The following is a 57,671-nucleotide window of genomic DNA, read 5'->3' as shown; positions in this document are numbered from 1 at the left end:
AATAGGCATAATCATTCCATATGGAAACTGATGGGAAGGTGTAACAAATACAACATTCGCATTGCTATTTTCTAAATCTGCAATACAAATTCCATCTCTATCTAAAGATAACATTTGGACTCTTGCTTCTCCCTGTTCAAAAACAACCATCTTTCTATGATATCCTGGGTTTTCAACTGCATAATTGCTTCCCTTTAACAATTGAAACAATAGTTTCACTAATATTTGTGTTCCCGCTCCTAATACAATTTGACTAGCTGAACAACGTACACCTCTAGATTCATACAAATAATTCGTAATCTCTTCTCTTAAGCTCGCTTCTCCTTGAGGGTGTCCTAGAAAGAGAAGTTCGTTATTATGCGGCTGCCATATTTCATTTACAATTTTCCGATACATATTGAATGGAAAAGCATTTGTATCAATTCCTGTTTGTGTAAAATCAAATTTATAACTCTTCTCCTGAAACGGTACTTCTTCTATTCTCTCTCCGCTATCCTCTACATGAGCCATTTGCTCAATCTTGCATACAAAATAACCTTTTCTCGATATCGACTCAATATAACCTTCTGCAAGTAATTGTTCGTACGCTGCCTCTACTGTATTTTTACTTACTTGTAAATGTATCGCTAACTTTCGCTTAGCCGGTAATTTCGTAAAAGGGACAATTGATCCATCTTTAATCTCTTTTTTTATATACTCATACAATTGCACATATAATGCCTTTTTACTATTCATATTTAAATTAGGCGTTAATTCTAACATAGTATCTGACCCCTTAATAAAACTAAAATCTGATACTTTTTACAGTACCAGAAGTTATATATAATTCCTATTATCATGTCACACATAAAAAATCAAATACCGGAGAGGAGAAACATGATAATGAACAATGGTAGACGTATCGGACTTATTATGATTATTACAGGGGCTACATTATGGGGATTATCTGGTCCAATGATTCAGTGGCTATTTCAGCATACTAATGTATCCTCAATTGATTTTTTAACAATTCGATTGTTGCTTGCAGGAATATTTATTTTGTCTTTCTTACTTATAAAGAAACAAAATATATTTCAAATTTGGAAACACCCTAGATATTCTATACAACTTATTATTTTTTCTATTCTCGGCATGCTCGGTGCGCAATACGCCTTTATCGAAACGGTTCATATTAGTAATGCAGTCACAGCAACGCTATTTCAATTTCTAGGTCCTGTTCTTATTACCATGTATGTTGCATTTGAACAAAGAAAATTCCCTGCTTCCATGCAACTATTCGCAATTATAGCCGCGCTAATAGGAACATACTTTATTATTACAAATGGCTCAATTGAAAATATTGTTTTATCCAAAGAAGCTATTATTTTTGGACTATTAACAGCAATCGGATTTGCATTTTATACCCTTCATCCGGCTTCTCTCATTAAAGAATGCGGGACAACTGTAGTAATTGGTTGGGGGATGTTAATCGGAGGAATTGCACTACTTATTTATAATCGTTCATTCGGGTGGAATCAATTTTCACAAACCCTTACACTAAAAACTTTTTCTATGCTTATTCTTATCATTATTAGTGGTACCATTTCTTTCCTTCTATATATCGGTAGTCTTAAATATTTAGCAGCAACAGAAACAAGCATTTTATCTAGCATTGAACCCCTTGTAGCTGCCATCGTTTCAATCACTTGGCTAAATGAATCTTTTGGAACATATCAATTATTAGGCGGCGTATGTATCGTTCTGTCCGTTATTTTTTTGACGATGCCTCAAAAAGAAACCGAACCAACCTATACAACGGAACAAATATAAAATGAAACTTTAATTAGTGGGGACTATCTCCCACTAATTATTAACCTACACCAATCGGGCTTTTACGGGATAAAAATGTCAAAAGAGGTCGTACAAAACTTACGACCTCTTTTTATACTTTAAAGGAATTGTCCCGCCTTCTAGCAAATACAATTACACTAACAATAAAAACTAGGAGTGTGGCACCATGAAAAAAATCGGAACTATGCTACTTCTCTCCTTCCTCATCACTGGATGCACACAAACGCAACCGGATTCAAAAGAACAAAAAAAAGACGTAATAGCAACGTCATCCACTCAAGTGAACGCACCTTCCTTCTTTCACCTTAGTATTTTAAAAGATGTAAATTGGGAAGAAACACCTTCTTTCGTAGAAGGAAAAATGCCTTTAAAAGGCATCGAAGGTAAAGTCGCAATGGCTGATAGTCCTATTATCGCAAATGAACAAAATGAAATAATGTGGCACTTTCTAGATTCTGAAATACCAACTGGAAAATTGTCTATTATTGCGCTAAAACAAGGATCTGTAACTCCGACACAAGTACTCTTTCAAAAAGAAACTTCCAAACAAACTTGGACTACTTCAAATACAATCGATTCTACTACAAACGAACTCCCTCTCACTATGTCACTACCTTCATCTGGATTATGGTTATTAAATATATATGTGAATGAAAAATATTATGATCAGTTTGTAATCACTGCTGAGTAAAGTGACAAAAATAAACCACTTTCTTACAACAATGTAATTTCTACGTCATGTACTTCGATAGTTGAATTATCTCTCTTCTCTTATACTTAAAGTAAGAAATGAAACGAGGAGAGATGAGAGATGAAAAAAATGATAGAAGTGATCGTAGCAGTAACTGAGGTTTTAGTGAATGGTAAACAAGTTGCAATGGAATTAAATAAATAATGAAGAAACATAAATAATTCTACACTTCTTCATTATTTTGATTTCTTATCTCAAAAAAGCAGTGCCTTTTAGGCACTGCTTTTCGCTATTAATAACGTGGTATTTTCGTAATTTGTGCCACGCCTGAATCAATAGCTGCTTTCGCTACTGCTTCTGCAACACTTGGAACAACTCTTTTATCTAATGGATTCGGGATTACATAATTCGCATTACGTTCTTCATCAGTAATGATGTTAGCGATCCCATATGCTGCCGCTAATTTCATCTCTTCTGTAATATCAGTTGCGCGCACATCTAACGCACCGCGGAATATTCCGGGAAACGCCAATACATTATTTACTTGATTCGCATAATCCGAGCGTCCAGTTCCTACTACAGCTGCCCCAGCCTCTAATGCATCCTCAGGGAAGATTTCTGGAATTGGATTCGCCATTGCAAACACAATTGCTTTCTCATTCATCGTCTGTACAAGTTCTTTCGTTAATACGTTAGGAGCAGATACGCCAATAAAAATATCAGCTTGGTGAATTGCTTCTTTTAACGTTCCACGCACATGTTCACGATTTGTCTTTTTTGAAACTTCAATTTGTGCTTCGTTCATCCATGTTTCACCTTCACAAACAATACCTTCTAGGCTAACTAACGTAATGTGCTTTGCACCAGCCTTTAATAATAATTTTCCAATTGCAATTCCTGCCGAACCCGCACCGTTAATAACGATTTTCACATTATCCATTTGTTTGCTAACAACTTTTAATGCATTAATAACAGCTGCTAAAACGACAATAGCTGTTCCATGTTGATCATCATGGAATACAGGAATATTCGTTTCTTCTTTTAATCGTTTTTCAATTTCAAAACAACGCGGTGCTGCAATATCTTCTAAATTAATCCCTGCAAATGTAGGCTCTAAATTTTTTACAAGGGTAACGATTTCATCTACATCCGTTGTGCCTAAACATAATGGGAAAGCATCTACATTCGCAAACTTCTTAAACAAAATACTTTTTCCTTCCATAACAGGCATAGCCGCTTTCGGTCCAATGTTTCCTAAACCGAGTACCGCTGTTCCATCTGAAACAACTGCCACCATATTGCCACGTGCTGTATAGTCATACACTGTTTCTTCATCTGCCGCAATTGCTTTACACGACTCCGCTACACCTGGTGTATACGTCAGGCTTAAATCATCCGCTGAATTTACCTCCACTTTACTTGTAATTTCAATTTTCCCTACTAATTCTTTATGCAATAACAATGATCTTTCATTAATTTGATTTGCTAACATACTTATAATCTCCCCTTAATTTGACAAGCTAGCTATATGAATATAGCTAGCTTGTTTGATCATGAAAACATTTTTAATAATATTGTCGCCGTTACAACCATTGCCGCCCCGCCTAAACGAGTTGAAATTTGCGCGAACGGCATTAATTCCATACGATTTGAAGCCGATAAAATAGCAACATCTCCAGTTCCGCCTAAACCGCTATGACATCCAGTTACAATCGCCGATTCAACTGGATACATCTTCATCACTTTCCCTACAAGAAAACCTGATGCTACCATTGTAAGAACAACCGATGCGCACACAACAACATATCCTACTGAAAGAACTGCTGCTACGTCTTTTAACGGAATATATAGCAATCCTAATCCAACCATTAAAGGCCAAGTTAAATTCTTCGAAATAAATTTATATAAATGGAATGCTCCTTGCTCCATTTTTGCTGGCATTAATTTAAAGTATTTCACAAGTGCTGCTGAAAAAATCATAATGATTGCCCCAGGAATACCGATGAACTTAGAAGCAAATCCTCCAAAGATGAAGAACGTACACGCAATTAATAAACCTGCTCCCATTAATGAGAAGTCAATTGGCTTCTCTGTATTTTGTTCTTTTAATAATTCTGCTTGATTGTCTGTTTTCACTAATACACCGTTACCACTAAGCTCCGGTTTCTTCTCACCTAAACGCTTCATATACCCTGCACTTACAATTGCGAACATATTTCCAATAATAGCTGCTGGAATAAGCTGTGATACAAACGTCGCTGATGATTCATTTAAAATATCACTATAAGCTAGCGACAATGGTAAAATCCCTTCCCCGATACCACCACTCACAATTGGTACGATGATAAAGAAGAATGTGTGCTTCATTTCAAATCCAAATAATGAACCGACCAATAACCCTACTGCTACAGAAGCTAACGTCCCTACTACTAAAGGAATAAACATACGAACGAAACCTTGTACTAACACTTTACGGTTCATTCCTAAAATACTTCCGACTACTAAACAAGAAATATATAAATATAAAAAGTTCGATTTTTTCATTAACATAGTCGCAGCTTCCATTGAAGCTGGATTCATCCAGTTAAAAAATACAAGTAATGATGGAATAAATAACGAAAGTATTGCTGGACCGCCGATATTTTTTAAAATTGGAATTCTCATCCCAATATCGCCTAAGAAAATCCCCATGATCATAATAACTGCAAATCCACCAATCATATCTGCTGGCAATTTATTATATACAGATGCCCCATAAATAATAGCAGCCAATACTACATATAACGGTAAAGGTATAACACCGATTTTTACATTCATAATTTTAGAAGCGAAAGATTCTCTTTGTACTTCATTTCCTTCAGAAAATGATACCGCTTCCACATTCTTTTGAATTCCCATATGGCACCCCCTCGTTTTCTTAATAACAATATTAAAACGCTTTCAATAGTAAAAATAGTTTTTGTAAGTTTTGTAATTGATTTTGTAATTAAAAAAAGTATAAGCGACTTATATTAAGTCGCTTATACGTAAAACTCTATTTTCTTTTGATCAACACATCTTAATTTACTTACAGGTCTGCCCACATGTTGGTACATCATTTCGTTTTCTAACACTCCAATGTCAGTCAAAAACATTACATATTTTCGAATAGAAACTCTTGAAATTCCAACTAATTGTGCCATTTCATCTGTTGTAAACACTCTTCCATTCAACGACTCGATCTTCTGCCAAATTAATTGCAACGTTTGCTTCGTTAACCCTTTCGGAAGCTCTTTCGTGACAGTAGGCTCCCTTTTTTCTTTTTGTAAAATTAACGAATCTAATTCCGATTGACTAATTTTTTGTTGTTCTTTCATGAAAGTAAGTTTTTCTCGATATATAGTTAATGCCTCTTTAAATCGTTCAAATGTAAATGGTTTAATTAAATAATCTACTACACCATATTGTAATGCTTTTTTAATACTTCCCATATCATGTACAGCTGAAATCATTATAATATCAATTTCTTTTTCTTGGTTCCGGATATACATTAAAAGCTCAAAACCAGTCTCTTCAGGCATAAAAATATCAAGTAATACTAAATCTACTCGTGATTTCTCTAATATTTCGATCGCCGACTTTACTGAGTTAACTGCTTGAACAAGTTCAAATCCTCCTACTTGCTCTAAATAATGCGTATTTAGCATTGCTACCATCGGGTCATCTTCTACAATTAAAACTTTAATCATATTTGCCTCTCATCCCTACCTTTAGGTATTTCAATTGTTATCGTTGTTCCCTTACCTACTAATGAATGCATATGAATTTCCCCATTTATTCGCTGTATACTTTCTTTTACAAGATACAAACCATAACCGCGGTTATCTCCCTTTGTGGAATAACCTTTCGTAAATAATTGCTCTATTTCTTTTTCTTGTATACCTTTTCCCGTATCTTGTACTGTAATAGTTAGTATATCCCCATGTTGTATCTTAACTTCAACTCGCTTCTTTTCACAATTCGTAACTGCCTCTAATGCATTATCAATTAAATTTCCGACAATCGTAATAAGTTCATGAGTAATACTTTCATCATCTATTTCCGGCATATAAGAATCTTCACTTATAATTAATTTTATATTTTTCTCTCTAGCATAGCTGAGCTTACCTAGTAAAAAACCAGCAAATACTGGACTTTTTATTCTTTTCATAACTCCACCAATTTCATATTGATGCTCTGATACCATGCCGCTTATATACTTCTGTAATTCTTCATACTGCTTCATATGTGTAAGCCCTAATACGACATGCATCTTATTCATAAACTCATGAGATTGTGCCCGTAATGCTTCTGCATATAGTCTAATACCAGTTAGTTCCTCTGCTAGTTTTCTAATCTCTGTTTTATCACGAAATGTTGCAATTGCACCAACTATTTCTCCTTTTACATATAAAGGAACTCGATTCGTCACAATCGTAATTCCATAAATATTTTGTTCTTCGTTTAATTGTACTTCTCCCGTTTGCAATACTTCTTTTATACGTGAATTTGGCATATACAACTCAACATCTTTACCGATAAAATCTTCTTCAAGTCCGCTTTTTTTAAATAGACGTTTCGCTTCATTATTAATTAATGTTACTCTAGCCTCTTTATCTACAGCAATAATACCTTCCTTTACAGATTGTAGCATCGTATTTCTTTCTTCAAGAATTTTTGCTATCCTGTGCGGCTCAAGACCGAATAAACTTTTCTTTATATGTCTAGCTAGCAATATTGCTCCTATAATTCCGACTAATACACCAACTCCGACACCAATATAAATGATATGTCTACTTTCCTTAACTCTCTCTTTTACATTATCTGCTGAAATACCAACAGCCACAGCTCCAAGTTGTTCACCTGTTTCAGAAAATATTGGTACAAACACTCGCATGGAAATACCTAAAGTTCCTTCTGCTAACGATACATGTTCTTTTCCTTTCAATGCAGGCCCTTCATCTCCCCCAATAAAATGATGCCCTATTTTTTGAGGATTTGGATGTGACTTTCTTATTCCATTCATGTCCATAACTACAATAAACTGAACACCTGTGTTTTGTAATATTCTATTTGTATACGTTTGGATTGCAGAGGTATCTGCTTTCCCAACCAAACCATCGATTACAATCGAATCATTCGCCACAATGTGTGCAATTGTTTTTGCCTTCTCTGCTTGGCTATCCTCCGTCGTCCGTTCTACATTATGACTAATTAATATATCTGTCACAAGTAAAGAAAAAATTACAACTGTACAAACTAACAATGTAATCGTTTTCCATAAATTCCATAGTCTTTTTCTTTTTTTCATCCCGTTAATGACTCCCCTAATTGCTGAATAGAAAAATAAGTAAGGTGATATTATTTTCACCTTACTTATCTGCTGTTATTATACTTTAAATTTACTAGTCATCGCTTGTAGTTCTTCTGCCATCTCAGCTAAGTTTTGCGAAGCTGAACTAATTTCCTCCATGGAATTAACCTGTTCTTCTGTTGAAGCTGCAACACTTTGCATACTAGCTGTATTTTCTTCTGCAGCAGCTGCAATTTCATCAATAGCATTTGTCACTTCATTTGCATCTCCAGCAATTCTCTTCGTTGTTTCTACCATTTGATTAACTTGAGAAACAATATGTGTAGTAGAACTTAAAATTTCCGTAAAACTTACTTTCGTTTTTGTTACAACATCAAGGCCTTGTTGAACTTCTCCATTCACATTATCCATTGCCTTAACAGTATGTTCAATATCCGCCTTAATTTCTGCAATTAAATTTGCAATCTCTCCAGATGACTCTCCTGATTGCTCTGCTAATTTTCTAACCTCATCTGCTACAATAGCAAATCCTCGTCCCTGTTCACCTGCTCTTGCTGCTTCAATAGCCGCATTTAAAGCTAATAAGTTTGTTTGAGTTGCGATGTTTTGAATTGCTTCAGAAATAGCTCCTACTTGCTTTGATTTCTCATCAAGAAGTTTAATAATAGCATCTGACTCGGATACCGACCTAGAAATAGACTGCATTTGTTTTGCAGTTTGTTCAACTAAATCTTCTCCCTCTTCAGCTCTTTCTCGCGCATGTAATGAAGAAATAGAAATTGACTCTGCGCTTCCAGTTACATCTTGAATTGCTGTATTTACTTGTTGCAATGTAGCCGCACCTTCTTCAACACCTTGACTTTGTGATTCAGCCCCACCTGATACTTGTTCCATTGCAATTGTAATTTGATCTGTCGCATCATTTGCTTGCTGTACGCTCGCTGTTAACTCTTCTGCCGATGCTGCAACATGTTCTGCTGAAAAGCTAATTTGGGTAATAACATCTTGTAAAGACGTAGACATTTCATTAAATGAATTCCCTAATTTCCCTATGTCATCCTTGGAATGGATTGTAATTTTCTCTGTTAAATCTCCCTTACTAATTTTATATGCCGATTCAGCTATTTTTCGTAATGGCCTTGTAATAGACTTTGTAATGAAATAAATTAATATACTACCAAATGCAATAGCGATAGCAATGACAATCAAAGTCTTATAAAACACTGGACTGGCAGCTTGGGTAATTTCTTCATCGAACATAACACCAACTACTTTCCAGCCCGTTTTCTCATTTGTTGCAAAGATTAAATTCTTTTTATCATCTTGTTCTGTATAAGACACATTTCCTTGTTTATCTTCATAAATTGGTTTAATCCAAGGATCAGTAACTTTTGCACCTGGTTTTCTAGATGGATGACTAACAATTTGCTTATTTTGATCTAAAATAACTGCATAACCTTTTTCACCAATGTTAATCATTTTGGAAATTTTTAAGATGTTATCTAAATTTAAATTAATTCCTATAACACCTTTACCATCTTTTACTTCTTTCGCAATCGTCACTACCATATTTTTTGTAGATGCTGACTGATATGGCGCAGTAACAATTACTTTCCCTTTATTTTCATGTGCTTCTTTATACCAAGATCTATCTGTTGGATTATACCCATCAGCCATTTGAATAAATGGTTCTCTTATAAACTTTCCCGTCTCTGTTCCAATATAAATACCTTCTACTTCTGGATGAAGCTTTATATATTGTGCTAACTTCGTTCTTACTATTTCTTCTTGTCCATTTAGATATGTATCCTCTGTTAAGATGTCTGCAAAGTACGTCGCATCAACAAATTTCTCTTCTATATTTTGAGAAATAACAGTATTTAAAATCGAAATATTCTCCTTTGCCTTATCTGTCATTTGATGCTCAAAATTTGTTTTGGCAGTTTGATATGAAACACCACCGATAATAATTCCTGGTATAGTTAAAATAATAAAAAATGAAATGATTAATTTTTTATTGATACTCATACATTTAACCCAGTTAAATATTTTTTGCATAATAAGCCTCCTTTATGTAATGTGGATACTTGTGTCATTTTATACAATTAATATATATAAAACAATATATAATGATAACATGTAATTTTTTCGTCAATTATGCATTTTTGCATATTCACTCCTTATACGTATTTTAATCATAAAAATAAGAGAACTTTAGCATTATATATGCTAAAGTTCTCTTATTTCTTAACAGCTTCTACTCTATAAAACTTCTCTTATAATCCTCAAATGTTTTATCCTTCACCTTATAGTCATATTACTAAAAATCTTCGTCCTAATTTATTTAGCGCTCTTTACATAACTAATTGCCTGACTTCCCATTTGTACCCATGCCTGTTCAAAGGTTTCTCTCGGTACTTTTACATCTAAGCTATCCTCAAGTGGATCTCGAATATATACAGATTCCTGATCATACCCAATAAGTACAACACAATGTTCATTATACGTAATAGAAACATCTCCACTATTTGTTTCCCATGTAGTAAATTCAGCTTCATCTAATGGTGCAAATGTTGCATTTGTGATCATGACTACAGGTTGCCCTGCTTTTATACTCTTATAAATTTCTTCTATATTCTTCCCTGTTAAGTCTACAGCTTTATTAGGTAAATATTTTTCCGCTAACTGAAAAAGTGGCCCATGATATACACCATATCCCGATTCAGAAAATGTGTAAATATTACCTACAAATCCTTCATTCGGATTCCCGCGCACACCATCGTCTATAAAATCAACTTTTTTTATTTCATTTGCTAATGTCATCTTATCCACTGAAACACCAGCGTATTGTAACATCATCGCTAAGCTCGTCACTTCACAGCCTCTATCCAATTCTGGTAACTGCTGAATTAAGGGAACATTTGCTAAGATGACTTTTTCATCGTTATTACTAAACTCCGTTTCTTTTCCTCTTTGTATATTTGAGAATGTTAACTTCTCTACATACTTTGGAATTCCATTTGTATATACACTCCATATTGCTGCACCTAGTAAAGCTGTACATATATACCACTTCAATTTTCTTATCGCTTTCACACCCTTATTAATTCGTTAAATAAGAATAAAATGCGTCAGCATCCGTTCGTACCATCGGTACAAAATTTAGTTCTTTTCCTTTTTCAGGCTGATCTTTTTTTATCTTTTCCGCTAACTCTTGAATATTCATATTCATTTTATCCATATTAAGCTCATCTGCCATTTGTAGCACCTTTTGTTCATTAATTTCTCTTAATATTTGATATATATCTTTACCATACAAATCAATATGATGTTTTTTTGCTTCTTCTTGTACTTTTTGTTCGTACACTTCTTGTGCTAACTCTTCAATTTCTTTTCCTTTTTGAGAAATATCTAACTTTCCTGCTTCTTCTCTTACTTTCTTTCCGTAGATTTCTTCCGCGATGTCTTCGATTTCTTTTCCATCTGTCGAAATACCTAATTTATCTGCTTCATCTTTAATTTTAATCGCATTAATTTGAGTAATTAAATCTACAATTGATGTATTCTCTATAGATATACCTAGCTTTAACGCTTCTTGCTTTACTTTTGTTTCATAGATTTCTTCTGACAGCATCCCAACATCTTTTCCTTCAATCGATATGCCTAACTGCTCTGCTTCCCTTCCTACTTCTGTTTCATGAATTTCTTTTTCTAGTGTAATTTGTTCTTTTCCTTCCGTTTCAATACCTAGTTTCTCTGCTTTTTCTTCTGTATGCACTGCATGTATCTTACCATTGTTCAATTGTTCTTTACTGCGCTGCGTGTAATCTGTCTTTCCTTTTTGTGTTTCAGAAGGAGAGGCCCCCCCTAATATACTTAAACTCATTACTCCAATAGTGAATACCGTCATCATTTTCTTTTTCAAAATTAATTCCTCCCTCTTATACTTTCTTTCCCATCATTCCCCTAGTTTTTTTAATACTATACATACATCTCATCGCTGCTTGAGATAACATTATGATTGATAAACCCCACTCACATACACCTAATCTCTTCTTCATGTAACGAACTTTCTTTATGCCATACATAATATAAATAGTTTCTTAACTTTCCCTTAAAAAAAGACGACCTTGTAAAAACAAGGTCGTCTTCTTACTTATATTTTTTGATTTTTAGGGAAAATCACTTCAAAACAAGTGCCATCTCCCCATTTGCTCTCTACTGATATTTTTCCGTAATGCTTTTCTACAATCCAATTTGCGATTGAAAGACCTAATCCAGCTCCTTCTGACGTACTTCTTGCTTTATCCCCTTGATAAAAACGATCAAATAATTTCGGAATATCTTCTTCTTTCACTCCTATCCCGTCATCTTTCACCTGTATGCGAATTGAACTACTCGTTTGCGTGCAATCAATTTGAATATGCCCACCTTCGTTTGTATACTTCATCGCATTATCTAACAGTATGACCATCATTTGATGAATCCGCTCTCTATCCCCCATAAAAGATACACCACGTTCTACTTTTAGCATCATTTCTTTTTCTTGATAAGAAGCAATCTCTTTATATGGAGCTACTATTTCTTCTAACAATTTATCAAGTTCAAATATTTTCTTATCCATCTCAATTTGATTAGAATCAGAACGTGCTAGCAATAATAAATTACTAACGAGTTTCGATAACCGCCTACATTCTTTTGAAATTGTAGAAATATCCATCGCTTTTTCTTCTATCGTAGCGGATGGTGACTGGAATAAAACATCCGTTTTTGATTGAATAACTGCAAGTGGTGTCCTGAGTTCATGTGATGCATCAGAAACGAATTGTTGCTGTTTCTCCCATGAACTTTGAATAGGTACAAGTGCTCTACCAGCTAGGAAAAAGCCAATACCTATCGCACAGAGGCTTCCTATGCTACAACCTATAACGAGAATTAAAAATAAAGTATTTAACATTCCTTCTTCCGCTGTTATATCTCGCACGATTTGAACTATTTCTCCATCTTTTTGAAGCGAAAATGCTCTAAAATATCGTCCTTGTACTTCAATATCTTGTAACTCCTCTAATTTTTCGGGAGAAAAACTTTCCAAATTCTCTTCAAAAATAGAACGGAATTTACGGTTATCGCCCTCTATTTTCACTATTTTCCCATTCCAAGTTATTCTAGTTACTCGCGGATCTCCAATTTGGATATTCTCCATGCGTTTTCTTGGTGGTACTTTAACATCTAATTTTTCTCTATACTGAGCTATCATTTTTATAGATTGATCTACTTCACTATAAATACGCTTGTATGTGTACGAATAAATAATACTGCCTAATATACCTATTAATAGAATAAATACTAATGAGTTCACTATAGTCAAACGAATGCGTGTTTTTTGAAACATACTTCCTTTTTTCATTGTTCTTTTAATATATATCCAATACCTCGAACGGTTTGAATATCTTTCTGATAACCGAATGGCTCTAATTTTTTACGTAAATGATGCACATACACTTCTACAATCGCTACTGTCGTATCTGAATCAAATCCCCAAACACGATCAAAAATTTGTTCACGCATTAAAATCTTTCCGCTATTTTGAACAAGGTACTCTAGAAGCTCATATTGTTTTAATGATAACTTCATACCTTTTCCATCTACTTGAACATCTTTATCTTTTCCGAACAATTCAATGCCTTTATAGCGAATTGTTTGCTGCGTTGTTAAACTACCACTTCTGCGTAGTAAAGCACGAATTCTCGCTTTTAATTCAGGGGCCTGAAATGGCTTAACAATATAGTCATCTCCACCAAAGTCCAATCCCTTCACCCGATCTTCTAAAGAATCTCTCGCTGTCAAAAACAGGACTGGTGTTTCAATCTTTTCATCTCGTATTTTTTGAATCACTTCAAATCCGTCCATCCCTGGCATCATCACATCCAGCAAAATTGCATCATATATATTTTGAAGAGCTAAAAACAATCCATCTTCTCCATTTATTGCCGTATCTACTTCAAATTCATCACGTAAAATTTGTACGATAGACTCTAATAACGAAGCATTATCTTCTACTACAAGTAAACGCATGCTCTCACCTTCCATCAAATAGTTCAATTCTATTTATTATTACATTTCTTCTCTTCATAACAAAAGAATGTAGTTACATTACGTAATTTCATTTTTAACTATTTCCTTCTAAAATTTTGAAGTTTTATTATAAAAACTTTGTCTTAAATTTAGCTTAATAAAAAATTGAAAGAAATAAGATTCCTCTTATCTCTTTCAATTTTTTATTACATATACCTTTTTACTCGGCAACTCTAAACAATTTAGCTGACCGCCATACACAGCCCCGCCATCAATCCCAATAATACGATTACTACCAAAATACACTCCGCAATCCTCACTACCATGAAGCGTTTTTGTTTCCGTATGCCCAAATACAATAACCTTTTCACCGCTATATCCATTATGAAATTCATTACGGATCCACATTAATGTATATGGTTCAGATTCAGAAACTCGTTTCATCGGTTCAACCCCAGCATGTACAAATATATACTCTTCTGTTTCAATGTAATGATCTAATTCTTGAATAAACTTTATATGTTCCTCTAATACACGAGAGTGTAAAATCGGTTTTTGGAAGTCTTTCTCATTAACCGCAATATCTTCTTCTACAAATCCATAGCTATATAATGTCTTATCTCCACCATTTCTTTTTACCCAATGGTTCCATGAACGTTCCTCATTTGTCGTTAACGCCTTAATCATCATATCTTCATGATTTCCTTTTAAAATGAGTGCTCCATCTTTTTTCAATTCTCTTACCTTTTCAATTACAGCACGCGCATTTGGACCACGATCTACATAATCTCCCAGTAAGATTAATTGATCCTGTTTCGCATCATATTGAGCTTCTTCCAATAAATGTTCGAACTTTTCTATCTCTCCATGAATATCACTAATAACAAGAATTCTTTTCATATTATCCCCCCTCTTTCTAATTATAGTTCAAAACGACAGAAAGTTCAGAATTGAAATCCCGCATTAACGGGCAGTAAGCCCCCCACTGATTACAGTTTCACTTTATTACAAACTAAACTATTATCCTTACAACAATGTAAGTCTCTTGTCATCCAATTCGATAGTTGTAATTACTGTATTTCCTTATACTGAGAGTAAGAAATGAAACAAAAAATAAGGAGAGATGAGAGATGAAAAAAGTAATGGAAGTTGTAGTAGCGGTAGTAGAGGTTTTCGTAAATGGTAAACAAGTCGCAATGGAGTTAAATAAATAATGAAAAGGACAACATTCACTCTAGACCCTTTACTCATATAAAAGAGATAAGACTTCATCATTTCTTTGATCCCTTATCTCCCTATAAAGAAAGCCGTATCCCTTTTAAGGATACGGCTTTCTCTTATTTTTGACTCGTACGAGCTGAAATGCTAATTGCTCTATCTGTTGCTTTGGCAGCTTCATCTAACGCTTCTTTACTATTCTTCCCGTCATACATCGCTTCTAATGCATTTACAACTGCATCTCGTGATTCTGGGAATACACTAATTAAAGCCCCTTGTGTTGCTGGAGATTGCTTCGTCGCTTGCAATTGATCTACTGTTACTTTCAACTGTGGATATTTTTCATATTGCTCTTTTACTAATGGCTCATTATATGCATCTGGATTAATTGAGAAATAACCTGTTGCAGTATGCCATTTTGCTTGTACGTCTGGCTTCGTTAAATATTTCATAAAGTCCCAAGCACCTTGTTGCGTTTCTTCTGAAACCATATTCGTCATCCATAATGATGCTCCACCAATAACAACACCATTTTGTTTCGAATCCTCAGGATACGGAATATATGAAACACCTACATTAAACTTAGATGCATCGATTAAATCACGAACACCTGCTGAAGAATCTAAATACATAGCAACTTGTCCAGATTGGAACGCGGCACGAATATCATCCCAACTTGCTCCATACTTTCCAAGTGCGCCAGCTTTATTTAAATCATCTAACATTCCAAATACTTTCTGTCCTTCTTTACCGTTAAATACCGCCTTCTTTGCAGCATCTTTACGGCCGTTTTCGTTATCTACATATAAAGCACCTTGTGTCGCTAACAATTCTTCAAAGAACCAACCGTAGTTAAGCATGGAGAATCCATATTGTTTTACATTTCCGCCTTCTTTAATCGTTAACTTTTTCGCTGCTTCTTGTAATTCCGCATATGTTTTTGGAGCTTTCTCTGGATCTAAGCCCGCCTTTGCAAAAGCATCTTTATTATAAATTAATACTGGTGTAGATGAATTAAATGGCATAGAATACATTTTTCCATCAACTGAATAATAATTTGTAATTGCTTTTTCTAATTTTGACGTATCGTACTTATCTTTTTTTATCCAGCTATCAATTGGTGTGATTTTTTTGCTATCAATCATATATTTCGTTGTAATTTCACTCGATTGAACAAGAGCTGGCGCTTCTTTCGTTGCAGACATCGTTCTAAATTTCGTTAAAGACTCTTCATATGTCCCTTGGAACTCTGCCTTTATCTCATATTTATTTTGCGACTTATTATAGTCTGCAACAAGACCATCTAATACTCCTTGTGTTTTTCCACCCATCGCATGCCAGAAGCGAATTACAGTTTTATCACCATTTTTTTCAACTGGTGCTACTTTTGCCTGTACTTCAGGTTTTCCCTCTGTTTTACTATTTGAACAAGCTGCACTAGATAATGCCATTGTTGCTACCATTAATAGAGCAGCACCTTTTTTAACTAGACTCATTTAAATCTCACCTTCTCTTAGTTATTTAATTGCACCTTTTGTTAATCCTTGTTGTAATTGCTTTTGCCCTAAAAATAGTAAAATCAATGTTGGAATAACGATAACCGTAACACCGGCCATTACGCTTCCCCAATCAGTTGCAACTTCTTGAGACTGAAGCTGCTTTACACCGATTTGCACTGTTCTTACTTTTTCATCAGTGGTCACTAAAAGTGGCCATAAATACATATTCCATGTTGTTAAAAAGCTATATACTCCAAGCGTAATAAAACTCGTTTTACAATACGGTATTACAACGCTGAATAAAAATCTTATATTTCCAATCCCTTCAATAAAAGCAGCTTCTTTCAGTTCATTCGGGAGTGTCATAAAATGTTGACGTAACAAGAAAATACCGAAAGCTGTTGCAAAAAACGGCACTGTCATCCCGGCGAAACTATTGATCCAGCCAAAGTTTTGAATCGTTAAAAAGTTAGGCACCATCGTTGCTTCCCACGGAATAAGCATCGTTGAAATAAACAGGAAGAAAATTAAGTTTCTCCCTTTAAACTGAAGAAAAACAAAAGCATAAGCTGCTAAACTTGATACGATAAGTTGTCCAATCATAACGACTGTCGATACAATTAAACTGTTATATAAGTATGTAAAAAGCGGTACTTTTTGAAAAATATTAATGAAATTATCAAAAGTAAACTGGGTCGGAAATAACCTTCTCATTTGAATATCGTCTGGTGTCATAAAGCTTATTAAAAATGCATACAGTACAGGAAAAAATACCATCACTGCACTAATAATGAGTAGCATGTATAATAGGAAATTTTGTTTCCACTGTTTAACAATCATTTATAATGCACCTTTCTCTCAGCAAACTTAAATTGAAGTAATGTAGCAACGAAAATGAAAACAAATAATACCATCGCTTGTGCACTTGCTGTTCCAAATTGATGATTCACAAACGCCTCTTTGTAAATCGAGTACACAATTAAATTCGTTGCATCATTTGGTCCACCGTGCGTTAAAATATCAATTTGTCCAAAGCTTTGGAACGCACTAATTAATGTTACTGTTACAATAAAGAATAAAGTTGGTGATAGCATCGGTAATGTAACACGGCGAAGCTTATATAAATAACTAGCACCATCTATAGATGCACTCTCATATAAAGACGTATCAATATTTTGTAAACCACCTAATATAACTAAAAATGCAAAACCTGTATTCACCCAAACTGTTGTAACTGATACAGAGAATAGTGCCCAGTCCGGACTCGTTAACCATGCGATTGCAGGAAGGTTCATAGAGGCTAATATATTATTAAATAATCCTACACTTGGATGAAATAAAAATAGCCAAATCACTGCACTAGCAGCTACTGATATTCCCATCGTCGAAGAAAACAGAACTCGGAATAACCCAATACCTCTTACCTTTCCATTTGCAATCAATGCAAGAAACAAAGCAAATATAATACTCGTAGGAACTGTATATAAAACAAATAATAAAGTTGATTTTATACTTTTGTAGAAGGCTGGATCAGAGAATAAATATTGATAATTTTCTAAGCCAACGAAAAGATTAGCTTCTCCATGTATATCGGTTAAATAAAAACTATAATAAATCGTCCTAAACAATGGATAGAACAGAAAAATCGAAAATAGCAAAATAGATGGCGCCAAAAACAATAATCCTATTCTTAAATCTTTCGTTCTCTCCCATAATTTTTTCTTTTTTGACACCTTTGTTTGAACTGGTAACTTACTTACTTCGATCATTATTTCGCCACCACTTTCAACTCTTCTTCACCTACCACTTTTAAGCGTTCATTCGTGTTTTCGTTAAAGAAGCATAACTTTTCTTGCGAGAATAATAATTTTACTTTGTCACCTTTGTTCAGGAGTAACTGTCCGATAACTTTCGCACTCCAAGTTGTTCCATTTACCGCAAAGTTCAATATAGATTCATTCCCTAATACTTCTACAGATTGCAACGTCACTTCTTGTCCCTCCTCAGACAGTGCAATATGCTCAGGGCGCATGCCTATGCGAATTGTTCCTTCTGGTAATTGCTTTAACTGTCTAATAGATAATGGAATTTGCAATTGTCCTATATGTAATACACCTTTTTCTTTATTTACTTCCCCATCATTTATATTCATAGAAGGAGAACCTATAAAGCTTGCAACAAATTCGTTTGCTGGTTCGTTATATATGTTAAGTGGTGTTCCAACTTGCTGTATACTTCCTTTATTTAAAACCATGATACGATCACCCATAGTCATCGCTTCTATTTGATCGTGGGTAACGTAAATCATCGTAATTCCTAATCGCTGCTGAATTTCTCTAATTTCAATTCTCATTTGCGCACGTAATTTCGCATCCAAATTCGAAAGTGGTTCATCCATTAAACAGATTGGCGCTTGACTCACAATTGCCCTGGCAAGTGCAACACGCTGTCTTTGTCCGCCTGATAATTGGCCTGGTTTCATTTTCACATACTCTTTCAGTCCTACCATTTCAATAGCTTCCATTAATCGCTTTTGTCGCTCTTCTTTTTGTACTTTTCTTACCTTAAGTCCAAATAAAATATTTTCTTCTACAGATAAGTGTGGATATAATGCATAATTTTGAAATACCATTGATAGATTACGGTCTTTCGGCTCTAGATCATTTGCAACACGTTCATTAATAATTAAATCTCCTGAAGAAATCTCTTCTAAGCCAGCGATCATTCGTAATAATGTGCTTTTCCCGCATCCCGAAGGTCCAACTAAAACAAAAAATTCACCCTTCTTAATATGAACCGATACGCCTTTAACCGCTGTCTCTTCTGCATTTTTATATACCTTTGAAACATTTTTCAATTCAATCACAAGGTTGCACTCCTTTTTTCTTCTTGTATCCATACTTCATAATGACTTGTTGAAATCGCACTTGCTCCTGCACGAATTGCAATTTCCGCATCTTCTCGCGTTTGAATCAGCCCTCCTGCAATAATAGGAAACTCTATTTCCTCTACTAGCTGCTTAATAATAGAAGGCATAATCCCCGGCATAATCTCTACTGCATTTGGTTTAGTCGTTTTACAATTTTCAATTGATTTAGTAAGAGATAAAGTATCTACAATAAAAATACGTTGAATTGTTTTCAATCCAATTTTATTAGCATTTCGAATTGTTGAACCCTTTGTTGAAATAATACCTTGTGCCCCGATAACATCTTGAATATACAAAAGCGCTTCCTCTGTATTCGTATTTAAGCCTTGTATAAAATCACAATGAAGAAATACATCATGTCCATGTTTCTGCAATTCATATACACGCTCTGGTAATTCCAGCATTGAACCAGTCATAAGAAAAACTGTTTTCGGCAATTTTTTGTATGCTTTGTATCCTTTCCAATCCTTTATCATCGCAATATAAGGTTCTTTAAACATTTATTCCACCTAACTGTTCTATTTTTCTCCAAACTAAAAACACCTACTTACATAGAACGCCTTTCTCCTTATTTGAACTCTAGGGAATAGAGCACACCTAAGAAAGTGGCACATTATATGTAAGTGGGTGTTCTCAAATGTTCTCTACCCTAGTTATTTTGTTACCTTTACTATATTACGCATTTATTAAGTCAGTTTTGATAGATTGTTAATTAGGTGTTAATCGAATGTTAATATTCACCATATCATTATTTACATTAATCTAGATATTAAAATATAAATAAATAGAACGAAACAATACTTAAAATTCAATCAATATGTAAATTCATTCCATAGTTAATGATTTTTAGTTTGCTTGCCACTGCTTGCAAACTAAAGTTATCCCAAGCAGTACTATAAAGTGGAATGCGCCTTTTCTCTTGTATTGATATGGCCCAGGCTGTAACAACATCAGTACCATATCCGTTCCCTTGAAACTCCGCTAAAGTTTCCACACTTGCCTCAGCAGCTACGGGCGTACTTCTGGCACTGCAACAAACAGAAACTACTTTTTCATTTTTTACAATTGCCAAATAAGGTTGCCTCCTTATTTACTCCATTTACCATCCATTCATAATCTATTTTTCATGTTCAAAATAAAAATCCCATTCAAATACACATTACTGAATCCATCATACTAACTGATTTCTTCATTCTGTCTATCTAAATGGGATTATTTTTCGTTTTTTACTCTACTGGTTGTTGTGGCTGTACTACTTCATTCGCTCCAGCTACCCTCAACATATTTACAATATCTTTAAAACCTCTTTTTTCAGCGTATTGCAGTGGCGTCAGATGTTCCTTGTTAGCCATGTTTACATCTGCACCGTGATCAATAAGTAATTGAATTACTTTCTTATGGTTTTCACTACCATTTCCTAATACAATTGCTTCTAATAACGCTGTTCCACCACGTTCATTTTTATAATTCACATCAATATCTGTATGCCCTAATAATTCTTTAACAACCTCTACATGGCCACGCTCAGATGCAGAAATAAGTGCTGTCCCACCTGACCTAGTCGTTTCTTTCGTATTAACTCCTGCATTAATTAATACTTTTACAATATCCGTATATCCTTCTCTACTTGCATAAAGAAGTGGATTACTTTTTTTCTCATCTTTAATTTCAATATTAGCACCTGCACCAATTAATGCTTTAACTGTCTCTACATGATTTTGGTACGTCGCTGCAAGGACAGGCGTTTCTCCGTTGTCACCTTCTACGTTTATATTCGCTCCATCCTGAATCAACTTCATAGCTGTCTCTGTGTCTCCAAGAGTAGCTGAAAGTAACAACTGTTTGTCCATTAAATTTATACTTTTCTCTTCTTTAGATTCTTCCTGTTCTTTATGCTTCTCTTTTTTCTTCTCATTTTTCACATGAACCGGTTTCGATTCTGGTTCTTCTTGCTTATCGCAAGCCACTACCGTCATTAAAAGTCCTAATAAAATACATAATAAAATTTTTTGTTTTCTCACAACTACAGCTCCTATGAAAGATAATGTTTTCTTAACCATTCCTCCATCACATACAATAACTCTTCTTGAGTACATTTATCCATAAGCCCTTTAGATTCCTTCTTTAATCGGATTATCTTAAGCTTATACTATGTTTCTCAACCTATTGAAATGATACGCCTGATGGCCCCATCATTAACATTATGAAGCAATTAGTTTAGCACGTTTTTACCGCATTTGTATACATTTCTAAAAAGTACATAAATGATTGCTTTAGGTTACTATATTCCATTGTAACCGTTCTGCTAAAAATTTTACACCTTTTCTATATTTGCACCTGAGTAATAATAGAAAAAGACAACTACATAGTTGTCTTTTTCTATTAATGATGTCCACCATGATTTCCTGCTTTCGGTTTCCCCATCATCTCTTTATTCATTTCCCATTTATGCTCTGCTAGCTCTTTATACGAAAGAACTTTCCCCTTATAGTTAGATACAAAGCTCTCTGCATCTTTTTTATTTTTAAATGAAATGACATTATAAGCCATCGGTGTCGTTATTGTTTTATCATATACGTAAGTAGCGTCTTCTAACGAAATCCAATCTTTCGAATCATAATCTCGGACAAATTTCTCTTTCGTCTTTTCATCTGAGTTGATCTCCATCCATTTATACATACAACCGATATCATCAAACTTTAACGCTTTTCCATTTTCTAAAATAATTTCTGTTGCAAATTGATTATCTGTTACCCCAATTTGGCAAATATCACATTTATCATGTTTCTCATCAATGGCAACAGCTGCTGTTTCCTTTTTCCCACACCCGACTACCGTAAATACGAAACATAAACATATAGCAAGTACGACATATTTTACTTTCATCAATATTCCTCCCTAGAAACCGTATACTCCACGAAAAGAATACCAAAAGGTTGTGTGAGATTTGTGAAAAAACAATGTGCTTTTTGTAATATAGGAAACAAAAAAAGATGTGTAGTTATTTCTACACATCTCTCATCACTCACAACCTGTAATTAACAAATCATCTTCTAATTTAACTAATAATGTATCCGCACTAATTTCCTGTCCAACTTCTACATTTACCAATCTTATATTTCCACTAATCCCGACTGCAATTTTTTTAAGCTCACCGTCATTTTTTCGGATCATCAGTAATTTTTCCCATTCATATACGTAAGAAGATTCATTAATAAAAATCTCCTCTACTTTTCCTTCATAAGAGCTATAAATCTCTTCAATTCTCGTTTTCATATAACATCTACTCCCTATTTCACACTTCACTATTTTCATCTTATTCTACCATTCTTACGAGAAGCAGCTTACTTTTTAAAAATTCAAATTAACTACCGTGAACAAAATGAACAAAATAAAAATTATGCTTCTAATGATGTTATTTTTCAAATTATTTACCATTTGAATAGATGCTTTTATTATAAATAAAAAACCTTTTTCTGAATTTTTATTCTATTTTGAAAGCGCAATCATTCTTTTGAGGGGGAAATTACATGTTAGCACTACTTGGATTTGCGATGGTATTTGTCTTTATGTTTTTAATTATGACGAAACGTATGTCAGCGCTAGTAGCATTAATATTAATTCCGAGTGTTTTTGCATTAATTGGCGGATTCTATGCCAATATGGGGCCTATGATGTTAGAGGGGATCCAAAAATTAGCACCTACTGGTATTATGCTTATGTTCGCTATTTTATATTTTGGGATTATGATTGATAGCGGTTTATTCGATCCTGTCATTAGTAAGATTTTAAAATTTGTAAAAGGAGATCCTTTAAAAATCGTTGTCGGAACGGCTATATTAACTATTATCGTTTCTCTAGATGGTGATGGTACAACAACATACATGATTACAGTTTCCGCAATGTATCCACTATATAAGCGCCTTGGAATGAACCCCCTCATATTAGCTGGAGTTGTTATGTTAGGGGCAGGGGTAACAAATCTTACACCTTGGGGTGGACCCACAGCTCGTGTTATGAGCGCACTTGGACTTGAGGCTTCCGAATTATTTACACCTCTTATTCCAGGAATGATTGCTGGTGCAATTTGGGTTGTTTTCGTTGCCTACTATCTTGGAAAAAAAGAAAGAAAACGTTTAGGAATTATGGATGTACAGTATTTAAAACAAATGCAAACAATGGATGAGCAAGCTGCAACTGTCGAAGCAGCAGTGCATAAACGCCCTAAACTTCTATGGATTAACTTTTTATTAACCGCCACATTACTTGTCTGTCTCATACTAGAAGTTATGCCATTACCTGTTTTATTTACAGTCGCTTTTGCTATCGCTGTTATGATTAACTATCCAAACTTAGAGCAACAGAAAGAACGTATTGCTTCTCATGCTGGGAATGTATTAGCAGTTGTTTCTCTCGTATTTGCTGCCGGTATTTTCACTGGTATTTTATCTGGAACAAAAATGGTAGATGCAATGGCTAACAGTGTAGTAACTCTTATACCAGATGCACTTGGACCACAATTGCCAATTATTACAGCACTTCTCAGTATGCCATTCACATTTTTCATGTCTAATGATGCATTTTACTTCGGGGTATTACCTATTTTGACGAAAGCTGCTGCTACTTACGGAATTAGTGCAGCTGAAATGGGACGTGCTTCCTTACTTGGGCAACCCGTTCACTTATTAAGTCCTCTTGTCGCTTCCACTTATTTATTGGTCGGAATGGCAAAAGTTGATTTCGGTGAACATCAACGTTTCACTTTATTGTGGGCCGTTGGAACGACAATGGTTATGTTAATTACCGGAATTGTAATTGGGATTATTCCAATATAAGATGCAAAAAAAACAGTAGAAGGAATAAAAATCCTCTACTGTTTTTTATTATGAAGAAACAAGAAAATAACGTCTCTCGGGTCTCCCAACACTTCCATATATTAGCTCTGCGTGGACTTTCTTCCCAGATATCAAATACTCTAAATAACGCCTTGCCGTTGATCGGCTTACGCCTACCATTGAACTTAGCACCTCTGCTGTAATCCCTTCTTCATTAACTGTTAACATATGCTTTTTTATTTTCGCTAAAGTTAAAGGATCTATCCCTTTCGGGGCATATTCTATTTGATCTCCCTTCACCCCTCTTTGAGACCATAAATATTCAATTTGCTCCGTAGATAATTGATTATTTTTCTTTAACTGTATAATCTTTTTTTGATAGCCTTCCAGACTTGCTTTAAATCGGTCAAACATTAGTGGCTTTACGATATAATCTGTTACTCCGCCCCGCAGGGCGTGCCTCACTACATCTGTTTCCGATGCCGCTGTAATCATAATAATATCTGTATCGTGCAAATGATGCCTAATATATGTGACAAGTTCCGTTCCTTGCATATCAGGTAAGTACACATCTAATAAAACAAGCTGTGGCTTCACAAGCTCTAGCCATTCTTTCGCTTGTTCTCCAGTCGTTGCCGTTCCAATTACTTTAAATCCCTCAATTTTCTCAGTAAAACGACGATGAATGTCAGCAATCCGAATATCATCTTCTACAATTAATACTTCAATCTCCTCACCCATTACTATTCGCCTCTCTCTTTCGGTAGTGCAATAATAAATAACGCACCACCTAAATCCCCTTTTTCAATTGCAATACTTCCATTTAAATCTTCTACTAACTCTTTCACTTTTGCTAATCCATATCCTCGCTCTCCTCCTTCTTTCGTCGAAAAGCCTTTATAGAATATGCTAGTAATTATTTCATCATGAATCCCTTGCCCTGAATCTTCCACTTCAATTAATATTTCTTCTCCAATATCAGTTACAAACATCCTTACTTTCTTATCATTCTCTTCATTTTTTTCAATTGCTTCAAATGCATTCGTAATTAAATTTCCTAAAATAGAAACGACATAATTACTCTCAATATGTGGACTTAATTTTTCTAAACCACTTTCTCTATCTAGCATAAAATCAATCTTCAACTCTCGTGCTCTATTATAAAATCCAATTAAAATTCCACCTAGCCATGGATTTTGAATCCGCTTCATAATAAATTGAACAAAATCTTGATATACCGCTGTTTCCTTATGAATAAGCTCTAAAGCATCTTCGTATGATTCTAATTGAATAAGACCTGAAAGCGTATACAATAAATTATTATATTCGTGCGCTTGCGCTCGTAATGCCTCTGTATATTGCTTCGTCTGAGATAATTCTGCTGTTAACTGATCCATTTCAGATTTCAAACGTAAGCTCGATACAACACCAGTTACTTTATTCTTTACTTTAATAGGTAGACGGTTCGCAATAACAGCCTGTCCTTTTATATTTAATTGGCGATCAAACTGTTCTTCACCAGTTTGAAGTACATCTAGTATCGTTGAATTAGGAATTACATTTAAAATAAATTCCCCAATAATATTTTGTTGTTTATCTAGCGAAAGAATATCATAAGCTGCTTGATTGACTAAACTAATCATGCCATTTTTATCGATTACAATAATCCCTTCACGTACAGATTGAATCACTGTACTATGCTCTTCATATAAAGATGAAATTTCTTCTGGTTCCATCCCGAACATCATTCTTTTTATACTTGCCGCTAAATATATAGAGCCGATTACTCCAATTAATAGCCCTATTATTGTAATCCAAAATACACGCTTTCCATACACTTCTACCGCTCCATGAATATCAGCCATTGAAAATCCAACAGACACCACACCAATGATTTCATTTTCCTGATTACGGATTGGAACTTTTCCGCGTAATGAAGGGCCTAATGATCCAGTTGCTTTCGAAACATATGATTTTCCTTCTAATAAAACGCCTTTATTATCTCCGCCAACCATTTTTTCTCCTATTTTATCTCGCTCAGGATGCGCATAACGAATCCCCTCTTTGTTTCCAACTACAATGAAGTCAGCCTCTGTATCCATTCGAATTTTTTCTGCGATTGGCTGAATAATAGAAGCTGGATTTTCTTTTTGAAAAGCTTCCTGAATTTCTGGTATCGCGGCAACTGTTTTCGCAACATGCAAAGCCCGTTTCCCAATTTGCTCTTCTACCGTTTCAGATAATATGTAATAAAATAAATAACTCGTTAGCAGAAGTACCACTAAAATAAGTGTACTAATAGTTAATGTAATTCTCGGTTGGAGTTTTAATTTTTTTAATTTCAAAACCATTCCCCTAACATGATTAAAGATAGAATTTAAAGAATATACAGTCTCTTTAATTATACTTAATCATAACACGGTTACTCTATATTTCTTTCTTTTTCTCTTCATAAAAAAAGAAACGAAGTAAAATTATTACCTCGTTTCTTAATATTTGTTATTACACTTTAAACTTACTAATCATCTCTTGTAATTCTTCTGCCATTTGTGATAAATGGACTGCTGCTGCATTTATTTCATCTACTGAAGCTAATTGTTCTTCTGAAGAACCAGCAATATTTTGAACGCTTGCTGCATTTTCTTCAATTGTAGCTGCAATTTCATTAATAGATGCACTTACTTGTTTTGCATCTACCGTCATTTGTTTTGCTACATCTACCATGCTATCAATTTGTACAACTGTATCATTTGTAGACTTCAATATTTCGGCAAAGCTTTGCTTCGTTTCATTTGCAACTACAAGTCCTGATTGTACTTCTGCTCCAACTTGATTCATAGAGCTTACTGTTTCTTTTATATCAAATTGAATCTCTTTCACTAGTTTCCCAATTTCCGTAGAAGACTGTCCTGATTGTTCTGCTAGCTTTCGCACTTCATCTGCTACAATTGCAAATCCTCTTCCTTGCTCTCCAGCTCTCGCAGCCTCAATTGCCGCATTTAACGCTAATAAATTTGTCTGTTCTGCAATATGTTGAATCACTTCAAGGATTGCTCCAATTTGTTTCGACTTATCGTCTAACAAACCAATGATTTTGTCTGACTGTGAAACAGACTCATGAATTAATTGCATTTGATTCACAGTTTGTTCAACTAACTTCCCACCATTTTCAGCTTTTTTCTTCGTATACATAGAGGCTGTAGATACTAATGAAGAACTATCTGCAACACGCTGAATTCCTTCTGTAACTTCTTCTAACAATGTTGCTCCTTCTTCAACTTCTTTCGTTTGTATTTCTGCACCACTTGATACTTGCTCTATCGCCTGTGTAATTTGTTCCGTTGCTTCGCTTGTCTGCTTCATACTAGCTGTTAATTCTTCTGAAGATGCCGCTACATGACTTGCTGAAGTGTTTATATTGGAAATGACACTTTGTAACGATGCAGCCATCTCGTTAAAACTTTCTCCTAGCTGTCCAATTTCATCTTTAGAATGAACTGTAATTGATTCTGTTAAATCACCTTCACTAATCTTCTTCGATGATATGACAAGTTGTTTTAACGGTTTAATAATAGACGCAATTATGAAGTAAATTACAATCCCACCGATTATTAGTGAAATTCCAAGAACAGTTACTGTTTTATAGAAAATAGGTTCAGCCGCTTCGATAATTTCTTTGGAAGGCATAATTCCTGCTATTTTCCACCCAGTTTTCTTATTCGTTTTAAAAGTGATATTGCGATCTTCACCATCTAATGAATAATGAAAATCCCCAGCTTCCTGTTTATACAATTCTTTACTAAGTTTCTCTTCTAATTTCTCTCCTGGCTTCATTTTCGGGTGCGCTACTACATTTTTATCTTGATCAAATATCGCTACATACCCTTCCTTACCAATATTAACCATCTTAGAAGTAGTAACAATATTATTAATGATTAAGTCAATCCCAAGAACTCCACTTTTATCCTCGTTTTGCTTTGCTAGTGTAATAACAATATTTCCTGTCGTTTTTGACTTATATGGAGCAGTTACAATTACTTCTCCGCTTTTCTTCACTGCCTCTTTATACCAATCTCTTTCTGTAGGATTATATCCATCTGGCATCTGAATAGCTGGTGATTGAATGAACTGTCCATTACTAGATCCTGTATAGATTGCTTCCATTTCTGGATGCAGTTTATTGTATTCTTCTAGTTTATTTTGTATGTTTTGAATTTGATCTGCTTGGTAACTTGATTGTGTAAATAATTTCGTAAAATAAGTTGCATCTATTTTTTTACTATCCAATTCCTTATTAATTACATTATCCAAAATTTTTATATTATCTTTCGCCGAGTTTAAAATTGTTTCATTAAAATTCGTCTTCGCCTGTTGATAAGACGTCCAACCAATTACAATACTTGGAAGAATTAAAATAATAATAAATGATACAAGTAACTTTGTTTTTAAACTACTACTCCTTAATTTCCCTTGAAACATACTTCTACCCCTCCATACCGTTTTAAATGTAATTAATTAACATTTAATCTTTCTATAAAAATAATACGATTTAAATGTATCAATGAGACTCTCTATCTTTTTATACATCTAAAGAATTGATACATATCTTTTTCATTCTATATAAATTAAATAATTAAAACAATGTATAAAAATGTATATTATTCGAAATATTATAATTCATAGGAGAACCTCTAGTATTTCACTTACTAGAGGTTCTTTCCACCTTACTATTCTTTATCTACTTCTTTTTTCTCATCTTCTACTACAGATACAACAGGTTTATCGCTTGATAATTGTTGTACCGCTCCTTTTCCTGCAAATCCTTCTAATAGCTCTTTTAAGTCAATGCCAGAAGAAGCTTTTAACGTTTCTTGCATCGTTGCCATTAAATCAGTCGCATAACCCGCAACTTTTCCGGCCCCGCTATTTTTACCACCGCCGCCTGTATCGACAACTGTGATTTTATCAATATTACTAAGCGGACTTGCAACTTCCTTCGCATAACTTGGAAGCATTTTAAGAACCATATCCATAATTGCCGCTTGACCATATAATTCAAATGCTTCAGCAATTTTTTGTTTCGCTTCTGCTTCTGCTAAACCTTTTAATCTAATAACATCTGCTTCTGCTGTACCTTGCGCTTTTTGTACTTCCGCTTTCGCTTGACCTTGCGCTTTTTCGATTTCCGCCTTCGCTAAACCTTCCACACGTACTTCTTCCGCACGAGCTCTCGCTTCAGCTTCAATCTTATATTGATCCGCATCTGCCTTTTTAATTTGTTTTACTTTTTCTGCTTCTGCTGATTGCTCAACAGCATAACGATCTGCATCTGCTTTTTTCTTAACTTCTGCATCGTATTGCTTTTCACGACGCGCAATCTCTTTTTCTTCTAACTCGATTTGCTTTTCACGCTCAATGATTTTAACGCGCATTTGCTCTTCTGTAACACCTTGTTGTGCTTTCGCTTGTTGTAATTCGTAAGAAAGATCCGCATCTGCACGTGCTTGCTCTTGTTCTCTCTTATAGGACTGTACTTTTAATTCTTTATGTTTTTCAGCTTCAGCGATTTGTGCATCACGTTGATATTCTGCTTCTTTTGCCTCTTTTTCAGCACGTGCTTTTTCAATACGTGCTTCTTTTTCACGCTCTGCATTTGCAATTGTTGCATCACGCTTAACTGTCGCAATTTGCGGCTGACCAAGCGCATCTAAGTATCCGTTTTTATCCATTATTTCTTTAATTGTGAAAGAAACAATGCGAAGTCCCATCTTCTTTAAATCTGTAGAAGCTACTTCATGTACCTTTTGAGCAAATTGCTCTCTATTACTATATGCATCCTCTACTGTCATAGAAGATAAGATTGCACGTAAGTGACCTTCTAAAACCTCTTTTGCTTCTACTTTTAACTCTTCTGTTTCTTTTCCTAAATATTGCTCAGCTGCAGTAGATACTTCTTCAATTGTAGAACCTACTTTAATAATAGAAACACCATTTACTGTAACTGGAACACCTTGCTTCGTATACGTATCACGTGTACCAACTTCTAATTTGTAGTTTAATAGGCTTAAAGGCTCTGCTCTTTGCATAATTGGAACTACGAAAGTACCGCCCCCGCGGATAATCTTAATCTTCTTTCCATCATCAGTGGTAACAACATTCTTTCCTCCACCAAGCCAGTTCCCTGTAACAATTAACGCTTCATCTGGACCAACCGTACGATACTTCGTAATGAATACTAAAATGAGTAGAATTAAAATTGCCAGTAAAACTCCACCGATAATTAATGGAATCGTCATGTAAATTCCCCCTTATAATTTTGGTTTTTTTAAAGAATAAGCGATGTTTTGTACAAGTAAAACACCATCTTGGACTCCCTCGATAATAACCTCTGTTCCTTGCGAAATATCTTTTTTTCCAACAGTTTTAGCTGGGATTGCATTACTTCCAAATTGGGATAAAATTAATACTTCACCAAATCCTTCTGTAGGAATTGTCGTAATGACTTCTCCTTTGCAACCGATAAATTCATCCATACGTTGTACGGTATTTTGTTCTGCTTCTGCAATCGGTTTTAAAATTAGTATTTTCATGATGAAAACACCGATAAAAGATATAGCAAATGCAGCCCCGAAAATAGTAATACTATTAAAGGAAAATAAGTACTCTCCTATATAACTAAGCCCACATAACATGGCGAAGAAACTAAGTAATAAAGTAACAACGGATACAGATCCGCCCCCAAAACTAAATATCGATTCAAATATATCTCCAAAGAAGATATAAATAACAGTGAGTATAGTAGCAATAATAAATCCATATAAATAAATTGTTTCAAGTGGATAACCAAACAAGACCATTTCTTATCCCCCTTTCTTAAACAATCCCTTTTTTGTTATGTGTATGCCCCACCTCTTTCAAAGATTATAGTTCTTAATTTTCAGTTATTTACTCTTTAAAGAAAAGCCTGTAAAACAGGCCCCTAAAAAAGAACAGGAGAAACCTATTGTGACAGGCTCCTCCTAGAAAATAACCGATATATTATATATCTATATAATATACTATTTTCCACAAAAAGTAAAGTTAAACATACATTGGAAAAGCGCTTATTTTCCCCCGATTGGTGTGGGCTAATAATCATTGGGGGATGAATGATTAAAGTTTCACTTTACTGATAATGAGTACGTTCCATCGCCATTATCATATTTATATACATACAAGTAATACTTGCCTGGTTTTGCATTAAATTTCGCTTCTATATGATTCCCATTGGCTTGACCGTAAGCTGCATAATTTTGCATATCTGATTCATGGTGAAGTACCCATGTCATCCCAATTCCATACTCATTTAAAACAGAAATGTCGATATCTTTCGCTGACGCTACATTAAATGTATAAACATCAGTGTGGTCCTCGCCAATAAGATGACCTTTTATCGTACTATTTAGCCCGATACGATTTGCTTCCTCTGGACGATTATTTGGTTCTGATTCTGTTAAACTTCCATCTTTAATCGTAACAGTTGTTTCGCTTCTGCTCTCTTTGCCTTTATCATCTTTTACTCTTAACGATACTTTATAAGAACCTTCTCTTTCATATACATGTACTGGATTCACTTCTACACTTGTGCTTCCATCTCCAAATTCCCATAAATAAGAAACAATTTTTCCATCTTCATCGTTTGAGCCATCACTTTTAAATTGAATTCCCTCTTTTACAAGACCGCTATAAGGGCCATTTATATTAACCGTTGGAGCTTTATTTTCTCCATCATCTTTTGCGATTCCATGGAAGACTACATCATATTCAAATTCATTTGAGCTATTCACACGATAATTGACGAAGTATGCTGTAACAGTTTTGTAGCCACTCCATTCTTTTTGCGCCAATTGTTCTAAAGATTCATTTACTCTTTTACTCATTGCTTTCCAATCTTCTGATTCACCTTTTGTGACACTACCTGTATACGTACCTTCTAATGTAAATGTATTAAAGAATTGAGAATTATGTTTTGTCATTTTTGTATCATTCATAGGCAACGTATCACTAATTTCTTTTTTCACTTCAGTTAACGATTTCGGTGCATGTTCAGCTAAATAATCATCTGCTACTTCCGGTACATTATATTTATCTTGATTATCAATTAACTGCTGCATATACTCTTGATACTCTTTATTTAACTTAGGATCTTTACTTAGATTTTCACGATATGCATCATAATTTTTCACGTCATTCGCACGAATCAAATCTTGAATTTTATCAAATGTTTCAAACTGATGCGTATATAAGTAAGACTGCAATGCGAACGAGTAATTATAGAAATCCCAAGAACCGTATTTAGCAAATAGTGTACGCTCTGCTGTATAACGGCTTGCAGGATCAGATGATAATCCGCTAATTATACTCTTTCTTGGTACAACGTTATTCGTACGAGTAGATCCTGCGAAAAACTCTGCATTTCCTTCTTGGAACCAAGTTAGCCTTTCATTTTGATACATATCTCCTCTTCCAAATAAACCAGGAACTTCATATCTCCCTTGCAGATAATGAGTAAATTCATGACGGAATAACTCTTCTAAACTATAAATACTTTGCTCTGGTGTACGCTCATATGTAAAGAATGTACCTGTCTCTTCAATATAAATTCCACCATTGTTTGTTTCATATCCATACAATTGTCTATTTAACTGATATTCATCTGGACTATTATAAATTACAATCGTTAATACATCATCCGCATTTCCTGGCTCTAACGCTTTGTCATTTCCAATTACACGGTGATACTGTGCCTTTACTTCCTTCGCAGCCCAATATAGTCTCTTAATTTTTTCTTCTGATACTTTATCTCCTGTTTTGAACACAATTGATCCATCGTCGAATGTATATGTTTTTGGTAAGTATTGCTCTTTTCCTTCTTTACGTATTTTCTCTAAATCTACTGTATTCCCGCTATAATCTTTACCATTATAATTTGTTGTAATTTGTTCTACCGCAACAAAATACGGTTCACTTAAGCGCGGGTACATATGCATTGCTTGTGTAACAACCTCTAATCCTTTATTTGGATTGCTATGAAACTTCCCTAAACGGCTAGCAAAATAAATTCCATTATTAACGAGCCATTTATTTTCTGACGTTACTTCATTTAGAAGAGCAATACGATTTATTTCATTAATAAACCCATCTACTTTTCCATACCACATCGTTTCATTCGCTTCTTTACGAGCCTCAGTTAAGTACGACTGTATATCATAGTCAATACCTTGCATAATATCGTATATTGCTTGTCCCTTCATTCGATCATTTACATAAGTAGTATAATTATCATTGTATTGCTTTAAAATATTCGATGCGTATTGAACCGTTTCAACATCGCTTGAAGCATTACTAATTAATTTACCGTATGCAGATACGACTGTATCTTGTTCAACTGTACCAAGCTTAAAGTTTGGATTTTTTGCGATTGCTTTTAAAGCAGGTAAACATTTATCCTGGAAGCTTCTTTCATTTAAGTCGCTTAATTCACTATTATAAAATGCAAGATAAAAAGCTGAACGCAGCACTTCAGTAAACGTTTGAATTCCTTTTGAATCATCTTTCGTAAATGTACTACCTCTATGAGCTAATTCATCTATAATGACTTGCATTTTTCCTTTATCTTTATAAAAAGCCTTTGCATCTTCATTAAACTGGAATAAGTCTGTAATTTGGTGCCATTTAATACTGCCTAACGTTTCAACTAATTCTTGGTCATTCATTTTGTTTAAATCAGCCATTGAATAGCTTTCTTTAACCTGCTTTACTGCAGTTTTCTTCGTAATAGATGCTGGTCGCTGTGAAAAATCTCCTACTTTTAAACGTTCTTGAAATGATAAAGTTTCATCAACTTTTGAAATATGTCCAACTTCATCTACCGACTTTTCAATTCCAACCGGTTTCGTTTTTAACACGTTATACGGTACTTTTTCTTCCGCTGCTGCATGAGTTTGAAGTGCGCCTAACGATAAAGCCATTGTACTAATGCTAAGCATCACTTTATTGATCTTTGATTTCTTGTTCATATCCTGACCCCCTATTTTAATATTCCATTCAAGAATTTAACATAAAATCTGGATGTAACAATATAAAATGCAATATTTCATATTATTTCTTCCTATAATTTGTACATATCGTGAACGCATTGCTCTTTACCTCCCTAAAACAAATTGCATCCTTTCACATTATAAAAAGGGAATTTTTTGACAATTAAAAACTTAATTGTTATGATTATTATAATTGTTAACTTTATTAAATAAGGGTGGGATTCTATGATAAAAAAAGAAAACAGTGTATTTTATATCTCCTTCTTGCTAACAACATTATTCATTATATGGGGAATTACCCCAGCAAGTTGGATACAAGGCTACGATTTACAAAGTGTTACATCTTCTTTAAACTCATTTATCCTCAATAAATTTGGATGGTTTTACTCTCTACTTATGACTACAATGATTATTTTGGCTGCTTATTTAGCATTTTCCAAGTACGGTTCTATTCGTCTCGGTAAAGATGGAGAAAAGCCAAAATATAATTATCCATCTTGGCTATCCATGTTGTTTGGGGCAGGAATGGGAATTGGACTCCTCTTTTATGGAATCGCTGAACCGATTTCACATTTTACAGATCCGTTAACAGGAAAAGCAGGTACAGAAGAAAGCGCCAAACTCGCTATGCAATATTCATTTTTCCACTGGGGACTCTTTCCGTGGTCACTATACGCAATGGTCGCTTTAACAATTGCATATTTCACATTCCGCAAACAAAAAGGTAGCACTATCGGGGCTACAGTTACTCCATTATTTAATCGATCGAAAAATTCTCGTATCGGAAAAACAGTTGATATTTTAGCTGTTTTAGCCACAGTGTTTGGCATTGTACCATCTGTTGGGATTGGTGCTCAACAAATTGCTGGAGGATTAAGCTATTTATTCCCTTCCATTCATAACACTTTACTTACCCAGCTCGTACTTATAGCTACCTTCGCTGTTTTATATTTAACAAGTGCACAAACTGGCTTAGATCGTGGGATTAAATATTTGAGTAACTTGAATTTCTCTCTTGCAGGTATTTTACTCATCTCTTTCTTATTTTTAGGACCAACTGTATTTATTATGAAATATTTCACATCTACACTCGGTTCTTATATTGGAGCTTTACCTAGTATGGGATTAAATTTAGGAGCATTTAATGAAAAATCTTCTGCTTGGATTGAAAACTGGACTATTTTCTATTGGGGATGGTGGATCTCTTGGTCTCCATTCGTCGGTACATTCATCGCTCGTATTTCTAAAGGACGCACAATAAAAGAATTTATTTTTGGAGTTGTATTAGTCCCAACCCTTATCTGTACATTTTGGTTTGCAGTATTTGGTGGTACCGCAATTCATATGGAAATGTTCCAATCGCTTGGAATAGCTGATGAAATTGCAAAAAATGGTACAGAGATTGGATTATTTGCTGTTATTTCACATCTACCATTCTCTACATTTTTAACGATTATCGGGTTAATTTTAGTAGCCACATTTTTCGTTACTTCTGCCGATTCAGCAACATTTGTTGTTTCAATGCAAACGAGTAACGGAAGCTTATCACCGAAAAATAGTTTAAAACTTATATGGGGATTAACAATCGCGATAATTGCCGCTATTTTATTACAAGCTGGAGGATTAAATGCACTACAAATCGCAGCTATCATCGCAGCACTACCATTTTCTATCGTAGTCGTTCTTATGGTCATTTCGCTCTTTAAGGAGCTGCGAAAAGAAGATGTTAATTTGCAAACAAAAGAAGTATCTCAAAAAATAAAAAAGGTTATGTAACGATTAGCACCTCAAATTACTTCTGAATCCGTAACAACTGAGGGAAAAGTAGATTAATAAAACCCATTCGTATGAAATATAATTTTCATACGAATGGGTTTTCGCTCTATTATATAGTGTTGTAAACATGCCTTCTCCTCAAATCCTACTTTCTTGTACAATTTCATCGCACGATCATTATTCGTATTCAAACATAATTCTATCTCCTTCATTCCTTGGAAGGAAATAATATACTGAATTGCCTTTTGTAATAACCGCTCTCCGACACCTTTTCTTCTACTATTTTCAGCGGTTGCAATAAATTCGATATTCGCTTCTTGAAACTCTGGATTTACTTCCACATATACATAACCTTCTAACTTATCATTCTTCATACTTACAAATAATTTATTCGTATTACTTAAACGTTCAATAATTTCGTTTCCGTCATAATACGTATTAGAAAACACATGATTGTGTAAAGCGATAAACTGCTCAAACACTTGTGGTAAAGCCTCTTCTACATTACATATAATACGGTGCTCCACAATATTATTTAAAACGAGAATACTATGTCGACCTTGTTCTTTTGCATGTAAATTCCTCATTAAACGGGCACAATTATTATTTTCCACATGATAAAAACCATAAAATCTCTCAATATGAAAAGGCACCTTTTCTATAAGTTCCTTCCACATATGTAAAGCAACTTCTTCCCAATTCTCTGCGATAATAAACGGCCCCCATATCTCTGCACATTTCTTTACTTCATCCACATCAAATCCTAATAAACCTATTAAATTATTATTCTCATAAGTAGCAACAAAAGATTGTTCCCAGCCTATATCTGAAAAATCATGAATAATTGTCTGTAACAACTCCTCTTTCTCATCTCCACAATAGCCAACATGATGAGTAGCATCTTTATTCATATTCGCAATAAATGCTGCCACCTCTTCAATTTTCAAAATAGAACTGACATACATAACCTCTCCTCCTTCACTAATATATTCACACCTTTTCCATTTATATCCTTCTAAAAAAGACATCACCATAAGCATATTTCAAAATGAAATCGCCATGATAATGTCTTCTCAAAAACTCATATAATCATCTTACGTTATAATAAGATAAAACGTTTTTTATTTCTTAAATAATCTCTTTCTAAATACAAACATACTCAGTGCTGAAAGAACTAACGCTATGCCTGAAAGTAATGTTGATGTATTCTCTTGTCCACCTGTTGCTCCTAATGATTTCTTACTTTCTTCTTGCTTATTAACAGCTGGTTTATTTTCTTTCACAACTTGATTATTCACGTTTTGTTCTTGGACTACTGCTGATTGATTTACCGCGTCTTTTGAACCTTCAATTTTTTTTCCTGTTTCTTTTACCTCCGCTTTCGATCCTTCAACTCCTGTTGTTGGCTCGTCCACTTCCTCTTTCGCTTCTTCAACTTCTTTCGTTGGCTCTTTTACTTCCTCTTTTACTTCTTTTACCGGTTCTTTCACTTCTTCTTTTGTTTCTTCAACTTCTTTTACCGGTTCTTTTTCTTCTTCTTTTGTTTCTTCAACTTCTTTTACCGGTTCTTTTTCTTCTTCTTTTGTTTCTTCAACTTCTTTCGTTGGTTCTTTTACTTCTTCTTTTACCCCTTCAACTTCTTTTGTTGGCTCTTTTACTTCTTCTTTCGCTTCTTCAACTTCTTTTACCGGTTCTTTCACTTCTTCTTTTACCCCTTCAACTTCTTTTGTTGGCTCTTTTACTTCTTCTTTCGCTTCTTCAACTTCTTTTGTTGGTTCTTTCACTTCTTCTTTTGTTTCTTCAACTTCTTTTACCGGCTCTTTCACTTCTTCTTTTGTTTCTTCAATTTCTTTTACCGGCTCTTTTTCTTCTTCTTTTGTTTCTTCAATTTCTTTTACCGGCTCTTTTTCTTCTTCTTTTTCCACTATATTCTGTATAACTGTTCCGTTAAACCTTATGCTAATTTCATCAGAATCTAAATCAAATTTATACACCTTTTCACCTGGGGTACTCCATTTTATTACTCCGTTATTAAACGTCCCTCCCTCACTTACCAATTGAATATTTTCAATACTTTCTCCTTCTAAATCATATACAGGAATTTGAATTTCTTCGTTTATTTTTGCATCATTTAAAATGATATTTTGTCTTCCAACATCAATTGTAAACCACTGACCTAATTGTATTAACGGCCTTACATCACGAATCTCATTTCCAGCTAGATTTAAGCTAAATAAGTTTAGCATGGAACCAATAACCGTTACATCTTTAATATGATTGTCCGCAAGATTTAACCACTGTAAATTTTCCAATGAAGATAGTGGTGTTATATCTTCAATTTGATTATGAGATACATTCACATTATTCAATTGTTTCAAGTTTGAGATGAACTCAATATTTTTCAGGCCTACTCCTTCTAAAGTAAGTTTTTCTAAATTCGTCATGTATTCTAAACCTGTTATATCTTTTATCTCATTTCCTTTTTCTTTAAGTATCTCTAATTTTTTAATCTGTAATAAATCTTCTTTTGTGATAGGAGCGTTTACATTCTCTCTACCTAAATTCTCTTTATTAATATGTTGTTGTAAAGTTTTATCGAGAATTACATTTTGACTTTCTTTTTGTTTTTCAACTATATTCTGTATAACCGTGCCATTAAATCTTATTTTACTTTCAGTAGAATTAGTATCTAGTTTAAATTCATATATTTTTTCTCCAGGACTATTCCATTTTATAAATCCGTTATTCAGAGTAGCCCCCTCACTTTGTAGATTAATATTTTGAAGTGGCTCTCCTTTAAGGTTGTATACTGGGATTTTTATTTCTTCATCTACACTTGCTTCATTTAAAAAGATTTTTTGTCTTTGAATGTCAATTGAAATTCGCTTACCTAATTCCTCAACAGGCCTTACGTCAGAAATTTCATTTGCTCCAAGATTTATCTCATGTAAATTTGTTAAGGTGCTCAGCGGCGATACATCAGAGATATAATTCTCTTCTAAATTCAGCACTTGTAAATTTCCTAATTGAGATAATGGTGATATATCTTTTATTTCACTATCAGAAATTTCTAGTTCAATAAGATTACTCATTTTACTAATAGATTCAACATTATTAATTTTATTGTTCCCTATCCATAATAGTTCCACATTATTTAATCGATCAATTCCCGTAAGATCACTGATTTGATTATTTGCTAAGTATAATTGTTTCATAGTTGATAATGTAAATAATGGCTGGATATCTTTAATGTTATTACCGATTAAATCTAATGTTTTAATTTTTTTCATTTTACTTAATGGTGTAAGATCAGAAATTTTATTATCTCTTAAAAAAAGCATATTAATATTCTCTAGCTGCTCAATTGGGTGAATACTTTCAATTGAATTAGACGTTAAATCAACGTACTTCAAACCTCTCAATTTCGAGATGGCTGATATGTCTTTTACATTAGACTCTCGTAACGTCAACTTCTCTAAATTTGTCATATACTCTAAACCAGTTATTTCATTTATTCCTTTACCAGAATAAATGGATAACGTTTTAATTTTTAATAAATCTTTCTTTGTGATTGGCGCATCAACATTATCTCTATCTAAGTTGTATTTATTAATATATTTTTGTAATTGCTTATCTAATATTACATTTCCGTTTTCATCTTGTTTCTCCTCTTTATTTTCCTTTTGTGCTTCTGGAACATCTTTATCTAAATTCAATGTATTTACTTCAAACTGTACTTGGTACTTATTGTCATAGGCCATTGTTGGAATATAAATATGCATTCGCATATTATACCTTTTTCCTAATTCCCCTACTTCAAACTGAATCACTTTCGTTCCATTTTTCTTTTTGTCTTCTGATATTACTTTCACATCATGAAACACACCTGGAGTGTGAATATCCTCTGTCTTCAAGTATTGAAAGAAATCACTATCACTTAACGTTGCTGTTACAATTTTCTTTCCATTCTCAATTGTTAATTTCGGATCCTTTATATAAACAGCTGCCATAGACTCTTCATTCGTTTTATCTTTATACGCTTTAATAACAGCGTCATATGTACCATCTTCTAAACCTTGTCCAGTTTTATTCGCCTCAATTGCTACTGCCGCTAAAGCAGGTGTTGAATACACAGCAAACGGAAGTGATAACGCCGCCGCTATAATCATTGCATTTATACGTTTTCTTTTATTTTGTTTCAACTTTACATCTCCTCCGAAATATATAATTCAAAATGTAATCATTTCTCGAATAGATGATAATGATTTTCATTATCATTGTCAACTGAAAAAATAAAAAGTTTACAAAAAAAGAACCTCTTTAAAAGAGGTTATGCCATTTTCTCACCTGATTCTTCTCTAAAAAAGCTTTTCATCGCATGAAATACGTCTGCTTTTTGCTTTAAAATATAGTATCTAAAGTTTTCATCTTTAATATTTTTATAGGCTGACATGAGTGTACTGTGGCGGTTGTACTGATTCACTTCCCCATACCCAAACATATTACACTTCTTCATTAGCTCTTCAACAAGTTTTACACATCTAGCATTATCTGATGTTAAATTATCACCATCTGAAAAATGGAATGGATAAATATTATAGCGGTCAGGTGAATATTTATTATCGATAAGTTCTAATGCTTTTTTATATACGGAAGAACATATTGTTCCGCCACTTTCTCCTTTTGAGAAAAATTCTTCTTCTGTAACGACTTTCGCTTCTGTATGATGAGCAATAAATTCAATATCAACTGTTTCATACTTTGTGCGTAAAAATCTTGTCATCCAGAAAAAGAAGCTACGTGCCATATATTTCTCCCATATTCCCATCGATCCACTCGTATCCATCATCGCTAATACAACAGCTTTTGAATCTGGCTTTAACACTTCATTCCAAGTGCGGAACTTTAAGTCTTCTTGATGAATCGGATGAAAAGATGCTTTACCACCCATCGCATTTCGTTTATATGCGGATATCATTGTTCTTTTCTTATCGATATTTCCCCATAATCCTGTTTTTCTAATGTCATTAAATTCAACATGTTCAATCCGGTTTTCATCCATTTCTTTTCTCTTTAAATTAGGCAGTTCTAACTCTCTGAAAAACGCTTGCTCTAATTCTAAAATAGAGACTTCAGCTTCATAGTAATCTTCCCCAGCTGCATCTCCTGCTCCTTGCCCTTTTCCTGGCCCTTTTTGTTTTTGACCACCTGATCCATCTCTCGCAACGACATCACCAACTTTGCTGTCACCGTTTCCTTGCCCAACATGTTTATTTTTATCATAATTGTATCTAATCTTATATTCATCTAGAGAACGAATTGGTATTTTTACAACATCCTTGCCATTAGACATAACTATACTTTCTTCTGTTACAAGATCGGGTAAATTATTCTTAATTGCCTCTTGTACTTTTTCTTGATGGCGCTGTTGGTCGTCATATCCTTTGCGATGGAGGGACCAGTTTTCCTGTGAAATCGTATAATTTGGTTGATTTTCTTCGCCCATTCCTTTCCCTCCTTACTGTAATTGTCTTCCTGTATGAACAGCAATCTATAAATTTTGTTCTGTAATATGCAAGCTAGAATATTTGAAAGGTAACTGCCCACAGAAAATCATCCCATAAACATTTATAACGTTTTTCATACAATACCCCGAGCATCCTAAACAAAATTTTGCCACTCACATAAATAGAAAGAAATATTCAGCCACTGATAAGAAAGAAACACAATGCATTGTTGCACACATTTTTACTTTGCAACATATTGTATTGTGTTGGCTTTTTTCGTATGAATGGTTGGTTACTCTATCATATGCATATTGTAAAAATAATTGACAATAAATTCATAAAATTGCATCTTAATTTATTACATTTGGACAAGGTATGACACTTTATACACATATGAACGGATAATAAAACGCTGTCCCGCAAAATACAAGAGACAGCGTTTTGTTATCAAACTATCTGTTTAACAAGCTACCTACATAGCGTAGTAATTCATTTGCTGAAGAAGAATTATAACCATGCTCATCAATTAAACGCGCAACAACATCATTGATTTTCTTAAGCTGATTTTCGTCCGGCGTTTTCGTTGATGTTGTAATTTTCACTATATCTTTTAAATCAGCAAATAGTTTTTTCTGAATCGCTTCACGAAGACGTTCATGTGAATTATAATCAAAGCGTTTTCCTTTACGGGCATAAGCAGAAATGCGAATTAAAATCTCTTCACGGAACGCTTTCTTAGCATTTTCTGAAATTCCAATTTGCTCTTCAATTGAGCGCATTAATTTTTCATCTGGACTCATTTCTTCTCCTGTTAACGGATCACGTAATTTCGATTTATTGCAGTACGCCTCAACGTTATCTAAGTAATTATCCATAAGCGTCTTAGCTGATTCTTCATATGAATAAACAAACGCTTTTTGTACTTCTTTCTTCGCGATTTCATCGTATTCTTTTCTCGCTAATGAGATGAAGTTCATGTAACGTTCACGGTCTTCATTACTAATGGATGGATGCTGATCTAGCCCATCTTTTAAAGATCTAAGTACATCTAACGCGTTAATAGATGGTACCTCTTTTCGAATGATTGTAGACGAAATTCGGTTAATGACATAACGAGGATCAATACCCTTCATACCTTCATCTTGATATTCGCGTTGTAATTCTTCTACATCAATCGCATTATAACCTTCTACCGTTTCTCCATCATACAAACGCATCTTTTTAATTAAATCAATATCCGGACGCTTCGGATCTTTTAAACGAGTTAAAATAGTGAACATTGCTGCAACGCGAAGTGTGTGTGGTGCAATGTGAACATTCGATACATCACTTTCACGAATCATTTTTTCATAAATATGTTCTTCTTCACTTACTCGTAAATTATAAGGAACTGGCATTACAATAATTCTTGAGTGCAATGCTTCATTTTTCTTATTTGCTATAAATGAGCGATACTCTGTTTCATTCGTATGCGCTACAATTAATTCATCTGCTGAAATAAGCGCAAATCTTCCCGCTTTGAAATTCCCTTCTTGCGTAAGCGATAATAAGTGCCATAAAAACTTCTCATCGCATTTTAACATCTCTTGGAACTCCATCATTCCTCGGTTTGCCTTATTTAATTCTCCATCAAATCGATACGCACGCGGATCTGATTCTGAACCATATTCTGCAATCGTAGAAAAGTCCAGACTACCTGTTAAATCTGCAATATCCTGTGATTTTGGATCAGACGGGCTAAATGTACCAATCCCTGTACGGCGATCTTCAGAGAAGAAAATACGCTCTACAACTACATCCTCAATTCTTGATCCGTATTCTTGCTCTAAACGCATGACATTTAGTGGTGATAAATTCCCTTCAATTCTAACCCCATACTCATCAAAGAAATCATCTCGTAAATGATGTGGAATTAAATGCAGTGGATCCTCGTGCATTGGGCATCCTTTAATTGCAAAAATTGCTCCGCGATCTGTTCTTGAATATGTTTCTAATCCTCGTTTCAACATTGTAACTAACGTTGATTTCCCTCCACTAACAGGACCCATTAATAATAAAATTCTTTTTCTAACATCTAATCGTTTTGCAGATGGATGAAAATATTCCTCTACAAGACGTTCTAGAGCATCCTCTAATCCAAAGAGCTGATTACTAAAGAAGTTATACTTTCTTCTACCATCAACTTCTTCAATTCCAGCGTCTTTTATCATATTGTAAATGCGAGAGTGTGCTGTTTGAGCCACCCATGGTCTTTCTTTCACAAGCTCCAAATACTCCGCAAACGTACCTTCCCATTGTAAACGTTCTTCTGCTGCTCGATGCTGTTCAATCTTTTTTAGAATATCCATTATAGCTCCTCCCCCATCTCCTTGTTCAATCGGATTATTATAAAAGGTATGCTAGGATGTCCTTAAACATTCTTTAAATCAAAACGAAATATATAATAGCACGCTAAAATTCTCTCCAAAATTCAAAGAAAATTCTGTATAATATAGGTATTAACATTTTTACACTGCTATTCATTATAAATAAATTCTTTTCTTCTAAGAACCTTACATACATTTTGGATAATAAATAAAACTCATAAACCGAAAACAGTAAGGAGGATATTAGTATGAAATTATTATTAATTTTAGGTGTATCACTCACATTTCTTACAGCTATTTTTACATCCGGTTACAATGACAAACCAGGTACACATAAAAAATGATGTGCTTTTAGCACATCATTTTTTTATTTATAATACATATTTTCCATATCATATTTGGATAGTGGTCGGCTATAATAATAACCTTGTACAAGCTTCACATTCTTTTCTTTCAAAAACTGTATTTGCTCCTTTTTTTCTACTCCTTCTGCAATTATATTCAATTCTAAAGTATGAGCTAAATGAATAATTGCAGCTGTAATATTCGTATCACGTTCATCTATATGTATACCTTCCATAAAAGAACGATCAATTTTTAAAGTATCAATTGGATATGTTTTTAAATAACTTAAAGATGAATAGCCTGTTCCAAAATCATCTAAATGAATCTTTAAATTTTGTTCTTTTAATTGTAGTAACACTCTCTTTGATATATCTTTATGTATAAGAGCTCCTTCTGTAACCTCTATCGCTAATAAATGAGCTGATACATTGTACTTATTTAAAGCCCGTGTAATCATCTCTATTAATGTAATAGAACGAAAGTGTCTAGCTGAAATATTAACCGCAATTGGGACCACTTCATATCCTTTATTTAACCATTCGCGCAGTTGCTGACACACTTGATTTACTACCCATTCATCGAGCTTAATAATAAATCCTGTTCTTTCTGCCAACGGAATAAATTGGTTTGGAGAAACAAATCCTAATTCCTTATTCTCCCACCTTATTAAAGCTTCCATACTAGCTATTTTTTTCGTTTCAATATTAATTTGTGGCTGATAATATAAGAAAAATTCATTTTTTTCTATAGCACGATGTAACTGGTTTTCTATTATAAACCTTTGTTCACGCTCACAGTCTAATCCACTACAATAAAAATGATAATGTCCTTTTCCTTTTTCTTTTGCTTTTTCTAAAGCAGCATCGACCCTCTGAAATAGTATTTTTTCATCTTCTCCATCTGCTGGAGCCATTACAATTCCAATTGATGCACTTAAATATACATCTTCTTCTTCGATTACAAAATATTCACTAATATTTTTCAGTATGCTTTTTGCAACTTCCTCTACATATTCTTTCTTTATATTTTCTATCAACATAACAAATTGATCATCGTGTTCTCTAAATAAGTGCATACCTTCTATTTTTAGATTGCTTAAACATTCTGTAACTTTTTGTAATACTTTATCTCCCTCTTTATGACCAAATGTATCATTAATACGATGAAACTCATCTAAATCTATAAATACAAGCGCAAAATTTACACTCTCATTTAAAAAAGTATTTAACTTATTTGTACATGAAATTCTATTCATTAATCCCGTTAACTGGTCATAGTAAGCTAAATATTTTGTTCGCATTTCGTTTAATACTTGCCTTGTAACATCTCTCGTAACAATATAAATCCCAACAATTTCACCGTTCACAATAATCGGGATAGTTCTCAAAGAAATATATAGCTCGTACCCTTCTTTATGAACATATTTCTTTGAAACAATTTGTTTTGCTTTTCCTTGCATCGATCCCTTAAATATAATTTGAAAATCTTTTTCATATTCTTTATTAATGAATTCAAAAATAAATTTATTATTTAATTCCTCATACCGGTATCCAAATATTTCATACGTTGCCGGATTTGCATATGTAACTCTCCCTATAGAATCTATAGATATAATTGAGTCATTATTATATTCCAGTAACGACTTAAATAACATTTGTTTTTCCTCTATCTTTGTCTTCTCCTCAATTTGAGCTGTAATATCTCTTGTAATGCAAATAACAAATTGACATATTCCTTCTTCGTCGCAGACAGGATTAAGTGAAGATTCATAATGTATCTCACCTTTTGGTAAATTGACTACATCACAAAAGGTGTGTGCTTTCGCTTCTCTCACTACTTTTGCATATTGCCTTTGCAATATCCCCGCTATATCTTTTGGTAATACTTCTGCAAAAGTTTTTCCATAGCACTCTTCGCTTAACCTAGCATAATCCATTCCTATTTTATTCACATACATATATTGAAACGTTTCATTATCAATAACTTTCAATATGAATACTAAATCTTGAATAGCATGTAATAATCCTTGTCTAATTAAATCCATATCTATCATACTTAAAAAGGTATTTTGATTACTATATTCTTCCTTCATATTTATCTCAACCCGTCTTATCTATTTTTAATCATATATCCCATTCTATATGATTATGTCCTCTCTTTTAAATGTATGATTATATATTATTTTTATTTTATAAAAAAAAGTCGCCATATGGCGACTTTTAATAAACGATTTCTAAATCTAATCCAGGGTAATTTTGTTGACGGAACGCTTCATAAATTAAAATTGCTGCTGTATTAGATAAATTTAATGAACGTACTTTATCTGTCATTGGAATACGTAAACAATGATCAAAGTTTTCTTCGATTACATTAGCTGGTAAGCCGTTTGTTTCTCTTCCAAATACAAAATAGTAATCCTTCTCACGCTTGCTATAGTCAAACGCTGTATGAGCTTTCTCGCCATACTTTGTTAAATAGAAGAATTCACCGTCTTTATTTTTTTCATAAAATTCTTCAATTGAATCATAATACGTAATTTTTACGTGCTGCCAATAATCTAATCCTGCACGCTTTAACATTTTATCATCCGTTGAAAATCCAAGCGGTCTAATCAAATGTAATTCTGTTCCAGTTGCTGCACAAGTACGAGCAATATTCCCTGTATTTGCTGGAATTTCTGGCTGATATAAAACAACATGTACTCCCACGCGATATTCACCTCTGTTTTTTGTCTACTACGTATTATACCACTTGAGCGAAAAATCTCTACCCATTAATAATATGAAAGAATTTATATTTCATTTGTGGTGTATATTTACTAGAGTCTTCATAGTTCCAATAACGTCGACGGCTATTCGCTGAATGTGCATTTACAAGCGGCATACCATCTGCATCTTTTGCTACTACAATCGTCGTATGATTCCATCTTCCGTCATCCTCGAAATCATAAGCAATGACATCTCCAAGAATAAGTTCTTCTGGCCTCTCTACCGCCTCTGCTCGAAGTCCTGTTGTAGCACCTGACAAATACCAATAAAAAGAATGTGCAACAGCCCAGCTCCAACTCCACTGATTCTCCCTTTGCCACCATCCTTTACGAATATTAGGATACCCGTTCATAGGTACTTCTCCAGTATGAAGACATTGAGAAATGAAATTCGTACAATTATCAGGGAAATTACGATACATAGGATTCCGGTCATCCCACCAACGCTCTGCATATTTCACTGCCTCTAAACGATTATACTGATAAGAACCGTACTTCTCTTTCGTAATATCCCTTTCTAATGTCTCACCCATTCTAATTTCTTCTGACACTTCAATAGCAGAATCGCCTATAATTCGACTATTATTTAAACAAACTCTTCGTTTTAATTGTTCCTCTTCAATATAAAATAATTCTTTATGCTTAATTAAATATTTAAAATGTATTTGATAATCAATTTCTTGATGGTCATTACTATTTAATTGTCTAATGAAAGAAACATCCGCAGTTGCTTTCACTATATGTGCACTACGCCTTTGAAACAATTGTTTCTTTCTCAGTGCCATTTGTAGTAAATCCTCAGCAATACCATCCACATTCGTTCTTTTCTCCGTTATATATGCTAAAAATTGTTGTACTTGGTTTTCAATCTTCGTTTTTACAACCATTCTGTCTCCCTCCCATATTACAATATGAAAAAGGGAAATATTATCTACTCTTTTTTCTGTGCTAACAATTCAAGCCCGCGATTCATTTCATGAAGCACTTCTTCATCTTTCTCACGTTCCATCGCTTTCTCAATCGCTTCGCCTACTCCATCTCCGCCAATTTTCCCAAGTGCCCATGCTGCCGTTCCGCGTAGTACCGGTCTTGGGTCATCTTTCATAACACCAATTAAATCTGGAATTGCCGATGCTTCTTTAAAATGTGCTAATGCTAAAATCGCATTTCTTTGCAGTGGCTTTTTCCCTCTCCATGACCCTGACATAATCCCATATTTCTCTTTAAAATCACGATTACTAATTGTTAAAAGTGGCGTTAATAATGGTTTAACTAGCTCAGGATCCGGCTCCATCTCAGGATGATTATGAAAATCCATTCCTTTGTTTTTCGGACAAACAGTCTGACACGTATCACATCCATATATGCGATTTCCTATTTTATCGCGATATTCTTCAGGTAGGAATCCTTTCGTTTGTGTTAAAAACGCAATGCACTTCTTCGAATCTAACTGTCCCCCCTGTATTAAAGCACCGGTAGGGCAAATATCGATACATTTCGTACAGCCTCCGCATTGATCTTCTATCGGCTTATCTGGCGGGAATGGAACATTTGTAATCATTTCCCCTAAGTATACGTACGAACCAAATTCAGGTGTAATAATAGAGCAGTTTTTACCGCTCCATCCAATACCAGCACGCTCTGATACAGCTCGATCACTTAATTCACCTGTATCAACCATGGACTTCACTTCTATATCGGGAAGTTTTTCAATTAAATATGCCTCTAATTTTTTCAAACGATCTCGTAAAACAAGATGATAATCTTGTCCCCAAGAAGCACGACAAAAAATCCCACGGCGTTCTCCACGCTTACTTAATGGTGCATTTTTTAATTTTGAAGGATATGCTAAAGCAATCGCAATAATTGATTTAGCACCCGGTAATAACAGTTGCGGATTCGTTCTCTTCTCTATATCAGGCTCTTCAAATCCAGATTGATAATTTAATTGTTGTTGCTGGATTAAGCGCTGCTTTAATTCCTCAAAAGGAGAAGCGCTCGCAAAGCCTATTTTATCTATGCCAATTGTTTTACTATACGCAATTACATCTTGCTTTAATTGTTCAAAATCCACTCTTAATCGCCTCCTCAGATGAATCCACCCCTTATGTAACCACTCTATTGGTTAGTAATTCACGTTTGGAATACTATCATTTACTTCTATTTTCGCATGTAATTATATTTTTCAAACATTAAAAAACGCAATGCCTCGTTTATCTCGGAAACGAAACACTGCGTTGATCACAATTTATAGAAAAACTTTTAATAAAATTTGGAGCGGGTGAAGAGAATCGAACTCTCGACCAGAGCTTGGAAGGCTCTTGTTTTACCACTAAACTACACCCGCAAATATGAATTACATATAAGATATTAGAATAACTTATGTAAAATAGTATAGCATGTAAAAAAAGTAGAGGCAAGAATTTTATCGAAAAAAGTCGAAAAAGTGATGAGAGACCTCATCACTTTTTCAATTCTTTATCAATTGCCTTTTTCATACTATCAAAATCAGGATTTGCAAGATTTCCGTTTACATATACAGAAGGAGCACCTTGAACTTTTAATTTTTGAGCACGATCTGAATCTTTACTTACTTTTTCTTTAATGTCTTTACTGTGTAAATCTTTCTTAAATTGCTCTACATCAACTTTTGGAAGTTTCTCTTTCACAATGCTAAGAAGCAAATCTTCTGTAATCCATTCTTCCGTATCTTTCTTTTGATTTTGATAAATCTCATCATAGAAAATCCAGAATGAATCTTTATCTTGTTTATAAATTGCTTCACCAGCTGCTGCACCTAAATCTGAGTCTTTTCCGATAAATGGGAAGTTAATAAAGTATAACTGCACTTTGCCTTTATCAATATACTCTTCTTTTAATCGAGGTAATACTGTTACATCCCAAGTACGACAAGCAGGACATTTAAAGTCTCCAAATTCAACTACCTTAACTGGAGCATCATCTTTCCCTAAAGATTGTTGCGTAGAATAAGCAAACATCTCATTCCCTTTATCTTTTTTGTCATTTATGATGCTATACGCAATTGTTCCAATTACAATCAATACTGCGATAGAAAAAACTATACCAAGAGCCATGAGTTTATTTGATTTCATATACATTCCTCTTTAAATTCATATTCTGTATACAGCATTGTACACAATACACATAATATCAACACTTATATACGTCACGCAATGAACACGCTCACATAAATTACAAAAACACAATAATTGTGACGATATTGTGTCACAATTTGTCACAATTTATTCAAAAAAAGAAGCTCCTCTGTAGGAACTTCTCTTAACTTACTGCTTTTTTACGCGCGCTATTTAACATCGACTGCTCTATTTTTATATCATGACGAATTACCAATTTCTCACTAACTGCTTGAACATACTCATCATGGCTTATATAGCCTTCTTTCTCCATTAGTCTCAAAACGACATTACGTCTCTCTACTGCTTTATCATAATTTTGGGCAGGTGAGTAATAAGCAGGTGCTTTTACTACAGCAGCCATCATTGCACTTTCAGCCAACGTTAATTGGTTCACCTTTTTACCGAAGTAAAGGTTTGCTGCTTTTTCAATTCCCCATGCTCCTTCTCCATAATAAATATTACTTACATATAATTTTAATATTTCATCCTTCGTAAATGTGCGTTCAATTTTTTTCGTATAAAAAATCTCTTTCCACTTCCGAGAAAATGTACGTTCATTCGTTAAAAAGGCATTTTTAGATAGCTGCTGTGTAATTGTGCTTCCTCCTTGCACGACACCACCAGCCTTTATATTCTCAACAGAGGCCCTAATAATTGCTATATAATCTAAACCGTTATGATGATAAAATCTTTTATCTTCTGTCGCAATAAATGCATGTGTTAATGATTCTGGCACCTCTAACTTAGCCGGTACATGTAATTTACTAATATCACTTTTCTCAATCATTACATTTCCAATGAATAATAACGTACAACTTAACAATAATAATAATATAATGGCTTTATAAAAAAGTTTAGTCATTGGATTTAATGCAACTTTTTGATGATAGTTCACCCTAGATAATACTCGTTCTTTCATCTTGAACACCTCTTTTCCACACAGCATATAACTCTTACTTTAAGAATACATTGTTGTAAAAAAATATCCCATCGATTTCTCTTACACGTACCTTACATCATTGTAAGGTATAAAGTGAAACTTTAATCGGCCCTCATTAATCAAGCTTACTGCCCAGCAAATAGTTGGATAAAAAAGTATTGTATCACAGTCTTTTTTTATCTACTATTCATCTGAAATATTGAATATAGGTTATGTTAAAGTACGAATAACCAATAAAAGAGAAACCCTTAAGACTATTATATTTTCACTTTACACTTTAATTATATCATCTACAAATATATATACTTTTGACTATCTAGTAATCTAAATGTATATAACATATAGATTTATTATACAGAACAAACGTTCCTAAAATCAATACTAGTGCTATTATTATTTTGACCTTTTTCTTAAACAGTATACAAAAAAAGAGTAGTGATTCGAATGTATCTCAAATCGGCTACTCTTTTCTTTACAATCTTCCTATTAAATTATACGGCTGTACTTCCCACGTTTCATACGGAATAAAATGTGTTGCTCTCATTGCATCAAGCGTTCTAGATTTCATATGAGGACGCGTTATATACTCATCTATGTTCTCTTCATTTAAATCAACAAATTTAGCCTCTTGTATTTCTTCAGGTTGAATTTTTATTTCACCACTTATATATGCTACTTTAAAAACGACAGCTAGAATATGCATAGAAGTATTATAATAAACGCCTGTAATTCCAATAGGCTTCACCGTTAACCCTGTTTCCTCTTTTATTTCCCTACAGACAGCTTGATCGAGCGCTTCGCCTTCTTCTACCTGTCCTCCTGGCAACTCCCACGTATCAGCTCGCCAGTGCACTTTTGTTAATAACACTTCATTTTTTTCATTTGTTAAATAACCTGCTACAGCAACGATATGCTTTGGTGTCTTATGTTCCATATTAAGCCTCCTAGAGATAATGAATATTTTATATATCCCTATAATCATATTCCCTACCTACAACAAAATACCTTTAATACTTCATCACCTTAATTAACTTCATAAAAAAGACCCTATCCGCTAAGCGAAAAGGGTCATCTATCGTATTACTCTCCTAAGTCTACGTTGTGATAAACTTGTTGAACATCTTCTAAATCTTCTAATGCATCAACCATTTTCTCAAATTGTGCTTGAGCATCTTCAGGAAGTGTTACATCACTTTGTGCAAGCATTGTTAATTCTGCAACTGTAAACTCCTCAACGCCAGCACCTTTAAGTGCAGATTGTACTGCATGAAATTGATCTGGTTCAGCATACACGATAACAGAATCTTCTTCTTCTAGAATGTCACGTGCATCTACATCTGCTTCCATTAAAATTTCAAGAACTTCATCTGATGTTTTACCTTCAAGGCCGATAACAGCTGTCGCATCAAACATGTAAGCTACAGAACCGTTCACACCCATATTACCACTGTTTTTGCTAAATGCAGCTCGTACATCTGCTGCAGTACGGTTTACGTTATTTGTAAGTGTATCTACAATAACCATAGCTCCATTTGGTCCGAATCCTTCATAACGAAGCTCGTCATAATTTTCTTCTGAACCGCCTTTTGCTTTTTCAACTGCACGATCAATAATTGTTCTTGGAACATTGTATGTTTTCGCACGCTCTAATACAACTCTTAGTGCTTGGTTTGATTCTGGATCTGGCTCGCCTTGTTTTGCTGCCACATAAATTTCACGCCCAAATTTCGCGTATATACGGCTTGTATTTGCATCTTTTGATGCTTTTTTGTCTTTAATATTGTTCCATTTACGGCCCATACTTTCCACTCTCTTTCCCGTTTTAAATCTACATAAAAATATTAATATGAAATATAATGTGTGTTCAACACATTTTTAAAAGAAATATAAAAAGTTCATTTTTGATTCATATTACAGACATAATATAAATCACTATCATTTTGTTCTTTCGACAAGTTATATTATACATGAATTCCTACGTTTATTACGAATTTTAGAAGCACATAGTATAATTTAACAAAAAGACTCTAACATTTCTGTTACAGTCTTTTTATATTGCCAATAAAGATTTCCATATTATTCCCATAATTGTTTTCTATTGTTGTATAATAAAAATAGGAAAAAATTTGAAGGAAAGATAGAAGGTGAATTATGACACATTCAAAAGACAAAAAATCACATGCTTTTAAAGGAATAGGAGAGAAGTTAAACCCAACTATCTATCAAGTGAGATTCATGAAATTAGATGAACCAATTCGATTTGAGTCGTTTCCTGAATTAAAGGAATTAGGAGACTGGTTGAGTACTTCAACGCACATGTGGTCATGCCACTCAACTATGTACAAATACAACAGAGAAGAGTTTGAAAAGAAGTTCTTAGAAATTACGAAATTAACAGCTGATCATGTACTAATATCTACTGGTGGCGTCGGATTTAACTTCATGTCACCAGGTTGGAGAAATTCTCTATAAAATAATGAAATTATATAAAGGGATAAAAATTTATCCCTTTATTGTTTTGTAGCTTTCCCCAACTGTATCGCATGTACTAAATGAATAAGTTTACCTTAATCATTTATAAGCATTTCACCAACACACCATTTTTGCTTATTTTATAGTATGATGAAAACATAAACAGACTCTACACATTTGGTGTAGAGTCTTTTATTACGCCGTTCATGATACCGATGGTCGGGGTCGAACCGACACTCCCGAAGGAACACGATTTTGAGTCGTGCGCGTCTGCCAATTCCGCCACATCGGCACAAAAGAAAAGGCGGCAACCGGATTTGAACCGGTGATAAAGGTTTTGCAGACCTCTGCCTTACCACTTGGCTATGCCGCCATATAAAGTTTTATTGGAGCGGAAGACGGGATTTGAACCCGCGACCCCAACCTTGGCAAGGTTGTATTCTACCACTGAACTACTTCCGCAAAAATGGCTGGGCTAGCTGGATTCGAACCAGCGCATGACGGAGTCAAAGTCCGTTGCCTTACCGCTTGGCTATAGCCCATCGAATTCTTACTTAATTATATGTAAGTATCCATTAGATTATTTGTAATTTTTAAAATAAAAATGGGGCGACTGATGGGAATCGAACCCACGAATGCCGGAGCCACAATCCGGTGCGTTAACCACTTCGCCACAACCGCCATGTTGTGTAAATATATTTGGCAGGGGCAGTAGGAATCGAACCCACACTGGAGGTTTTGGAGACCTCAGTTCTACCTTTAAACTATGCCCCTATGTAAATGGTGGAGGGGGGCAGATTCGAACTGCCGAACCCGAAGGAGCGGATTTACAGTCCGCCGCGTTTAGCCACTTCGCTACCCCTCCGAAACTTACATGGTGCCGGCTAGAGGACTTGAACCCCCAACCTACTGATTACAAGTCAGTTGCTCTACCAATTGAGCTAAGCCGGCGTATTTTATTAAAATAAATGGTGGCTCGGGACGGAATCGAACCGCCGACACGAGGATTTTCAGTCCTCTGCTCTACCGACTGAGCTACCGAGCCTTATTAAAATGGCGGTCCCGACCGGGGTCGAACCGGCGATCTCCTGCGTGACAGGCAGGCATGTTAACCACTACACCACGGGACCATTTGGTTGCGGGGACAGGATTTGAACCTGCGACCTTCGGGTTATGAGCCCGACGAGCTACCGTGCTGCTCCACCCCGCGATAATACTATTCATATAAAATTTATATGGTGGAGGATGACGGGATCGAACCGCCGACCCCCTGCTTGTAAGGCAGGTGCTCTCCCAGCTGAGCTAATCCTCCAAAGTGGTGACCCGTACGGGATTCGAACCCGTGTTACCGCCGTGAAAGGGCGGTGTCTTAACCACTTGACCAACGGGCCAAATATTATAAATCCTATGGCGGAGAGCAAGGGATTCGAACCCTTGATACGCTTGTGACGTATACACGATTTCCAATCGTGCTCCTTCGGCCAACTCGGACAGCTCTCCAATGGCTCCGCAGGTAGGAATCGAACCTACGACCGATCGGTTAACAGCCGATAGCTCTACCGCTGAGCTACTGCGGAATAATATTGCCTGGCAACGTCCTACTCTCACAGGGACAAGGTCCCAACTACCATCGGCGCTAGAGAGCTTAACTTCCGTGTTCGGTATGGGAACGGGTGTGACCTCTCTGCCATCATTACCAGACATTATTCTTTTGAGACAATCATTATTATAACTTATTTACTTTAAAAGTCAACAAGTTTTTTATGTTCTCTCAAAACTAGATAACATTGCTACATATTATATGGTTAAGTCCTCGATCTATTAGTATTCGTCAGCTCCACATGTCACCATGCTTCCACCTCGAACCTATCAACCTGATCATCTTTCAGGGATCTTACTAGCTTACGCTATGGGAAATCTCATCTTGAGGGGGGCTTCATGCTTAGATGCTTTCAGCACTTATCCCTTCCGCACATAGCTACCCAGCTATGCCCTTGGCAGAACAACTGGTACACCAGCGGTGCGTCCATCCCGGTCCTCTCGTACTAAGGACAGCTCCTCTCAAATTTCCTACGCCCACGACGGATAGGGACCGAACTGTCTCACGACGTTCTGAACCCAGCTCGCGTACCGCTTTAATGGGCGAACAGCCCAACCCTTGGGACCGACTACAGCCCCAGGATGCGATGAGCCGACATCGAGGTGCCAAACCTCCCCGTCGATGTGGACTCTTGGGGGAGATAAGCCTGTTATCCCCGGGGTAGCTTTTATCCGTTGAGCGATGGCCCTTCCATGCGGAACCACCGGATCACTAAGCCCGACTTTCGTCCCTGCTCGACTTGTAGGTCTCGCAGTCAAGCTCCCTTATGCCTTTGCACTCTACGAATGATTTCCAACCATTCTGAGGGAACCTTTGGGCGCCTCCGTTACACTTTAGGAGGCGACCGCCCCAGTCAAACTGCCCACCTGACACTGTCTCCCGGGTCGATAAGACCCGTAGGTTAGAATTTCAATACAGTCAGGGCGGTATCCCACCAGCGCCTCCACCGAAGCTAGCGCTCCGGTTTCAATGGCTCCCGCCTATCCTGTACAAACTGTACCAAAATTCAATATCAGGCTACAGTAAAGCTCCACGGGGTCTTTCCGTCCTGTCGCGGGTAACCTGCATCTTCACAGGTACTATAATTTCACCGAGTCTCTGGTTGAGACAGTGCCCAAATCGTTACACCTTTCGTGCGGGTCGGAACTTACCCGACAAGGAATTTCGCTACCTTAGGACCGTTATAGTTACGGCCGCCGTTTACTGGGGCTTCAGTTCAGAGCTTCGCTTACGCTAACCCCTCTCCTTAACCTTCCAGCACCGGGCAGGTGTCACCCCCTATACTTCGCCTTACGGCTTCGCAGAGAGCTGTGTTTTTGCTAAACAGTCGCTTGGGCCTATTCACTGCGGCTTTCCGTTAAGAAAGCACCCCTTCTCCCGAAGTTACGGGGTCATTTTGCCGAGTTCCTTAACCAGAGTTATCTCGCACACCTTAGGATTCTCTCCTCGCCTACCTGTGTCGGTTTGCGGTACAGGCACCTTTTATCTCGCTAGAAGCTTTTCTTGGCAGCGGGGAATCAAAGACTTCGCTCCATAAGGAGCTTCCCCATCACAGCTCAGCATACGCGATAAGCGGATTTGCCTACTTATCAGCCTAACTGCTTGGACGTGCACAACCAATCGCACGCTTCTTCTATCCTTCTGCGTCCCTCCATTGCTCAAACGATAAAGAGGTGGTACAGGAATATCAACCTGTTGTCCATCGCCTACGCCTGTCGGCCTCGGCTTAGGTCCTGACTAACCCTGAGCGGACGAGCCTTCCTCAGGAAACCTTAGGCATTCGGTGGACGGGATTCTCACCCGTCTTTCGCTACTCATACCGGCATTCTCACTTCTAAGCACTCCACCAGTCCTTCCGGTCTGACTTCACTGTCCTTAGAACGCTCCCCTACCACTGATACCATTGGTATCAATCCGCAGCTTCGGTGGTGTATTTAGCCCCGGTACATTTTCGGCGCAGAGTCACTCGACTAGTGAGCTATTACGCACTCTTTAAATGGTGGCTGCTTCTAAGCCAACATCCTAGTTGTCTAAGCAACTCCACATCCTTTTCCACTTAATACACACTTTGGGACCTTAGCTGGCGGTCTGGGCTGTTTCCCTTTTGACTACGGATCTTATCACTCGCAGTCTGACTCCTAAGGATAAGTCATTGGCATTCGGAGTTTGACTGAATTCGGTAATCCGATGAGGACCCCTAGTCCAATCAGTGCTCTACCTCCAAGACTCTTACACTTAAGGCTAGCCCTAAA

The 57,671-nt window shown here is 35.1% G+C and carries 42 protein-coding genes, 16 tRNA genes, 2 rRNA genes and 3 pseudogenes (2 of these 63 running past the window's edge); 5 read left to right on the top strand and 58 right to left on the bottom strand.

Annotated elements, in window-relative coordinates:
• Positions 1–762: the 5' portion of a MocR-like pyridoxine biosynthesis transcription factor PdxR gene (gene pdxR / locus ACTL4X_RS03040; RefSeq protein ID WP_065211573.1), read on the bottom strand. 639 nt of this gene lie to the left of the window's left edge; only the first 762 of its 1,401 coding nucleotides appear in the window; its start codon is at positions 760–762; its stop codon lies off the left edge, out of view.
• Positions 763–882: 120 nt separating this feature from the next.
• Between pdxR and ACTL4X_RS03035 the strand changes: the two genes are divergently transcribed.
• Entirely contained in the window at positions 883–1,809 is a 927-nt protein-coding gene (locus ACTL4X_RS03035; RefSeq protein WP_001059053.1) for a DMT family transporter, read from the top strand.
• A gap of 187 nt (positions 1,810–1,996) precedes the next feature.
• Positions 1,997–2,521 carry a DUF4871 domain-containing protein gene (locus ACTL4X_RS03030; RefSeq protein ID WP_078386533.1) on the top strand — a complete coding sequence of 175 codons (525 nt, stop codon included), beginning with the start codon at positions 1,997–1,999 and terminating at the stop codon, positions 2,519–2,521.
• Between the two features lie 292 nt (positions 2,522–2,813).
• Here the strand turns inward: ACTL4X_RS03030 and ACTL4X_RS03025 are convergent, their stop codons facing one another.
• The 20 genes and pseudogenes from ACTL4X_RS03025 to ACTL4X_RS02930 form a co-directional block, all read right to left on the bottom strand.
• The gene (locus tag ACTL4X_RS03025) at positions 2,814–4,013 is read right to left on the bottom strand and encodes an NAD(P)-dependent malic enzyme (protein ID WP_000880780.1); all 1,200 of its coding nucleotides are present in this window, start codon (positions 4,011–4,013) and stop codon (positions 2,814–2,816) included.
• Between the two features lie 59 nt (positions 4,014–4,072).
• Positions 4,073–5,419: a 2-hydroxycarboxylate transporter family protein gene (locus ACTL4X_RS03020; RefSeq protein ID WP_000512722.1), complete on the bottom strand. Its 1,347-nt coding sequence runs from the start codon at positions 5,417–5,419 to the stop codon at positions 4,073–4,075.
• A 122-nt stretch (positions 5,420–5,541) separates the two neighbouring features.
• Positions 5,542–6,249, bottom strand: coding sequence for a response regulator (locus ACTL4X_RS03015; RefSeq protein WP_000598666.1), 708 nt, complete (start codon positions 6,247–6,249; stop codon positions 5,542–5,544).
• Entirely contained in the window at positions 6,246–7,850 is a 1,605-nt protein-coding gene (locus ACTL4X_RS03010) for a sensor histidine kinase (protein WP_000746421.1), read from the bottom strand. The genes ACTL4X_RS03015 and ACTL4X_RS03010 overlap by 4 nt, the downstream gene beginning before the upstream one ends.
• A gap of 78 nt (positions 7,851–7,928) precedes the next feature.
• A complete protein-coding gene (locus ACTL4X_RS03005) occupies positions 7,929–8,747 on the bottom strand; it encodes a methyl-accepting chemotaxis protein (RefSeq protein WP_432804035.1) in 819 nt (272 codons plus the stop codon).
• Between the two features lie 120 nt (positions 8,748–8,867).
• Positions 8,868–9,770 (bottom strand): annotated as a pseudogene (locus ACTL4X_RS03000) (cache domain-containing protein); the annotation flags it as partial.
• Between the two features lie 423 nt (positions 9,771–10,193).
• A complete protein-coding gene (locus ACTL4X_RS02995) occupies positions 10,194–10,949 on the bottom strand; it encodes a C39 family peptidase (RefSeq protein WP_033689701.1) in 756 nt (251 codons plus the stop codon).
• Between the two features lie 7 nt (positions 10,950–10,956).
• On the bottom strand, positions 10,957–11,778 hold the full coding sequence (locus ACTL4X_RS02990) for a hypothetical protein (protein WP_000728585.1): 822 nt from the start codon (positions 11,776–11,778) through the stop codon (positions 10,957–10,959).
• Positions 11,779–12,009: 231 nt separating this feature from the next.
• Positions 12,010–13,260: a sensor histidine kinase gene (locus ACTL4X_RS02985; RefSeq protein ID WP_000715835.1), complete on the bottom strand. Its 1,251-nt coding sequence runs from the start codon at positions 13,258–13,260 to the stop codon at positions 12,010–12,012.
• Positions 13,257–13,928 (bottom strand): response regulator transcription factor, encoded by a 672-nt coding sequence (locus tag ACTL4X_RS02980; RefSeq protein ID WP_001238621.1) that lies wholly within the window; start codon positions 13,926–13,928, stop codon positions 13,257–13,259. The genes ACTL4X_RS02985 and ACTL4X_RS02980 overlap by 4 nt, the downstream gene beginning before the upstream one ends.
• Positions 13,929–14,123: 195 nt before the next feature.
• On the bottom strand, positions 14,124–14,828 hold the full coding sequence (locus ACTL4X_RS02975) for a metallophosphoesterase family protein (RefSeq protein ID WP_000821949.1): 705 nt from the start codon (positions 14,826–14,828) through the stop codon (positions 14,124–14,126).
• Between the two features lie 437 nt (positions 14,829–15,265).
• Positions 15,266–16,642: an ABC transporter substrate-binding protein gene (locus ACTL4X_RS02970; RefSeq protein ID WP_000060610.1), complete on the bottom strand. Its 1,377-nt coding sequence runs from the start codon at positions 16,640–16,642 to the stop codon at positions 15,266–15,268.
• A gap of 21 nt (positions 16,643–16,663) precedes the next feature.
• A complete protein-coding gene (locus ACTL4X_RS02965) occupies positions 16,664–17,485 on the bottom strand; it encodes a carbohydrate ABC transporter permease (protein WP_000635946.1) in 822 nt (273 codons plus the stop codon).
• Positions 17,482–18,414 carry a carbohydrate ABC transporter permease gene (locus ACTL4X_RS02960; RefSeq protein WP_000573797.1) on the bottom strand — a complete coding sequence of 311 codons (933 nt, stop codon included), beginning with the start codon at positions 18,412–18,414 and terminating at the stop codon, positions 17,482–17,484. The genes ACTL4X_RS02965 and ACTL4X_RS02960 overlap by 4 nt, the downstream gene beginning before the upstream one ends.
• Complete coding sequence (locus ACTL4X_RS02955; RefSeq protein WP_000571391.1) at positions 18,414–19,511, bottom strand: ABC transporter ATP-binding protein; 1,098 nt, start codon at positions 19,509–19,511, stop codon at positions 18,414–18,416. The genes ACTL4X_RS02960 and ACTL4X_RS02955 overlap by 1 nt, the downstream gene beginning before the upstream one ends.
• Entirely contained in the window at positions 19,508–20,074 is a 567-nt protein-coding gene (locus ACTL4X_RS02950; RefSeq protein ID WP_000472003.1) for a glycerol-3-phosphate responsive antiterminator, read from the bottom strand. Before ACTL4X_RS02950 ends, ACTL4X_RS02955 begins: the two co-directional genes overlap by 4 nt.
• A 308-nt stretch (positions 20,075–20,382) precedes the next feature.
• Positions 20,383–20,658, bottom strand: a pseudogene (locus ACTL4X_RS02945) (GNAT family N-acetyltransferase); the annotation flags it as partial.
• A 142-nt stretch (positions 20,659–20,800) separates the two neighbouring features.
• Positions 20,801–21,670, bottom strand: a complete 870-nt coding sequence (locus tag ACTL4X_RS02940) for an ankyrin repeat domain-containing protein (RefSeq protein ID WP_000287339.1) — start codon at positions 21,668–21,670, stop codon at positions 20,801–20,803.
• Between the two features lie 286 nt (positions 21,671–21,956).
• Positions 21,957–22,460: a nitrous oxide reductase accessory protein NosL gene (locus ACTL4X_RS02935; protein WP_000865665.1), complete on the bottom strand. Its 504-nt coding sequence runs from the start codon at positions 22,458–22,460 to the stop codon at positions 21,957–21,959.
• Positions 22,461–22,595: 135 nt separating this feature from the next.
• Entirely contained in the window at positions 22,596–22,850 is a 255-nt protein-coding gene (locus ACTL4X_RS02930; protein WP_000857376.1) for a hypothetical protein, read from the bottom strand.
• Positions 22,851–23,104: 254 nt separating this feature from the next.
• On the opposite strand from ACTL4X_RS02930, the gene ACTL4X_RS02925 reads away from it, so the two are divergent.
• Positions 23,105–24,409 carry a CitMHS family transporter gene (locus ACTL4X_RS02925; RefSeq protein ID WP_000880474.1) on the top strand — a complete coding sequence of 435 codons (1,305 nt, stop codon included), beginning with the start codon at positions 23,105–23,107 and terminating at the stop codon, positions 24,407–24,409.
• A gap of 48 nt (positions 24,410–24,457) precedes the next feature.
• Here ACTL4X_RS02925 and ACTL4X_RS02920 read toward each other — a convergent pair whose 3' ends face one another.
• From ACTL4X_RS02920 to colA, 7 genes and pseudogenes are all read right to left on the bottom strand, one after another.
• Positions 24,458–25,150: a response regulator gene (locus ACTL4X_RS02920; RefSeq protein WP_000503461.1), complete on the bottom strand. Its 693-nt coding sequence runs from the start codon at positions 25,148–25,150 to the stop codon at positions 24,458–24,460.
• 2 nt (positions 25,151–25,152) lie between these two features.
• Positions 25,153–26,760, bottom strand: a complete 1,608-nt coding sequence (locus ACTL4X_RS02915) for an ATP-binding protein (RefSeq protein WP_002025277.1) — start codon at positions 26,758–26,760, stop codon at positions 25,153–25,155.
• Positions 26,761–26,911: 151 nt separating this feature from the next.
• Positions 26,912–27,772, bottom strand: a complete 861-nt coding sequence (locus tag ACTL4X_RS02910; protein ID WP_370622813.1) for a methyl-accepting chemotaxis protein — start codon at positions 27,770–27,772, stop codon at positions 26,912–26,914.
• A gap of 81 nt (positions 27,773–27,853) precedes the next feature.
• A pseudogene (locus ACTL4X_RS02905) lies at positions 27,854–28,888 on the bottom strand (HAMP domain-containing protein); the annotation flags it as partial.
• A gap of 248 nt (positions 28,889–29,136) precedes the next feature.
• Positions 29,137–30,705 carry a flotillin family protein gene (locus ACTL4X_RS02900; protein WP_000155016.1) on the bottom strand — a complete coding sequence of 523 codons (1,569 nt, stop codon included), beginning with the start codon at positions 30,703–30,705 and terminating at the stop codon, positions 29,137–29,139.
• Between the two features lie 12 nt (positions 30,706–30,717).
• A complete protein-coding gene (locus ACTL4X_RS02895; RefSeq protein WP_000242445.1) occupies positions 30,718–31,266 on the bottom strand; it encodes an NfeD family protein in 549 nt (182 codons plus the stop codon).
• A gap of 303 nt (positions 31,267–31,569) precedes the next feature.
• Entirely contained in the window at positions 31,570–34,467 is a 2,898-nt protein-coding gene (colA, locus tag ACTL4X_RS02890) for a collagenase ColA (protein ID WP_001036409.1), read from the bottom strand.
• 246 nt (positions 34,468–34,713) lie between these two features.
• On the opposite strand from colA, the gene opuD reads away from it, so the two are divergent.
• Positions 34,714–36,264, top strand: coding sequence for a glycine betaine transporter OpuD (gene opuD, locus ACTL4X_RS02885; RefSeq protein WP_000591577.1), 1,551 nt, complete (start codon positions 34,714–34,716; stop codon positions 36,262–36,264).
• Positions 36,265–36,317: 53 nt separating this feature from the next.
• Here opuD and ACTL4X_RS02880 read toward each other — a convergent pair whose 3' ends face one another.
• From ACTL4X_RS02880 to ACTL4X_RS02820, 13 genes are all read right to left on the bottom strand, one after another.
• Entirely contained in the window at positions 36,318–37,229 is a 912-nt protein-coding gene (locus ACTL4X_RS02880; RefSeq protein WP_000289532.1) for a GNAT family N-acetyltransferase, read from the bottom strand.
• Positions 37,230–37,385: 156 nt separating this feature from the next.
• Complete coding sequence (locus ACTL4X_RS02875; protein WP_086692388.1) at positions 37,386–40,466, bottom strand: leucine-rich repeat domain-containing protein; 3,081 nt, start codon at positions 40,464–40,466, stop codon at positions 37,386–37,388.
• Between the two features lie 128 nt (positions 40,467–40,594).
• On the bottom strand, positions 40,595–41,770 hold the full coding sequence (gene yhbH, locus ACTL4X_RS02870; protein WP_000503517.1) for a sporulation protein YhbH: 1,176 nt from the start codon (positions 41,768–41,770) through the stop codon (positions 40,595–40,597).
• A 453-nt stretch (positions 41,771–42,223) separates the two neighbouring features.
• Complete coding sequence (locus ACTL4X_RS02865) at positions 42,224–44,119, bottom strand: PrkA family serine protein kinase (RefSeq protein ID WP_000353273.1); 1,896 nt, start codon at positions 44,117–44,119, stop codon at positions 42,224–42,226.
• 385 nt (positions 44,120–44,504) lie between these two features.
• The gene (locus ACTL4X_RS02860) at positions 44,505–46,574 is read right to left on the bottom strand and encodes a sensor domain-containing protein (RefSeq protein ID WP_000657174.1); all 2,070 of its coding nucleotides are present in this window, start codon (positions 46,572–46,574) and stop codon (positions 44,505–44,507) included.
• Positions 46,575–46,701: 127 nt separating this feature from the next.
• Entirely contained in the window at positions 46,702–47,190 is a 489-nt protein-coding gene (gene trmL, locus ACTL4X_RS02855; RefSeq protein ID WP_000538147.1) for a tRNA (uridine(34)/cytosine(34)/5-carboxymethylaminomethyluridine(34)-2'-O)-methyltransferase TrmL, read from the bottom strand.
• Positions 47,191–47,248: 58 nt separating this feature from the next.
• The gene (locus ACTL4X_RS02850; protein WP_000260591.1) at positions 47,249–48,136 is read right to left on the bottom strand and encodes an amidase domain-containing protein; all 888 of its coding nucleotides are present in this window, start codon (positions 48,134–48,136) and stop codon (positions 47,249–47,251) included.
• Positions 48,137–48,180: 44 nt separating this feature from the next.
• The gene (gene queG, locus ACTL4X_RS02845) at positions 48,181–49,323 is read right to left on the bottom strand and encodes a tRNA epoxyqueuosine(34) reductase QueG (RefSeq protein ID WP_000345206.1); all 1,143 of its coding nucleotides are present in this window, start codon (positions 49,321–49,323) and stop codon (positions 48,181–48,183) included.
• A 199-nt stretch (positions 49,324–49,522) separates the two neighbouring features.
• A tRNA-Gly gene (locus tag ACTL4X_RS02840) sits at positions 49,523–49,596 on the bottom strand.
• A gap of 115 nt (positions 49,597–49,711) precedes the next feature.
• Positions 49,712–50,362 carry a DsbA family protein gene (locus ACTL4X_RS02835; protein ID WP_000841307.1) on the bottom strand — a complete coding sequence of 217 codons (651 nt, stop codon included), beginning with the start codon at positions 50,360–50,362 and terminating at the stop codon, positions 49,712–49,714.
• A 187-nt stretch (positions 50,363–50,549) separates the two neighbouring features.
• Complete coding sequence (locus ACTL4X_RS02830; RefSeq protein WP_000664715.1) at positions 50,550–51,326, bottom strand: transglycosylase domain-containing protein; 777 nt, start codon at positions 51,324–51,326, stop codon at positions 50,550–50,552.
• 493 nt (positions 51,327–51,819) lie between these two features.
• Positions 51,820–52,281, bottom strand: a complete 462-nt coding sequence (locus ACTL4X_RS02825) for an NUDIX hydrolase (protein ID WP_000400455.1) — start codon at positions 52,279–52,281, stop codon at positions 51,820–51,822.
• Between the two features lie 146 nt (positions 52,282–52,427).
• Positions 52,428–53,147 carry a YebC/PmpR family DNA-binding transcriptional regulator gene (locus ACTL4X_RS02820; protein ID WP_000532952.1) on the bottom strand — a complete coding sequence of 240 codons (720 nt, stop codon included), beginning with the start codon at positions 53,145–53,147 and terminating at the stop codon, positions 52,428–52,430.
• A gap of 351 nt (positions 53,148–53,498) precedes the next feature.
• Here ACTL4X_RS02820 and ACTL4X_RS02815 point away from each other — a divergent pair, with 351 nt between their 5' ends.
• Complete coding sequence (locus ACTL4X_RS02815; protein ID WP_000149743.1) at positions 53,499–53,819, top strand: DUF3884 family protein; 321 nt, start codon at positions 53,499–53,501, stop codon at positions 53,817–53,819.
• Positions 53,820–54,029: 210 nt separating this feature from the next.
• Here ACTL4X_RS02815 and ACTL4X_RS02810 read toward each other — a convergent pair.
• From ACTL4X_RS02810 to ACTL4X_RS02730, 17 genes are all read right to left on the bottom strand, one after another.
• Positions 54,030–54,111: transfer RNA gene (locus tag ACTL4X_RS02810), tRNA-Leu, on the bottom strand.
• Between the two features lie 10 nt (positions 54,112–54,121).
• Positions 54,122–54,192 (bottom strand) — tRNA-Cys (locus ACTL4X_RS02805).
• 14 nt (positions 54,193–54,206) lie between these two features.
• Positions 54,207–54,281 (bottom strand) — tRNA-Gly (locus ACTL4X_RS02800).
• Between the two features lie 5 nt (positions 54,282–54,286).
• Positions 54,287–54,361 (bottom strand) — tRNA-Gln (locus tag ACTL4X_RS02795).
• Between the two features lie 63 nt (positions 54,362–54,424).
• Positions 54,425–54,500 (bottom strand) — tRNA-His (locus ACTL4X_RS02790).
• A gap of 19 nt (positions 54,501–54,519) precedes the next feature.
• A tRNA-Trp gene (locus tag ACTL4X_RS02785) sits at positions 54,520–54,593 on the bottom strand.
• A gap of 7 nt (positions 54,594–54,600) precedes the next feature.
• Positions 54,601–54,684, bottom strand: a tRNA-Tyr gene (locus tag ACTL4X_RS02780).
• A 10-nt stretch (positions 54,685–54,694) separates the two neighbouring features.
• Positions 54,695–54,770 (bottom strand) — tRNA-Thr (locus ACTL4X_RS02775).
• Positions 54,771–54,788: 18 nt separating this feature from the next.
• Positions 54,789–54,864, bottom strand: a tRNA-Phe gene (locus ACTL4X_RS02770).
• 9 nt (positions 54,865–54,873) lie between these two features.
• Positions 54,874–54,949: transfer RNA gene (locus ACTL4X_RS02765), tRNA-Asp, on the bottom strand.
• Positions 54,950–54,952: 3 nt separating this feature from the next.
• Positions 54,953–55,029, bottom strand: a tRNA-Met gene (locus ACTL4X_RS02760).
• A 26-nt stretch (positions 55,030–55,055) separates the two neighbouring features.
• A tRNA-Val gene (locus ACTL4X_RS02755) sits at positions 55,056–55,131 on the bottom strand.
• Positions 55,132–55,135: 4 nt separating this feature from the next.
• Positions 55,136–55,210, bottom strand: a tRNA-Glu gene (locus ACTL4X_RS02750).
• A gap of 17 nt (positions 55,211–55,227) precedes the next feature.
• Positions 55,228–55,319: transfer RNA gene (locus tag ACTL4X_RS02745), tRNA-Ser, on the bottom strand.
• A gap of 2 nt (positions 55,320–55,321) precedes the next feature.
• Positions 55,322–55,396, bottom strand: a tRNA-Asn gene (locus tag ACTL4X_RS02740).
• An 8-nt stretch (positions 55,397–55,404) separates the two neighbouring features.
• Positions 55,405–55,520, bottom strand: a 5S ribosomal RNA gene (gene rrf, locus ACTL4X_RS02735).
• A gap of 100 nt (positions 55,521–55,620) precedes the next feature.
• Positions 55,621–57,671 (bottom strand): 23S ribosomal RNA (locus ACTL4X_RS02730); it runs 871 nt beyond the window's last position.

Origin of the sequence: Bacillus sp. RE35 (genome assembly GCF_052146655.1) — a bacterium.
GTDB classification, from domain to species: domain Bacteria; phylum Bacillota; class Bacilli; order Bacillales; family Bacillaceae_G; genus Bacillus_A; species Bacillus_A cereus.
This window is presented reverse-complemented; position numbering and strand designations above follow the sequence as displayed.

Coding starts and splice junctions, on each gene's coding strand:
- ACTL4X_RS03035 (WP_001059053.1), top strand. CDS start 883: ATGAACAATGGTAGACGTATCGGACTTATTATGATTATTACAGGGGCT.
- ACTL4X_RS03030 (WP_078386533.1), top strand. CDS start 1,997: ATGAAAAAAATCGGAACTATGCTACTTCTCTCCTTCCTCATCACTGGA.
- ACTL4X_RS03025 (WP_000880780.1), bottom strand. CDS start 4,013: ATGTTAGCAAATCAAATTAATGAAAGATCATTGTTATTGCATAAAGAA.
- ACTL4X_RS03020 (WP_000512722.1), bottom strand. CDS start 5,419: ATGGGAATTCAAAAGAATGTGGAAGCGGTATCATTTTCTGAAGGAAAT.
- ACTL4X_RS03015 (WP_000598666.1), bottom strand. CDS start 6,249: ATGATTAAAGTTTTAATTGTAGAAGATGACCCGATGGTAGCAATGCTA.
- ACTL4X_RS03010 (WP_000746421.1), bottom strand. CDS start 7,850: ATGAAAAAAAGAAAAAGACTATGGAATTTATGGAAAACGATTACATTG.
- ACTL4X_RS03005 (WP_432804035.1), bottom strand. CDS start 8,747: ATGGAACAAGTATCAGGTGGGGCTGAATCACAAAGTCAAGGTGTTGAA.
- ACTL4X_RS02985 (WP_000715835.1), bottom strand. CDS start 13,260: ATGAAAAAAGGAAGTATGTTTCAAAAAACACGCATTCGTTTGACTATA.
- ACTL4X_RS02980 (WP_001238621.1), bottom strand. CDS start 13,928: ATGCGTTTACTTGTAGTAGAAGATAATGCTTCGTTATTAGAGTCTATC.
- ACTL4X_RS02975 (WP_000821949.1), bottom strand. CDS start 14,828: ATGAAAAGAATTCTTGTTATTAGTGATATTCATGGAGAGATAGAAAAG.
- ACTL4X_RS02970 (WP_000060610.1), bottom strand. CDS start 16,642: ATGAGTCTAGTTAAAAAAGGTGCTGCTCTATTAATGGTAGCAACAATG.
- ACTL4X_RS02965 (WP_000635946.1), bottom strand. CDS start 17,485: ATGATTGTTAAACAGTGGAAACAAAATTTCCTATTATACATGCTACTC.
- ACTL4X_RS02960 (WP_000573797.1), bottom strand. CDS start 18,414: ATGATCGAAGTAAGTAAGTTACCAGTTCAAACAAAGGTGTCAAAAAAG.
- ACTL4X_RS02950 (WP_000472003.1), bottom strand. CDS start 20,074: ATGTTTAAAGAACCTTATATTGCGATGATAAAGGATTGGAAAGGATAC.
- ACTL4X_RS02940 (WP_000287339.1), bottom strand. CDS start 21,670: ATGTACTCAAGAAGAGTTATTGTATGTGATGGAGGAATGGTTAAGAAA.
- ACTL4X_RS02935 (WP_000865665.1), bottom strand. CDS start 22,460: ATGAAAGTAAAATATGTCGTACTTGCTATATGTTTATGTTTCGTATTT.
- ACTL4X_RS02930 (WP_000857376.1), bottom strand. CDS start 22,850: ATGAAAACGAGAATTGAAGAGATTTATAGCTCTTATGAAGGAAAAGTA.
- ACTL4X_RS02925 (WP_000880474.1), top strand. CDS start 23,105: ATGTTAGCACTACTTGGATTTGCGATGGTATTTGTCTTTATGTTTTTA.
- ACTL4X_RS02920 (WP_000503461.1), bottom strand. CDS start 25,150: ATGGGTGAGGAGATTGAAGTATTAATTGTAGAAGATGATATTCGGATT.
- ACTL4X_RS02915 (WP_002025277.1), bottom strand. CDS start 26,760: ATGGTTTTGAAATTAAAAAAATTAAAACTCCAACCGAGAATTACATTA.
- ACTL4X_RS02910 (WP_370622813.1), bottom strand. CDS start 27,772: ATGAAGCAGACAAGCGAAGCAACGGAACAAATTACACAGGCGATAGAG.
- ACTL4X_RS02900 (WP_000155016.1), bottom strand. CDS start 30,705: ATGACGATTCCATTAATTATCGGTGGAGTTTTACTGGCAATTTTAATT.
- ACTL4X_RS02895 (WP_000242445.1), bottom strand. CDS start 31,266: ATGGTCTTGTTTGGTTATCCACTTGAAACAATTTATTTATATGGATTT.
- colA (WP_001036409.1), bottom strand. CDS start 34,467: ATGAACAAGAAATCAAAGATCAATAAAGTGATGCTTAGCATTAGTACA.
- opuD (WP_000591577.1), top strand. CDS start 34,714: ATGATAAAAAAAGAAAACAGTGTATTTTATATCTCCTTCTTGCTAACA.
- ACTL4X_RS02880 (WP_000289532.1), bottom strand. CDS start 37,229: ATGTATGTCAGTTCTATTTTGAAAATTGAAGAGGTGGCAGCATTTATT.
- yhbH (WP_000503517.1), bottom strand. CDS start 41,770: ATGGGCGAAGAAAATCAACCAAATTATACGATTTCACAGGAAAACTGG.
- ACTL4X_RS02865 (WP_000353273.1), bottom strand. CDS start 44,119: ATGGATATTCTAAAAAAGATTGAACAGCATCGAGCAGCAGAAGAACGT.
- ACTL4X_RS02860 (WP_000657174.1), bottom strand. CDS start 46,574: ATGAAGGAAGAATATAGTAATCAAAATACCTTTTTAAGTATGATAGAT.
- ACTL4X_RS02850 (WP_000260591.1), bottom strand. CDS start 48,136: ATGGTTGTAAAAACGAAGATTGAAAACCAAGTACAACAATTTTTAGCA.
- ACTL4X_RS02835 (WP_000841307.1), bottom strand. CDS start 50,362: ATGAAATCAAATAAACTCATGGCTCTTGGTATAGTTTTTTCTATCGCA.
- ACTL4X_RS02830 (WP_000664715.1), bottom strand. CDS start 51,326: ATGAAAGAACGAGTATTATCTAGGGTGAACTATCATCAAAAAGTTGCA.
- ACTL4X_RS02825 (WP_000400455.1), bottom strand. CDS start 52,281: ATGGAACATAAGACACCAAAGCATATCGTTGCTGTAGCAGGTTATTTA.
- ACTL4X_RS02820 (WP_000532952.1), bottom strand. CDS start 53,147: ATGGGCCGTAAATGGAACAATATTAAAGACAAAAAAGCATCAAAAGAT.
- ACTL4X_RS02815 (WP_000149743.1), top strand. CDS start 53,499: ATGACACATTCAAAAGACAAAAAATCACATGCTTTTAAAGGAATAGGA.